Origin of the sequence: uncultured Sphingomonas sp. (genome assembly GCF_937871615.1) — a bacterium.
Taxonomy (GTDB): domain Bacteria; phylum Pseudomonadota; class Alphaproteobacteria; order Sphingomonadales; family Sphingomonadaceae; genus Sphingomonas.
In genome coordinates this window covers 1-55,103 of sequence record NZ_CALMPA010000063.1, presented here as the reverse complement: position 1 = coordinate 55,103, position 55,103 = coordinate 1, and the positions used below count along the sequence as shown (strand labels likewise).

Sequence of the window (55,103 nt, the reverse complement as noted above, 5' to 3'; positions counted from 1 at the left end):
GGTCGATCATGCCGGTGTGGCTCATCCACCAGAACAGCAGCACGCCGGGCACCGCGATGACGGTGGTGAACAGATAGAAGTTCACATAGCCCATCGCCTCGATCAGCGCGCCCGCCGTGGTGCCGGTGACGATCCGCCCGAGGATGCTCGCGGCGGCGGAGATCAGCGCATATTGCGCGGCGGTGAAGCGCAGATCACAAAGCGCGGAGAAGTAGGCGACCACCGCCACCCCGCCGAAGCCGCTGGCGAAATTCTCGAAACCGATCGCGCCCGCCATGCCGAGGTTCGAATGCCCGGCGGCGGCGAGGGCCGCGAAGCTCAGGTTCGATACCGCCATCAGGATCAGCGCGAGCAGCACCGATCGCTTCAATCCCATTCGCGCATAAAGGATGCCGCCCGCGAAGATACCGGCCATATATGCCCAGAAGCCGAGCCCTACGTCGTAGAAGGCAATTTCATCGTTGGTGAACTTGAGGTCATTGAACAGCAGGCGGAAGGTAAGATTAGCCAGCGTGTCGCCGATCTTGTGGATCAGGATGAAGGCGAGGATCACCACCGCGCCGGGCCGCGCGAAGAATTGTACGAAAGGTCGCCAGATCGCATCCAGAGCGACCGCCGCGCCGGTTCGTTCGCTTGGACTACGATGCCGCTCAGGTTCGCCGACAATCAGTCCCGCGAGCATCGCGGGAAGCGCGAGACTGGCGCACACGAGATAGGCGAGTTCCCATCCGCCACGTGCCGCGATCACCAGTGCCAGCGCGCCAGCGCCGGCCGATCCGATTCGCCAGCCATATTGGCTCATCCCCGCGCCGACGCCCAGTTGGCGCGGCTCGAGTATCTCGATGCGATAGGCGTCGATCACGATGTCGAATGTCGCCCCTGCGGCGCCGACAAAAATAGCGGCGATCACGACTGAACTAACTGACGTAACCGGGTTGGCGAACGCCAGGTTAGTTACCGCGGCTATTACTAAAGCACCGGCAAGCAGCAACCATGAGACGCGCTGTCCGAGCCTTCCGAGAACAGGCAACCGCACACCGTCTACGATCCACGCCCAAAGCGGTTTGAAGCTATAGACGAGAAGCGCGAGACTGAAGGCGGTGACCGTTTTCTTGTCGATCCCGTCCTGCGCCAGCCGGGTGGCGAGCGTCGCGCCGATCATCGCATAGGGAAAGCCCGATGAGATGCCGAGCGCCAGTGCCGCCAGCGGTGCCTTTTCGGCATAGGGCTTCAAGCCATCGACCCATGTTCGCTCAACGCCTATATTCATTGCAGCCCTTGCTCCCCGCGCGCGCTTTCGCGACACTTAGCGGGAAAAGATCGAGAGGACAGCCATGAACGCACCAGCCGGTCGCCTCCAGCCAACCGCCGGGCAACTCGCGCTCGCCGCAGCACTCGCCGATGGCGGCACTGCGCGCGCGCCGCGCATCACCTATGTCGATGCGGCGGCCTATACCGATCCCGCGCGCCACGCGGCGGAGCAGCAGCGCATCTTCTCCCGCGTGCCGCTGGTGATCGCGCCTTCGGCCCAGCTGCCGGAACCGAATATGGCGGTGGCGCATGACGGCTTCGGCAAACCGCTGCTCGTCACGCGTGACAAGGCGGGCGAGGCGCATGTTTTCCTCAACGTCTGTCGCCATCGCGGGACGCGGCTGGTGGAGGGCGAGGAGGTGGTATGCGGATCGCGGCTCGTCTGCCCGTATCACGCATGGACCTATGCGCTCGATGGGCGGCTGCTCGCGCTGCCGCGCACCGATGCCTTTCCGGGGCTGGACAAAGGCGAATATGGCCTGAAACGCCTGCCGACGCGTGAGGCGGGCGGGCTGATCTGGTTCTCGTTCGATGAGGGCGCGGATTTCGCCGAGGCCGATGCGCTGGGGCATGATTTCGACGCGTTCGGGCTGGCCGGGCTCCATCTGTTCAAACGGCGGACGCATGATGTGCGCGCGAACTGGAAGCTCATCATGGATGCGTTCCTGGAGAGCTATCATGTGTTGCGGCTCCACGCGAACACGATCGGGCCGTTCTTCAAGGATGGCGTATCCACCGCCGACACGATCGGGCCGCACCAGCGTTCCGCGGTCGGTCGTGATGTGGATGAGGCGGCGGTGCGCGCGGGCGATTGGCCGACGCTGCGCTCCGCGATCACCTATACCTATCAGATGTTTCCCGGCACGGTGCTGATCGTCAGCCCTGATTATGTGAATCTGATGGTGCTGATGCCGCAGGCGCATGATCGCGTGCTGGTGGAGGATTTCATGCTGATCCCCGAGCCGCCCGCTACCGAAAAAGCACTGAAACATTGGGAAAAAAGCTGGGCGCTGCTCGATGGCGGCGTGTTCGGCGGTGAGGATTTCCGGGCCGCTGCGCTCGGGCAGGAGGGGTTGCAATCCGGTGCGGTGGCTCGTGTAACGCTTGGCTCGCTGGAGGCGGGTATCCGCCAGTTTCATGATGCGGTGGAGGCCAGACTTTGATTCGACCAAGGCGCAGCGCGCTGTTCATGCCCGCATCGAACGCGCGGGCGATAGAGAAAGCGCGCGGGCTGGATTGCGACGTGGTGATCCTCGATCTTGAGGATGCGGTTTCGCCCGATCAGAAGGAAATCGCGCGCGAGCAGGCGGTGGAGGCGGTGCGCGATAACGGCTTTGGCCGGCGCGAACTGGTGGTGCGTGCGAACGGGCTGGATAGCGAATGGGGGGCTGGTGATCTCGCCGCGATCGCGGGCGTGCGGCCCGATGCGGTGTTGCTGCCCAAGGTCTCCTCGCCGGATACCTTGCGGGAGGCGCGCGCCGCGCTCGGCGCCGGGCCGGCCTTATGGGCGATGATCGAAACGTGCCGGGGGATCGCCGATTTGCCCGCGATCGTCGCGGCGGCGGCGGAGACCGGGCTTGCCGCGCTGGTGCTGGGGCCGAACGATCTCGCCAAGGAGATGCGCTGCCGCCCCGGTGTGGACCGCGCGCCGCTGCTCCCGGCGATGAGCCATCTGGTGTTGTGCGCGCGGATGGCGGGGATCGTGGCGCTGGATGGCGTGTGCAACGCGATCGACGATCCCGCGCGGGTGGAGGCGGAATGCCGGCAGGGGCTGGCATGGGGCTTCGACGGCAAGACGCTGATCCACCCGTCGCAGATCGCGCCCGCCAATATGGTGTTCGCGCCCGGCGCGGAAGAAGTGGCGTGGGCACGCGATGTCGTCGCGGCGTTTGACGATCCGGCCAATGCGGGGAAGGGCGCGATCCGCATCGCGGGGAAGATGGTGGAACTGCTCCACCGCGATGAGGCGTGGCGGACGCTGGCGATCGCGGCGGCGGTGGCAGGTTAGAACGGACGGGTTGCCGGCTGGAGTCAACCCATGCCGGCGTGCAAATGACGGTTTCCCGCGCGTTTCGGTGCTCACATCCTTTCGATACGTGTCGCTTCCAGATCACGGGAATCCGCCATTTTCGGCGCGACCTGGCCTGAATGGCGACCGGCCCTGGAGCGGTCGTGCCGACTGCATCGCGACGGCCAATCCATGTTATTGATTTTTCGTTTGTTTCCCAGTTGGCAGGCGATTCCACCTGCTTTGAAACCGCTTAGAGGGGCTTCCCATCCGACTGCGCCGGATCGCCGCTCAATTTTCCCCGATTTCCGAGCCAGTCGCTGATTCCGCCCGCCTTGAAATCGCCCTGGCCGGCTGACATCGCCGCCTCGATCACTATCGCGGGGCACAGGCGCGAACGCGGGCCGAGCGTCCGCCGCGGGGCATCGGCCCCGGGACGACCGGCTGCCGCCTTTCGAACCGTTCGAAGATGGCGGGGCCATGCCCGCCGCGCGCCAACAGCGGCGCGACGGGCCGGTATATCAGTTGCGAAGGCTCACTCGAAGCCGTTGGCGAGATAGCGTTCCGCCGCCGCGCAGTGCATCGCCACGCCCTTCGCCATCGTCGCTTCCTCGATCGTCATCTTCGTATTGTGGAGCGGCGGGTTGGTGCGCGGATCGCTGCCATCGGGGGCTACGCCGATGAACGCCATCGCGCCGGGCACCTCGCGCAGCACATAGGAGAAGTCCTCGCCCCCCATCATCGGCGTGGGCATTTCGGACCAGCCGCGCTCGCCGGAGATTTCGCCCGCGATGGCGCGCACCAGCCCGGTCGCGCGCGGATCGCACATCGTCACCGGATAGCCTTCGTCGATCTCCACCTCCGCGGTGCAGCCGTGCGCCGCCGCCACGTCGGTGGCGATGCGGCGGAACGCGGCGCGCATCGTTTCGCGCGTCGCTTCGGAAAGGGTGCGCAGCGTGCCCATCAGCTTCACTTCGTCGGGGATGATATTGTGCGACGAGCCGGCGTGAATCTGGGTGATCGTCAGCACCGCCGGATCGGTGACGGGCACGCGCCGCGCGATAAAGGTCTGGATCGCGCCGACGATCTCGCACGCCACGGGAATCGGATCGAGGCAATCATGCGGCATCGCGGCGTGGCCGCCCTTGCCGCGGATCGTGGCGTGAACCGTATCGGTGGAGGCGAGCAGCGGCCCCTCCCGCCCGACAAACACTCCGGCGGGGGCGTTAGGCGAGATATGCAGCGCGAATGCGGCATCGGGCCGCGCGATATCGAGCAGCCCGTCCTCGATCATGCAGCGCGCGCCGTGATGCCCTTCCTCGCCGGGCTGGAACATGAAGACGATCGTGCCGGCGAGTTCTTCCTTGCGTGTGCACAATGCCCTGGCCGCGCCCGCCAGCATCGCGCTGTGCGCGTCATGGCCGCAGGCGTGCATCGCGCCGGGGATGGTGGAGGCATAATCCAGCCCGGTCTCCTCCGACATCGGCAGCGCATCCATGTCGCCGCGCAGCAATACGGTGCGCGTGTTGCTGCCAACGCCCGCGCGCCCGCCGCGCAGGATCGCAACGAAGCCGGTGGTGGATTTGCTGTCATGGATTTCGAGCGGCAGGCCGGCGAGCGCGGCCTTCAGCTTTTCGGTGGTGCGGGGGCAGTGATTGCCGATTTCAGGCTCGGCATGGATCGCGCGGCGCAGCGCGATGACATCCGCCAGCTCTCCCGCGCCGATGGCGGTCCAGTCGGTGCGGCGGTCGATCGTGGTGGTCATGGGGATGCTCCTTCACGCGCGATCCTACGCCCGGCGCGCGCGGACGGTCCAGCCCCGCAGTGACAGTGGCGCTTCAGAACAATTCCCCCTGCGGCCCGCGGGGTGGGCGGAACAGATCGGTGCGCAGGCGCAGCTTCTCGTGATTGCGGTCGATATCGAAACGGCGGCGCGCGATCATGAAACGGGTGCGCAGCAGATCGCCCCACGGCCCTTGCCCGCGCATCCGGGTGAAGAAACCGGGATCATTGTCCCTGTTGCCGCCGCGCATCGACTGGATGATCGACATCACCTTGCCCGCGCGATCGGGGAAATGTTCGTCGAGCCATGCGCGGAACAGCGGCGCCACCTCCCATGGCAGCCGCACCGGGATGAACGAGACGCCGCGTGCGCCAGCCCCGGCGGCGCGCGCCACGATCGCCTCCACCTCATCATCGGTGATCGCCGGGATCACGGGCGCGATATTGACGTAAACCGGAACGCCCGAGTCCGCGAGTTTGCGCACCGCCGCCAATCGCCGTTCGGGATGCGGCGCGCGCGGCTCGATCGTCATCGCGATACGCGGACGAAGCGACGTGACCGAGATCGCCACCGCTACCAGTTCCTTCGCGGCCATCGGCGCGAGCAGATCGAGATCGCGCAGCACGCGATCCGATTTGGTGGTGATGATGAGCGGATGATCGCATTCCGCCAGCACCTCGATCACGCTGCGGGTGATACGCCAGTCGCGCTCGATCGGCTGATAGGGATCGGTGTTCGTCCCCATCGCGATCGGCTGGCAGGCATAGCCGCGCTTGCCCAGTTCGGCGCGCAGCAAAGCCGCCGCATCGGGCTTGGCGAACAGCTTCGTCTCGAAATCGAGGCCGGGCGAAAGATCGTGATAGGCGTGCGTCGGGCGGGCGAAGCAATAGATGCAGCCATGCTCGCAGCCGCGATAGGGGTTGATCGAGCGATCGAACGGCAGATCGGGCGAGGAATTGCGGCTGATGATCGTTTTCGGCCGCTCGACCGTGACGGTTGTACGCAAGGGCGGCGGCTCGCCGTCGATCAGCGCGCGTTCGTCGAGCCAGTCCCCATCGGCTTCGGTCTGCGGCAGGTTGAACCGCCGGCTTTCGTCGTTGCGGGTCGCGCCGCGTATCGCGCGCGATTTTGGCCGGGGCTGATCCACCACCCGGTCATATCCGAACAAACAATGAACATCAACGCCAGCGGCCAGTCTCCATCCAGCGCAGCAGCGGTTTCATCGGTGTGATCCAGACGATGCCGGTCACGATATAGAACGCCAGTTGCAGCGCCCAATGCCATTGCCCGACAATGCCGGACAGGCTGACCACCGCGATGCACCAGATCGCGATAAGCGCGAGAATGATGAGCATTCCCGCCGGTTTGCGCCAGCTTGGCGTCATGAGATGATCCATTCCTTTTCGGTCGCGATCGCGTGGAGCGGCATGTCCCACGGATCGGTCGGCAGCGACTCCACTTCCTGCGCGGAAAGCGCAACCCCGATCCGCCACGTATCGGGGAAACGGGCGAACGCGCGATCGTAATGGCCCGCACCCTGCCCCAGCCGATCGAGTGAGCGGGTGAAGGCGACGAGCGGGGTGAGGATGATGTCGGGCGCCAGTTCGGCGGCATGGTCGTGCGGCTGGCGCAGCCCGAACGGGCCGGCGGCCAGCGCCGCTTCGGTATCCCAGGCGAGGAAGCGCAGCGGAGTCGCGCGATCGACGACATGCGGCAGCGCGATCGCGCATCCGGCCTCCACCGCCGCGCGCGCGAGCAGCGCCGGATCGGCCTCCGCGCCCATCGGTACATAGCTCGCGACGGTCAGGCCGTGCGACAGCAATGCACGGAAAGGCGCGGGGCAGGGCACCCCCGCGCCATGCGCCGCGACGAAGCGGCGGCGGGCGGCGCGCGCCGCGGCGCGGATCGTTCGCTTGTCGTTGTCGTCGCTCACATCCGGTCAGTCATGAAGGGTGGCGGGACCGCCATGGCCGTTTGCCGGAATATCCTCTGACGCCCAATACGTCAGGTGGGGACCATGTACGTCAGACCAGGATCTGCGCAGGGACAGCCCCCATGGATGATGAATAGCCTCAGGGATAATGAAGGCTCGTACCGGGCAGAACCCGCCGCCAGCGAACCTAGGTGGTCGCGGTGCTTTTCTCAAGGCTTGTCGCGAGCGATTCGAGCCGTTCGGCGATCGCATCGAGCGCCGCCGTCTCGCCGGGCGCGCGTGCGGCGGCTTTCGCATCGGCGAGATCGTCCGCCAGCATCAGCGCGGCGAGCAGCAGCGCTTGCGCCGTGCCGGCGTTGCCGGAGGCGCGCTGCGCGTCGGCCCAGCGATCCGCGATCATCGCGCCCAATTGCTCGAGTCGCGCTTCCTCGCCGTCCTTGCACGCGACCGGCCAGCGATTGTCGCCGATCTCCAGCGTCACCGTGGCCATGTCACCCATCCTCCCGCGCGATGATTTCATCGAGCGTGCCGATCGCCGAGGTCATCGCATCGCGCAATCTGGCATGGCGGCGGGCGAGCGATTCGCTCTTTTTGCGCTGGGCGGCGGCGGCGGATTCGATCCGCGCGACTGCCGCCTCGATCCGTTGCAACGGCGAGGTGTCTGTCATCGCGCGAGGATAGGAAGATGGCGGTTTCGGGACAAGCCCGCAGTCGGTGGCCCGTTGCGCGGTTGACGCGCGGCGTATCCGTCGCGCAAAGGCACCGGCGACGGGGGTTTGGCCGCATTCCAGCGGATCGGGACCGCCCACCATGGGTCTCCGGAGGATAAGAGGACTTATGACCAAGGTTGCGATCAATGGTTTCGGGCGCATCGGCCGCCTGGTTGCGCGCGCGATGCTGGAGCGGGGCGGGGATCTCGAACTGGTCGCGATCAACGATCTTGCCGATGCCAAGTCGAACGCCTGGCTGTTCGCGCGCGATAGCGTCCATGGCCGCTGGCCGGGCACGGTGACCGCCGAGGGCCAGGATCTGGTGATCGACGGCAAGCGCATCCGCGTGACGGCGGAGCGCGATCCCGCGAACCTGCCGCACAAGGAACTGGGCGTCGAACTGGTGCTGGAATGCACCGGCTTCTTCACCGATCGCGAGGCCTGCCAGAAGCATATCGCGGCGGGCGCGAAGAAGGTGCTGATCTCCGCGCCGGGCAAGGGCGTCGATCTTACGGTCGTCTTCGGCGTCAATGACGACAAGCTGGAGGCGGGCCACACGATCGTGTCGAACGCATCGTGCACCACCAACTGCCTCGCGCCGGTGGCGAAGGTGCTGAACGACACGGTTGGCATCGAGCGCGGGCTGATGACCACCGTGCACGCCTATACCAACGATCAGAAGATCCTCGATCAGATTCACCCCGATCTCCGCCGCGCGCGCGCCGCGGCGATGTCGATGATCCCCACCACCACCGGCGCCGCCCGCGCGGTGGGCGAGGTGCTGCCGGAACTGAAGGGCAAGCTTGACGGTTCGGCGATCCGCGTGCCCACCCCCGATGTCAGCCTGATCGACCTGACCTTCACGCCGAAGCGCGATACGACGAAGGATGAGATCAACCAGATTCTCAAGGCCGCATCGGAAAGCGGGCGCCTGAAGGGCATCCTCGATTACAGCGACGAGCCGCTCGTCTCGATCGACTTGCAGCACACGCCTGCTTCCTCAACCATCGACAGCCTGGAGACGGCGGTGATGGACGGCAAGCTGGTGCGCGTCGTCAGCTGGTACGACAATGAATGGGGTTTCTCGAACCGCATGGTCGATACCGCCACCGCGATGGCGCGTCTCGGCTGAGGTGCGGCGGGATGCGCCGGCGATCGGTCGGCGCATCCCGTGCAACCAGCGGGCGTCACGTTCAGATCAGGATTGAAGAAACATGCAAAAGCCATTCCGCACGCTCGATGATATCGGCGATATCCATGGCAAGCGTGTTCTCGTCCGCGAGGATTTGAATGTCCCGCTCGCCGATGGCCGGGTGAGTGACGATACGCGCCTGCGCGCCACGATCGCCACGGTGGCGGAACTGGCGGACAAGGGCGCGGTGGTGCTGGTGCTGGCGCATTTCGGGCGCCCGAAAGGTCAGCCCAATCCCGATATGTCGCTCGCGATGATCGTCGAGCCTTACGCCGGGGTGCTTGGGCGGCGGGTGCATTTCATCGACTGGGATGGTGCCGAACAGGCGGTCGCGGCGCTCCAGCCGGGCGATATCGCGGTGCTGGAAAATACCCGCTTCTTCTCAGGTGAAGAGAAGAATGAACGCGAAGTGATTGATCGCATTTCCGCGCTCGGCCATCTCTACGTCAACGATGCCTTTTCCGCGGCACATCGCGCCCATGCCTCCACGGTGGGGGTCGCGCAGATTCTTCCCGCACATGCGGGCCGCGCGATGGAGGCGGAACTCGACGCGCTGGAAAAGGCGCTGGGCAACCCCGAACATCCGGTGGCGGCGGTCGTCGGCGGTGCGAAGGTTTCGACCAAGCTCGACGTGCTCAAGCATCTGGTGGCGAAGGTCGATCATCTCATCATCGGCGGCGGCATGGCCAATACCTTCCTCGCCGCGCGCGGGGTGAATGTCGGCAAAAGCCTGTGCGAGCATGATCTTACAGGCACCGCCGAAGAAATTCTCGAAGCGGCGGACCGCGCCGGCTGCACCGTTCACCTGCCCTATGACGTGGTCGTGGCGAAGGAATTCCGCCCCAATCCGCCGACGCGGACGATCAACGTCCACGAAGTCGCAGCCGACGAGATGATCCTCGATATCGGCCCGGCGGCTGTGGAGGCGCTGGGCGACGTGCTGAAAAATTGCCGGACCTTGGTGTGGAACGGGCCGCTGGGCGCGTTCGAGACCCCGCCGTTCGATGCCGCCACGGTTGCTCTTGCACGAACTGCGGCGGCGCTGACGCAGGACGGTAGCCTCGTTTCGGTGGCGGGCGGGGGCGATACCGTTGCGGCGCTCAACCATGCGGGCGTGGCCGATGCCTTCACCTTCGTCTCGACCGCGGGCGGCGCGTTCCTCGAATGGATGGAAGGCAAGGAACTGCCCGGCGTGAAGGCGCTGACGCGCTGACCTGCTCGGGATGGGCGCTCGTTCCGCGAGCGGCTTGCGATCGCGCGCGCCGTTCGCCGGTGTCTCCCTGAGGGAAGCGCGGCGACGGACGGGATAGTCAATCCCACTGGCGCGCGGGCGCCCCCACGGCTAACAGGCCACGAACTCATCTATTGCACTCAGGGGAAAGCGATGACGCCGACGGTCAAGGCCATTCTCGACAAATATGAATCCGATTCTCCCGCCACCAAGGCGAACCTCGCGCGCATCCTGATGCACGGGCGGCTGGGCGGCACGGGCAAGCTGATAATCCTGCCCGTCGATCAGGGGTTCGAGCACGGCCCGGCGCGCAGCTTCGCGGTCAATCCGCCGGCATATGATCCGCATTACCACTATCAGCTCGCGATCGACGCGGGGCTTTCGGCCTATGCGGCGCCGCTCGGTATGCTGGAAGCGGGCGCGGAGACCTTTGCCGGGCAGGTACCGACGATCCTGAAGTGCAACAGCTCGAATAGCTGGGCGACCAGCATAGATCAGGCAGTGACGGCGAGCGTGGACGACGCGCTGCGGCTCGGCTGCGCGGCGATCGGTTTCACGATCTATCCGGGTTCGGATCATGTGTTCGAGCAGATGGAGGAAATCCGCGAGCTTTCCGCGCAGGCCAAATCGGTCGGCATCGCCACGGTCATCTGGTCCTATCCGCGTGGCGGCAAGCTTTCCAAGGAAGGCGAACTGGCGCTCGATGTCGGCGCCTATGCCGCGCACATGGCCGCGCTGCTCGGCGCGCACATCATCAAGGTGAAGCTGCCGACCGACCATATCGAGCAGGCGGATGCGAAGAAGGCCTATGAAGGCGGCGATTGGTCCACCCAGGCCAAGCGCGTCGCGCATGTCGTCCAGTCCAGCTTTGCCGGTCGCCGTATCGTGGTGTTCTCGGGCGGCGCGGCCAAGGGCGTCGATGCCGTTTATCAGGACGCCCGCGATATCCGCGACGGCGGCGGGAACGGCTCGATCATCGGTCGCAACACCTTCCAGCGCGAGCGCGGCGAGGCGCTGGCGATGCTCGACCGACTGGTCCGCATCTATAAGGGCGAGGAATAAGCTGGTGACAAACGGGGCCATCGCGGCGGGATCTGTCGCGATGGCCCTGATTGCCGGCACGGCAGCTCCGCCCTGGACGCGAAGGGAGCGGTGATGGTCGAGCGACTGAACGAACCCGATCAGGGCTGGGTCGATGTCGACGCGTATATCGCCGGCAAATTGCTCGGCCCCGATGCCGCGCTCACCGCCACGCTCGCCGCCAATGCCGCGCGCGGATTGCCCGATATCGACGTTTCCCCGCCGCAGGGGAAATTGCTCCATCTGCTCGCGCTGATCCGTGGCGCGCGGCGGGTGCTGGAGGTGGGGACGCTCGGCGGCTATTCGACGATCTGGCTCGCGCGCGCGGTGGGCGAGGGCGGGCGCGTCGTCTCGCTGGAGATAGACCCGCATCATGCCGAAGTGGCGCGCGGCAATCTCGCCGCCGCCGGGGTGGGGGATCGCGTAGAGGTAGTCACCGGCCCCGCGCTCGATACGCTCGCGCGGCTGGAGGGGCCGTTCGATCTGGTTTTCATCGACGCGGACAAGGAAAATAACGTCGCTTATGTGCGCGAGGCGATCCGGCTTTCATGCCCCGGCACGGTGATCGTCGTCGATAATGTGATTCGCGAGGGCGGCGTGATCGACGCCGCGAGCGCCGATCCGCGCATCATCGGCACGCGTGCGCTGTTCGATCATGTCGCCGCCGAACCGCGCCTGAGCGCCACCGCGATCCAGACGGTCGGCGGGAAGAAATGGGATGGCTTCCTGCTGGCGGTGGTGGACGCGGAGTAAGGGACGGCGGGCCGACGTGTGAAGCGCGCCGTCATTCCCGCGAAGGCGGGAATCCATAAGCACTGACGATGCGCTTTATCGCGAATGCCAGCCTGAATGGATTCCCGCCTTCGCGGGAATGGCGGGTTCGCGCGAATGCGGGTTCGGGCCAAGGGCATGTTCAGCCCGCCACCGGCAGCCTTATCGTCCCGTCGGCATCGCGCTCCAACGGGCCATAAGCGATCACCGTTTCGAGCAGCAGCTGCTCATAAAGATGCGGGAAAAGCTGTCCGCCGCGTGACGGCTCCCATTTGAGCGTCGCGCCGAACGAGGTGAGATCGACCGCCGCGACATGCAGATCGCGCTGCCCGGCGAAATGCTTGTCCACCGTCTCCGTCAACTGCGCGGCGGTGGAAAGGTGGATATAGCCATCCGCCAGATCCACCGGCGCCCCGGCGAAGCTGCCGTCGCGCTCCAGTGCCGCCATCTGATCGGCGGTCAACACCTTGTACGCGACGGCGGGGCGATCGCTCATTCCGCGTTGCCCGGCGCCTCGGCGGCGGGGGCCTCGCCCTCGCCCTCACCCTCGACCGTTTCGCCCGCGGGCGTATCGTCCTCGTCGCTTTCCTCGATCCGCGCGGCGGAGACGACAAGCTCATCATTCGCCACGTTGAACAGCCGGACGCCCGCCGAGCCACGCCCGATCACGCGCAGATCGGCGAGCGGGATGCGGATCATCTTCGCCTGATCGGTGACGAGCATGAGTTGCTGCGCCTTGGTCGCCGGGAAGCTCGCGACGACAAGGCCGTTGCGCGCGATATTGTCGATATTGGTGATGCCCTGGCCGCCGCGGCCGGTGCGGCGATATTCATAGGCCGACGAAAGCTTGCCGTAACCATTGGCGCAGATCGTCAGGATGAATTCCTCCTGCTCCGCAAGATGCGCGAAGCGTTCGTCGTCCATCACGCGCGGGCTGCGATCGGGGTCTTCGGCCTTCCACGGCGCGTGGCGCAGATAATCGTCGCGCTCGTCCTGATCGCGCACGCCGACCTTGTGGAGGATGGAGAGCGAAATCACCTCGTCGCCCGCCGCCAGCCGCATCCCGCGCACGCCGGTGGAGTTGCGGCTCTGGAATTCGCGCACCTCGTTGCCGGAGAAGCGGATCGCCTTGCCGTGGCGGGTCGCGAGCAGCGCGTCGCTTCGCTCATCGAGCAGCGCCACGCCGATCAGGCGATCGTCCTCATCCTCGCCCTCGAACTTCATCGCGATCTTGCCGTTCGACGGCACGTTGGTGAAGGCGTCCATGCTGTTGCGCCGCACATTGCCCCTGGCGGTGGCGAACATGACGTGGAGCTTGCCCCATTCCGCCTCGTCTTCAGGGAGCGGCAGCACGGTGGAGATCGTCTCCCCCTCCGCCAGCGGCAGCAGGTTGACCATCGGCCGCCCGCGCGTGGCCGGGCCGCCCTCGGGCAGTCGCCAGACCTTCATGCGATAGACCTTGCCGAGCGTGGAGAAGAACAGCACCGGCGTGTGCGTCGAGGTGACGAACAATTCGGTGACGATATCCTCGTCCTTGGTCGCCATGCCGCTGCGGCCCTTGCCGCCGCGCGCCTGCGCGCGGAACGCTTCGAGCGGGGTGCGCTTAATATAGCCGTGCATCGTCACGGTGACGACCATGTCCTCGCGCTCGATCAGGTCTTCGTCCTCAATCCCGTCGGCGGCGGCGGCGATCTCTGTGCGGCGCGGGGTGGCGAACAGCGCGCGCACCTCGGTCAACTCGTCGCGCATCACCTGATAGAGCTTGGCGCGATTGGCGAGGATTTCGAGCAGTTCGGCGATCGAGGCGGCGAGTTGCTCCAGCTCGTTGCCGATCTCGTCGCGGCCCAATGCGGTCAGGCGATGCAGGCGCAGATCGAGGATCGCGCGGACCTGGATTTCGCTCAGGCGATAGGTGTCGCCGGTAACCTCGGCGTCGACAGCCTCGACCAGCCGGATATAGGGCGCGATTTCCGCGATCGGCCATTCGCGCGTCAGCAGCGCCGCGCGCGCCTCCGCCGGGCTGGCCGAACCACGGATGATCCGCACCATCTCGTCAAGGTTGGTTACCGCGATGACGAGGCCGAGCAAGATGTGCGCACGATCGCGCGCCTTGGCCAGTTCGAACTTCGAACGCCGCGTGATGACGATCTCGCGGAACTGGATGAACGACTGGATGATGTCCTTAAGGCCCAGCATCTCGGGCCGCCCGCCGCGGATCGCCAGCATGTTGGCGGGGAAGCTCGATTGCGCCGGCGTGTGCCGCCAGAGCTGGTTCAGCACCACCTCGGGCGTCGCATCGCGCTTCAGGTCGATGACGACGCGCACGCCCTCGCGGTTCGATTCGTCGCGAATATCGCTGACGCCCTCGATGCGCTTGTCCTTGGCGGCCTCGGCGATCTTTTCGACCAGCGCGTTCTTGCCCTGCTGGAACGGGATTTCGGTGAGCACGATCGAGCGCCGGTCCCCGCGCCCTTCCTCGATCACATGGCGCGAGCGCACGATGATCGAGCCGCGCCCGCCGGCATAAGCCGAACGCGCGCCGGCCCGGCCGAGGATGATCGCGCCGGTCGGGAAATCCGGCCCCGGCACGATCTCCATCAGTTCCTCGGTGGTGATCGCGCCATTGTCGAGATAGGCGAAACAGGCGTCGATCACTTCGCCCAGGTTATGCGGCGGAATATTGGTCGCCATGCCCACCGCGATGCCGCCCGCGCCGTTGACGAGCAGATTGGGGAAGCGCGCGGGCAGCACCTGCGGCTCGCTTTCCGATCCGTCGTAGTTTGGCTGGAAATCGACCGTGTCCTTGTCGAGATCATCGAGCAGATAATCCGCGATCTTGGCGAGGCGCGCTTCGGTGTAACGCATCGCGGCGGGGGGATCGGGGTCCATCGAGCCGAAATTGCCCTGGCCGTCGATCAGCGGCGCGCGCATCGACCAGTCCTGCGTCATGCGCGCAAGGGCGTCGTAGATCGCGCTGTCGCCGTGCGGGTGATATTTACCGATCACGTCACCGACGATGCGCGCCGATTTGCGATACGGGCGGTTCCAGACGAATCCGCTCTCGTTCGCGGAAAACAAGATGCGGCGGTGCACCGGCTTCAGGCCGTCGCGAACATCGGGCAGCGCGCGTGCCACGATCACGCTCATCGCGTAATCGAGGTAGCTCGTTTTCATCTCATCGACGATGGAGATGCGTGCAATGTCCGAAGGTTCGGCGAGGAGAGTCTCGTCGGTCAAGAATCGCTGCTTTCGGGTTGTGTCTTTTCGATGACGAACCCTAGCCCAGCCGCCGCGCGCTTTCCACCCCAGGCGCACGTGCGCGCGGCGGGCGCGGGAAAGAAGCGGCGGTTCGTCGCGCCGTGAAAAACGCCCATGCGAAAGGGTCGCATGGGCGTTTTCGAATTATCGGATCGGAAGGTTTGATCGGGCGGTTATTTGCACGCCTTCTTGTTGGCGTTGCCCGCCTTGGAGCAATTGTAGGTCACGGTCTTGCCGGTCGTCGTCTTGGTGGTGACCATGCGCCCGTTGGGGGCCGCGGCGGTCTTGTGGGTGACATGCGTTGCCTTGGTGGCCATCGCGCTGCTGCTCGCCATCGCCGGTTTGGTGACGGTGGCCGTCTTGGTGGTCGCAACCTTGGCGTGCGCGGCGGTGGTGGCCTTGGCGGCGGGGGCCTGCGCATAGGCCATGCCGCCGGTGGCGAGTGCGGCGGCGGAAATGGCGGCGAGGATCGCGGACTTCATCATTGCATCACTCCGTTTCGAACGACGTCTGACGGCGTCGGCAGGCTGTATGCATGTGAAGGGATCGCAGGGGTGTGACGTGAAGATTAAAAATCGGTCAGGGAGTTATCTCCGCGCCATCCCATGAGAACAGCCGCCCGCTATCCCTTGGGGTGAAGCCGTCGATCACATCGAGCAATTGCACCGCGGCGCGCGCCGGCGTGAACAGATCGCGGCCGGATTGCTGGAAGGGCGTCGACAATTTCGTGTCGACATTGCCCGGATCGAGCGCCACGACGATCCCGCGATCGTTGCGCCGCTTGTCTTCGATCGCGATCGTGCGGATCAACTGGTTGAGCGCCGCCTTGGATGCGCGATAGCCGTGCCAGCCGCCCACCCGGTTGTCGCCGATGCTGCCGACCCGCGCCGAGAGCACCGCGAAGATGCTGCGCCCCGATCGGGGCATGGTCGGCAGGAAATGCTTGGCGACCAGCGCCGGCCCGATCGTGTTGATCGCATATTGCCGCGCGAGCCACGCCGGATCGAGTTCGCCCAGCGCCTTTTCCGGCCCGTGCCCGCCATCGTGCAGGATGCCGGTGGCGACGATCACAAGTTCGGGCACCAGTTCGGGCGTTCTGGCGCGTCGGGAGGCGGCGGCGATGCTCGCCTCGTCGGTCAGGTCGATTTCCGGGCGGGACAGGCGCAGGACGGTTTGGCCTTCCTCTTCCAACGCCTCGGCGAGCGCGGCGCCGATCCCGCCGGACGCCCCGATGATGACCGCGCTCATTGCCGCACGAAGGTCCAGCGATCACCCTCGCTCGCTTGCGCGTCAAAGCCGTAACCGTCGCTGTCGAACCCGCGCATCGCATCCGCATCGGTGATGCGATGTTCCGCCATCCAGCGCGCCATCAGCCCGCGCGCCTTCTTGGCGTGGAAGCTGATGAAGCGCCCGTCCGCCTCCCGGAAATCGACGGAGATGACGCGGATGTCGAGCGGCAGCAGGCCGTCCACCGCCGCCCAATATTCCTGGCTGGCGAGGTTCAGCACCACGCCCGAACCTTCTGCCGCGACATCGCCCGCCAGCGCGTCGGCGATGCGCCCCCCCCACCAGTCGGTCAGTTTCTTGCGGCGCGGCGCCCAGCGTGTGCCCATTTCCAGCCGATAGGGGCGCATCCGATCGAGCGGGCGCAACAGGCCATAGAGGCCCGAGAGCATCCGCAGATGATCCTGCGCGAAATCGAGTGCCGCCTCATCCAGTGTCGCCGCGTCGAGCCCGGTATAGACATCGCCCGCGAACGCGCGGATCGCGGCGCGTTCGGGCAGGGCGTCGAAGGTGCGGAAACGCTCGGCGTTGAGCGCGGCGAGCTTGTCCGAAATGTGCATCAGTTCGCCCAACCGCTTGCGCGACATCTTCGCCGCCGCCTTCGCCAGCGCCGCCGCCTCGCCGGCGAAGCGCGGTTCGGTGGTGTCGAGCGCGGGGAGGGGGGATTGATAGTCGAGCGTCTTGGCTGGTGAAATCACGGCGATCATGGCTGTTTCGCCTATCGGTGGAACCCGAACCGTTCAATCCATGTTCAGCGCAATGCGGTCAGGGCCGTCGGGTTTCTTGAACCTGCAGGGGCAGGAAGGTACAGCGGCGCGGAGGCGCCCGCGGCGCCTTCCAGAATGGAGAGAATAACGCGATGAAGAGCATGTACCGGGCCGCGATCGCCGCCGCCCTCCTTACCGGCGTTGGCAGCATCGCGCTCGTGACGCCGGCTGCCGCCAAGGAAAAGAAGGCGGAGGAGCCCAAGGCCGCCCCGCTGAAGCTCAGCAAGGATGTCCAGCCGCTCGCCGCCAAGGCGCAGGCCGCGCTCCAGGCGAAGGATTACGCCACCGCAGAGCCGCTGATCCAGCAGGTTTCGGCTGCCGCCAAGAGTGACGACGACAAATATATCGCCTCGATCTTCCAGCTTCAGCTTGCGGTTGGCAAGGCGCCGAACGGCCAGATCGACGACAATCAGATCAAAGGCCCGATCGACGCGCTGATCGCCAATCCGCGCACGCCGCAGGCGGATCAGGCGCGCTTCAACTATCAGCGCGGCATCATCGCCGCCAACGCGAAGCAGCCGCAGGAGGCGCTCGCCTTCTTCCAGCGCGCGCAGCAGCTTGGCTACAATGATCCGAACCTTCCGTTGCAGATGGTGAAGATCAAGATGGAGGCGGGCGATATCGCTGGCGGCTCCGCCGATCTTGAAAAAAGCATGGCCGCGCAGATCGCCGCGGGTCAGAAGCCCGATGAGCAGCTCTATCGCTATGCGATGGCCAAGACGCTGCAAAAGCGGATGATCCCGGATTCGATCGGCTGGATGAAGCGTTACATCACCGCTTATCCCACCGCGAAGAACTGGCGCGACATCGTGTTCGTCTATGGCATCCAGCAGGGCAGCGCGGTCACGCTGGATAAGGCGCAGAAGGTCGATCTGTTCCGCCTGTTGCGCATGAAGAAGGCGCTGGCCGACCAGTTCGATTATGAGATTTATGCGCAATATGCGATTGATCTCGGCCTGCCCAACGAAGGCAAGGCGGTGATCGACGAGGGCCGCGCCGCGGGCAAGCTGCCGGCGGATTCGGTTACCGCGAACGATCTGTATCGCGTCGCCAAACAGTCGATCGCCAACGAAGGCTCGCTCGATCCGCTCGACGCCAAGGCGAAGGCCGCGGCCAACGGCAAGCTCGCCGCGGGCACGGCGGACGCGCATCTCGGCGCGGGCAATTATGCCAAGGCGATCGAGCTTTATAAGGTCGCGTTGCAGAAGGGCGGCGTCGATGCGGATGCGGTCAATACGCACCTCGGCATCGCGCTCGCCAATTCGGGTGACACGGCTGGCGCCAAGGCCGCGTTCGAACTGGTGAAGGGCGCGCCGCGCGCGGATATCGCGTCGTTCTGGCTCACCGCGCTCTCGACGCCGGCGGCCTGATCCTTCGCGTGATGGCTTGACGAAAAAGGGCGGTCCAGGTGGCCGCCCTTTTTTGCTTCCGGTTTCCGAACAGCGCCCTATTCGAGGATCGGCACCCCCGATGCCGCTTTCGCGCTGCGAATCGTCAGCGACGATTTGACGCTGGTTACGTTCGGCGCGGTGGTAAGATGCGTCGTCAGGAAACGCTGGAAGCTTTCCAGATCGGTCGCGACGATCTTCAGCACGAAATCTATCTCGCCGTTCAGCATATGGCATTCGCGCACCTCGGGCAGCGCCGCGACATGCGTTTCAAAGGCGGTGAGATCGGCCTCCGCCTGGCTCCTCAAGCTCACCATCGCGAAGACGGTGATGGGAAAGCCCAATTGCGCGGCATCGCATTCGGCGTGATAGCCGCGGATCACCCCGGCCTGCTCAAGCGCGCGAACGCGCCGCAGGCATGGCGGCGCGGTAAGGCCGACGCGATCGGCCAACTCAACGTTGGTCATGCGCCCATCTTCCTGAAGATATGCCAGAATCTGCCTGTCGATCCGGTCGAGCACTGCTTTCTCCGCCTGTCGCCACGCACATTCATGGCGATTTGGTTGGCATATCCATAGGAAAATTGCGCGCAAACGCAATTGTCCCACATTGCTACGTGCCAAAATCCGCAGTTCCACCGGGGGGCGATGCGGATTAATCAATTCATCTCCAGCCGCGGATAAGCTCGCGCGCCGGATAGGAAGAAATTTGTGCGATTCGACGATAGCCTGAAGACCGTTCTTGCCGCGGATGCCTCCACGCCGTTTGGCGCGCAGGCCGCGTTCCGGCAGATCGCGGACCTTCTCGCGCGCGGGCGAATCGAGGAAACGCCCGAGATTCTCGATCGGCTGCGCGAATTGCGGGAGCGTGTGCCCGTGCAGACGCGGGCCGCGACGGCGCGCGCGCTCGCGCTGGCGGCGCCATCGGCTGAGTTGATCGCGGTTTTCGTCGAGGACGAACAATCGGTTGCCGCGCCCGTGCTGCGTGTCGCGCGGCTCCAGGGCGCTGAATGGCGCGCGCTGCTGCCGACGCTTGGGCCGACCGGGCGCGCCGTGCTGCGCCATCGCAACGATCTGGAGGCGGATGTCGTCCGCGCGCTGGAAAGCTTCGGCCCGGCGGATTTCGCGCTTGGTTATGACGGGGAACAATCCGCGGCGCCGGAAGCGCGGCTGAGCCAGCCCGGCGAGGCCGCGCTTGAATTGCCGGTCGCCGCGATCGTGCCCGATTCGCCGGCGGACGTGCTTGAGTTGGAGCCGATGGCGGCGCCCGGCGGCGGTTACGAAATCGCGGCGCTGGTCGATCGGATCGCGGCATTTCGCGAGTTGCACCGCGATCAGCCGCCCGGCGCGCGGGCGGCGTCGTCTGATGAGGTGTACGAAGCGGAGGCGGATCGTTTCAGTTTCGAAAGCGATTCGGCTGGCGTGATTCGCTGGGTCGATGCGGCGCCGCGCGCGGCGGTGATCGGTATCGGCTTCCTGCTGCCCGGCGCGGACGGGCAGCCGCAGGTCGATGGCGTGGCGAGCGGCGCGTTCCGCCATCGCACGGCGTTCAACGACGCGCGGCTCACCATCGGGGGCCGCTCGGCATTGGCGGGCGAATGGCGCATCTCCGGGGTGCCGATGTTCGATGGTGCGAGCGGGCGGTTCGTCGGCTTCCGTGGCGCCGCGCGCCGCCCGCGTGTCGACGAGGGCGCGATCGGGCGCCGCGTGGCGGATTCGGGCGGTGTCGAGGGGCTGCGGCGGCTGGTGCATGAGTTGCGCTCGCCGGCCAATGCGATCGCCGGGTTCTCCGAACTGATCGAAACGGCGATGCTCGGCCCGGTGCCTGATGTCTATCGCGATCGTGCCGCGGCGATTCGCGGCCACGCCGGCGATCTGGTGGCGGCGATCGAGGATCTTGAACTTGCCGCGCGGATCGAGGGCGACGCGCTTGATCTGCGTGACGATTCGGTGGCGCTCGCGCCGCTGCTGGCGCGCACGGTGGACGATCTCGCGCCATTGGTGCGGCTGCGCGGATGCAGCGTCGATCTGGCGCCCGTTTCTCCAGCGATCGTGCTGGCGTGCGATGAGCGGATGGCGGAGCGGCTGATCGGGCGCCTGATCGCCGCGCTGGTCGCAAGCGCGGGGCTGGGGGAGAAGCTCATGATCGAGGTGCGCGCCGAGGAAGCGAATGTCGCGATTGATCTGACGCGCCCGATCGCGCTTGCCGCCGTGCCGGAACGCACATTGCTCACGCTCGATGCGGAGCGCGAGGTGGAGATGCCGGGCGCGCCGTTGCTCGGCACGGGCTTCGCGATCCGGCTGGCGCGCAATCTCGCCGGCGAACTGAACGGCGGCCTGTTCATCGAAGCCAACCACCTGACCCTCCACCTGCCGACTGGATTGAATGGGGGCATGGGGCAGGCTTCGATAAGCTGACGAAGTTGGCGGCGCCCGCGATCGTTTCGCGTCGCTGGCGCGTGCCGCGCGTGGATCGCTCCGCGATCGTTCGCTGGCCGGCGGATTTCGGCGCGCGCTATACGATCTTCGTAGATACCGAGGAGGAGTTCGACTGGTCCGCCCCTTTCTCGCGCGAGGGGCATGGCGTCACCGCGCTCAAGGCTTTGCCCGAGGCGCACCGCCGGCTTTCCGCGCTGGGCGCCGCGCTGACCTTTTTCGTCGATTATCCGGTGGCCCGCGATTCCGGTGCCCGCGACATCTTCCACGACCTCCGTGCGCGCGATGCGCGGGTGGCGATCGGCGCGCAGCTTCATCCCTGGGTCAATCCGCCGTTCGATGAGCCGCTGTCGCGCGCGGCGTCGTTCGCGGGGAATCTCCCGACCGAGCTGATCGAGGCAAAGCTGGTGCGCCTGAACGAGGCAATCGCCGCCGCGTTCGGTGTTCGCCCGATCGCTTTTCGTGCGGGGCGCTACGGCATTGCGCCGGAGATGTTCGCGCTGCTCGCCCGGCATGGTTATCGGCTCGATAGCTCGGTGCGCCCCGGTTTCGACTATCGCGCGGAAGGTGGCCCGGATTTCACCGCCGCCGCGGCGGGGGCGTGGCGCGAGGCGGGGCTGATCGAACTACCATTATCAACCGTATTCACCGGCGTGTTTCGCGGTGCCCCCGCCGGGTTGTACGCGCGGCTTGGCGCGATCCCGCGCGCGCGCGGCGTGTTCGCGCGCACGCGGCTGCTGTCGCGCGTGCCGCTGACCCCGGAAGGCGTGCCGGTGGAGGAGGCGCTGGAGGCGATCGCGATCGCGCTGGGGGAGGGGGTGAGCCTGCTCAACTTCGCCTTTCACTCGCCATCGCTGGCCCCTGGTAATACGCCTTATGTTCGCGATGTGAGCGACCTCGCGCGCTTCTGGCACTGGTGGGATGTCGTGCTCGCCGAACTGGCGCGGCGCGGGGTGCGATCGGCGTCGCTGGCGGAGATTCTCGACGCGGCCGGCTGAGATCAGCGCCGCCCGCCGGGGCGGTATTGTTGCTCGATATGCCCCTTCAACTCGTCGGGGTGGAAATAGACCGGGCGTAGCTGCCCGTCAGCGTAACGCTGAATCTGGTCCGCGAAATGCGGCGACCGCGTATTGCCGCTCTGGCCGCCGGCCATCACCGCGACAGCTTTCACGCGCGGACCGAACTCAATGATCGCGACGAAGCTGTTGCCGCTGGTGCCGTAATAACGCTTCGTTCCCGGCCATGTTTTCGCGCCAAACGAGGCGAGGCTTCCCCATTGCGCGGAGGTGAAGGGAACAGGCCGCGAGGCGGCCTTGTCATCAAAATGCGGGGCGATCGCGTCGTCGAGCCGCTGGAAACGATTGATCTCGCCCCATCTGATCCGCCAGCCGCCGAAATCCTGCGTCAGCCGCGCTACCGCTGCCGTCAGCGCGTCGAGCCGAGCGTCGGGGGAGACTTTCGCCGCGATATAATCGGGCACGTTGATCCGCTCCTCTTTCGCGAAGCCGCCAACCTCGCGCCACAGGTGATCGCCCCAGAACACCGCGAGGCTGGTCGCGGTTGAATCATAGCCCCAGCGATAATCCCAGCCGCGCAGCAGCGCGATCGGCGCGGCAAGGCTCGCGCGGCGCGGATCGGTGGCAGGAAGCGCATCCCACGCGCCGACGAGCTGAGGGACCAGCGCGGCGAAGGCGGGGAGATAACTGTCGAAGGCTGCGTCGCGCAGCTTCTGCACGCTCCAGCCGCTCTTGCCGGTCAACAGCAGATCGGCGTGAACCGTGCGCGCATTGGCGCCGGTTTGATCCATATAACGCGGATAATCGGCGGCTTTCGGGCTATCGACACCGGCGGCGCTCCACGGCCAGTCGTTGGTATTCTTCACCCAGCCGATCGCGGGGTTGAGCACGTTGGGCAGGCTCGGCAGCGCGTGCAGCCCCTTCCAATCGGTCGCCGGATCGCTGCCGTCGACCGGGCGCGTGTAATCGAAACGATTGTCGCGCAGCGGCATGAACTGCGGCATCAGGAACGCGATCTCGCCCCTGCTGTCCGCGAACAAGGTGTCGTTCGATGAATTGGCCTTGCGCTCCGCGATGCGCATGAAGGAGGCCAGATCGGTCGCCTTGGTCCGCAGATAGCTTTGTTCAAGCGCGGGCACCGGCTTCCACATCAGCGCGGTGGCGATCCACCGCCCGCCCCGCGCGGCGACGATCGGGCCGTGATGCGTGCGATAGATGGTGAAGGCGCGCTCGCCCATCGAGCCATCGGCGCGGCGGTAGCGCAGCGTAACCCGCGCGGTCGTCACCGGGCGTCGCGGGCGGCCCGCGCCATAAGCGTAGGAATATGCGCCACCGTCCTTGCGCACGCTTTCCGCGAACTCGTCGACATTATCGACGGTGGAGGAAGTGTGCATCCATCCCGCGCGCGCGTTGAACCCTTGATAGACGAAGAACTGGCCCCAGGTGCTGGCGCCATAAGCGTTGAGGCCCGCATCGCTCGATACCTGCGCTTCGGAGCGGAAATAGAAGCTGGTGTGCGGATTGATGAGCAGCAGCGCGTGGCCGCCTGTGGTGATCTTCGGCGCGATCGCGATGCCGTTCGATCCCGAAGGCTCGCGCGGCACGCTGCCGGTTTCCTCCGGCGTCGGCGGGGTGGGGTTACCGTAGAAGGTCTTGAGTTCGCTCAGCGAGATACGCTCGATATCGCCGCCGATGCTGCCCTCAGTGAAGCTCAGCGCCATCCACGGCTCGAACCGCGTCAGCACCTTTGGCTTCACCTCTGGGTGCGTCGCGAGATAGAAATTGAGGCCGTCCGCCCAGGCGTCCATCAGCGCGCGCAACCATGCCGGGCTGGCGGCATATTGGCGCTTCAGTTCCGCCGGATCGACCCACAGCCGCTGCCGCAGATCGGCCCAGAGCGCGTCCTCGCCATCGGCCTCCGCGCTGCGGCCGAGCGCGGTGAGATAATTCGCCTCGACCCGCGAGAAATCGTCCTCGGCCTGCGCATACATCATGCCGAACACCGCATCGGCATCGCTCTTGCCGTGGATATGCGGAATGCCCCAGTCGTCACGCGTGATGGTTACGCGCGCGGCCTGCGCCTGCCAGCGCGCCATCCCGGCATCGAGCGGGGCGGGGGCGCCAGTGAGGATGGCGGTGGTCAGCAGCAGCGGGGCTAGGAGCGACGGGCGAAGGCTTATATCCATGCGCGCGAACGTAACGAAATAACGGGGGCAAGACTATGCGCTGGATCGTATTGATGATGGCGGCGCTATTGGGCTCGGCAGGCGCGTCGGCAGCGGAGCCGGCGCCGGGCGGGATCATCCTGCTCAAGCCCGATGCGGTGTTCGATCCGGTCAGCGCGAAACGCCACGTCGGCTGGCAGGTGCTGGTCGAGGGCGAGAAGATCGCGGCGGTCGGGCCGGAACTCGCCGCGCCGTCGGGCGCGACGGTGATGGCCTTGCCGGGCGATACGCTGATGCCGGGGATGATCGAAGGCCACGGCCATCTGTTTCTCCACCCCTATAACCAGACGAGTTGGGACGATCAGGTGCTGCACGAGCCGCTGGCGCTGCGCACCGCGCGCGCGGTGGCGCAGGCGCGCGCGACGTTGCGGGCGGGCTTCACCAGCGAGCGCGATCTCGGCACCGAAGGCGCGGGCTATGCCGATGTGGGGCTAAAGCAAGCGATCGAGCAGGGCATCGTACCGGGGCCGCGGCTATATGTGGCGACGCGCGCGATCGTCGCGCTGGGCGCTTATGGCCCCAAGGGATTCGAGCCGGGTGTCGCCATTCCACAGGGCGCGGAGGAAGCATCGGGCGTCGATCAGGTCGTCGCTGAGGTGCGGCGGCAGATCGCGGGCGGGGCGGACTGGATCAAGCTCTATGCCGATTATCGCTGGCGCCCCGGCGAAGACAGCCGCCCGACGTTGAGCGCGGATGAGGTCAAGGCGGCGGTAGCGGCGGCGCATGACGCCGGGCGGCCCGTGGCGGTTCATGCGGCGACGGCGGAGGGGATGCGTCGCGCGATCGCGGCAGGCGTCGATACGATCGAGCATGGTTATGGCGGGACGGCGGAAATCTTCGCGGCGATGGCGGCGAAGGGCATCGCTTATTGTCCGACGCTGGCTGCCCCGGATGCGGTTGCGCGCTATCGTGGCTGGAACGGTGCCGAGCCCGCGCCAGAGAGCGTGCGGACAAGCCGCGAGGCGTTCCGGCTCGCGCTGAAGGCGGGTGTTCGCATGTGCATGGGGGGCGATGTCGGCGTTTACGCGCACGGCGAGAATGCGCGCGAGATGGAATTGATGGTCGCCAACGGCATGACGCCGGCGCAGGTTCTGACCGCCGCCACATGGGGCAACGCGCGCTGGTTCGGGCTCGATACGCGATTGGGCGCGCTCAAGCCGGGGATGCTTGCCGATCTTGTCGCGGTGCGTGGCGATCCAACCGCCGATATCGGCGCGGTGCGCCATGTGGAGATGGTGATGAAGGGCGGCGTGATAGTGCCGGCATCTTAAGGTTCGCGCGGGGCGGCATCGCCATCGGCGCGGAAGCGGACAATCCGCGCGCGATGGCGATGCCGTTTTCCCCGGCCTAATCAGGCCGCGAGCAATTCCTCGGCGGGGCCGAAAAATTCATAGTGGATGCGATTTGCCGGAACGCCCGCGAGCGACAGCGTGGACACCGCATGACGCAGAAAGAGGCGCGGTCCGCAGATATAATAGTCCGCTTCGGCGACCGGCGTGTTGGCGACGAGCCATTCGTTGGTGATGATGCCCGCCAGATCATAATCACGGCCCTGCGCTTCGTCGGGGCGTGGCGTCTGATGGAAATCGGTCACGCGCACCGCGCTGTTCCGCGCGGCCAGTGCGCGGACGTGATCGCGCATCGCATGGGTTTCGCGATCGTGGGTGCCGTGGATGTAATGAACGGGAGCCTCGGCGTTCCCCTCTACCAGCGCTTCGAGCATCGCGATCATCGGCGTCAGCCCCACCCCGCCCGAAAGCAGGATCACCGGGCGCTGGTCATGGTTGTCGAGGAAGAACTCCCCGGCTGGCGCGGCGACCTTCAGGATGGTTCCGGGCGCGGCCTCGTCGTGGAGCCACCCGGAAGCAAGACCCTGCGGCTCACGCTTGACCGAGATGCGATAGGTTTCGCCGTTGGGCGCGGCGGAGATCGAATAGTTGCGCTTGATCGGCGGATGCCCCGGTATCTCGAACCAGAAGGTAAGATACTGGCCCGGCTTGTGCTGCATCACAGGCCCGCCATCGAGCGGACGCAGGACGAACGATTTGATGACGCTGCTTTCGCGGATGACATCTTCAACCCGGAAATCGCGCCAGCCGTTCCAGCCGCCGGTCATTTCCTTCTGTTCTGTATAGATGCGTTCCTCGCGTGCGATGAGGATATTGGCGAGGAACCAATAAGCCTCACCCCAGGCAGCGATAATCTCGTCGGTCGCCGCATCGCCCAGCACCGCCTTGATCGCGCCGAGCAGCGCCTCGGCGACGTGCGGGTAATGTTCGGGCAGGATCTGCAACCCGACATGCTTTTGCGTGATGCGCTCGACCGCTGGGGCGAGTGCGGCGAGATTGTCGATGTTGCTGGCATAAGCGAGGATCGCGTCGGTCAGCGCGCGCGGCTGGGAGGAGCCGTGCGCGTGGTGTGACTGGTTGAACAGATCGCGAATGTCGGGATTCTGGAACATCCGCGAATACATTTCGTGCACGATATCCATGCCATGCGCTTCCAGCGCCGGCACTGTGGCTTTGACGAGCGCGATCGTATGCTCGCTTAGCGGCTGCGACATCGAATTCTCCTGTGATGGTGGCTTTGGGGGAAGGGCGATCAGCGCGATCGCCAGTGACCATGAAAATGGGTCTGCGCTTCGCGGCGCCATCCACGCGATGACGCTCGCGCGAATTTCCGATCGTTGGGCCTGGGATTAGCGTTCACGATTCGCGCCTAAATTGTGCATTGGCGATGCATCTATTTGGGCCGCGTATAACATGCAATAGTGGAGCATCTTATTTTTCGTGCCGACGATCGGACTTTTTGGGGGCAACCGTCATGGTCGCGCCGCCGCCTCTGCGGCGTGGCGCAAAGGTGCGCGCGGCGCGATCAGCCGCGCGCTGCACTGGGGAAAACGGCGCGGTGTGGTTACAGCTGCACCATCCGCAGATAGGGCTTCAGCGTGCGGAAACCCTGGGGGAATTTGCGCTGCGCTTCCTCATCGGACAATTTGGGCGAAATGACGACCGCATCGCCCGGTTCCCAGTTCACCGGGGTGGCAATGCTTTGCGCGTCGGTGAGTTGCAGACTGTCGATCGCGCGGAGAATTTCGGCGAAGTTCCGCCCGGTGCTTGGCGGGTAGGTGAGGATCAGCCGCACCTTCTTCGCCGGATCAATAACGAAAACCGAGCGGACGGTGACGGTGGGGTCGCTCGCCGGATGGATCATGTCGTACAAGGTGGCGACCCGCGCATCGGGATCGGCGATCATCGGGAAATCGAGGCTGACGGATTGCGTCTCCACGATATCCTGTTCCCAGCGGTGATGCGCCTCGACCGGATCGACCGACAGCCCGATCGGCTTCACGCCGCGCTTGTCCCACTCCGGGCGCAGCCGCGCGACCTCGCCCAGTTCGGTGGTGCAAACCGGCGTGAAATTCTTGGGATGGCTGAAGAACACGCCCCAGCTTGAGCCAAGCCAGTCATGGAAGTGGATCGGCCCGTGCGTGCTGTTCTGTTCGAAATCAGGGGCGATCTGCCCGAGTTGGATGGTCATCACATGTCCTTTTGTAGCGATCAGTGGCGTGTTTGCCGGTGGCGATCGAAATGGTTGTGCGCGGCCAGCCAATATGCCGCACCGCGCAGCAGTCGTTCGAGGTGGCCGAGGCGGGGGCTCGATCGGGATGACGGGTCGGCGAGGGCGCGCCGCGACGGAGGGAATTGTCCTTCGGGCAACATGGGCAGGCGATGCAGCCAGACGGCTTCCGCCGGCCAGATCGTCACGAAATCATCGCCGGACAGCGCTTCGCCGCGCCGCGCCTCGTCTCCGGGCTGGCGCTCGCCCCGCAACGCCAGCCATTCGCAGCCGATCAGCACGAACGCGGCCAGCGGGATCGCGACCGCACCGACCAACAGCAGCCATCTGTCGCCGGCATCGGCTTCGGGCAACCGGCAGAGGATGAGCCACGCGGCACCGAACAGCAGCGTCGTGAGGATGCAGAACACGAGCGAGCCGTGGCCGTGTCGTGGCGTCGATTCAGGGGGCGTTGGCCCGAGCGGTTTCATTGTCGTCCGCCTCGTGTCGAGCGATCGGTTGCCGTTCGCGGATGATGCTGCGCAAACATGGCGGCCTCCTTGCGCACATATCATCCGCCCGTTAGTATCCAGCAAGCAAATGAATGTTATTGTGCCTTAAGCAGAAAGTATTTGCTTGATGGATATCGGCATCGCGCGCACCTTTCTTGAGGTGGTGAAAACCGGCAGCTTCGTCGGTGCGGCCACCAACCTGAACCTGACGCAGACGGCGGTTAGCGCGCGTATCCGCGTGCTGGAGGATCAGCTCGATCGCCCGGTATTCATCCGCAACAAGGCCGGCGCGCGGCTCACCCCGGCGGGCGAGCAGTTTCTGCGCTTCGCGACGAGCCTGGTGCAGGTGTGGGAGGGCGCGCGCCGCGCCGTTGCCTTGCCGCCGGGGCGCGATGCGGTGGTGACGATCGGGGCCGAACTCAGCCTGTGGAGCCCGTTGTTGCGGCACTGGCTGTTGTGGATGCGGCGCGAATGCCCCGAGATCGCGGTGAGCACGCAGATCGACACGTCCGAACGGTTGCTGGAGCGGGTGCAGAATGGTTCGCTGGATATCGCGGTGATCTATGCCGCGCCGCGCCGACCGGGGGTGATCGCGGAGCTGCTGTTCGAGGAAAAGCTGGTGCTGGTGCGTTCAACCCCTGTATCCCAGCCGCTGGCCGAGGCGGATCATATCCATGTCGATTGGGGCGAAGATTTCGCCGCGAGCCATCATGCGGCTTTTCCCGATCTGCCCAAGGCGGTCGTCTCGATCAGCTATGGGCCGCTTGCGCTGGATTATCTGCTGGCGACGGGCGCGAGCGGCTATTTCCGCAAGGGCGTCGTCCAGTCCTATCTTGATGAGGGGCGGCTGGCGCTGGTGCCCGACAGCCCGGAATTTTCCTATTCCGCTTATGCCGTCCACTCGTCGAAGGCCGATCCGGGGGCGATGAATCGGGTGCGTGCCGGTTTGCGCGCCGCCGCGGCGATGGTGGCATGAACGCGCACGACGAACCCTTCATGGCGCGAACCAGGGTTGAAGCTGGTGTGAGGTGTGAGAGATGGGCAACGGTATCGCAGCGGACAATATCAGGCTGAAACGCGCCTATGATCCCTCGCTCGCGGCGGACGGGCGGCGCATTCTGGTCGATCGCCTGTGGCCGCGCGGGCTGAGCAAGGAGAAAGCCGCGCTCGACGACTGGATCAAGGATATCGCGCCCAGCACCGCGTTGCGCCAGTGGTTCAACCATGATCCGGCGCGGTGGCGCGAGTTTCAGGATCGTTATCGACAGGAACTGGCAGGCCACGCCGAACTGGTGGCCGCGTTGCGCGATCTGGCGGCCAAGGGGCCGATCACATTGGTCTATTCCGCGCGCGATGAAATCCACAACGATGCCATTGTGTTGCGGGAGGTGCTGCTCGGGCGATCGACATGAGGGAAGCGGAAAAGGATCGCTTGCCGGCGGCGTTCGAGGAACTGGTGGAGGAGGTGCGGCATTGCCGCCGCTGTGCCGATGTTCTGCCGCTCGGTCCGCGCCCGATCTTCCAGATGTCGCCGACAGCGCGTATCCTGATCGCGAGCCAGGCACCGGGAACCAAGGCCCATGTCTCGGGAATTCCCTTTTCCGACCCGTCCGGCGATCGTCTGCGCGAGTGGATGGGGATTTCGAGCGATGATTTCTACGACGCTGGCCGGATCGCGATTCTGCCGATCGGCCTGTGTTATCCCGGTCGCGCCGGAAGCGGCGGGGACGCGCCACCGCGCCCAGAATGCGCGCCGCTCTGGCGAGATCGGCTGCTTCGGCAATTGTCCGCGGTGGAACTGACGTTGCTGGTGGGAACCTACGCCCAGAATTATGTGCTTGGCCGCGGCGCGATGACCGATCGGGTGCGGGGTTTCAGCGCCTTTCTGCCGCAATATTTCCCGCTGCCGCATCCTTCATGGCGGTCGCGCGGCTGGTCGGCCAGGAACCCGTGGTTCGAACAAGAGGTGCTGCCGGCCTTGCGCGTGGCGGTTCGCGGGATTTTGACACGCGCCGCCTGAGGAGGGGCGCGTCCGGCGCGATTGTCGAGCGTGGGAATGCCGCCCCCAAGACCCGAAGGCCGCTGTCAAAGCACGAAAAATTGAGGATTCAGCCGTTTCTCAGCCGAAATAATGGTCGGGGAGAGAGGATTCGAACCTCCGGCCCCTGCCTCCCGAAGGCAGTGCTCTACCAGGCTGAGCTACTCCCCGACGGAGTAACCGATCTTTAGCCAATTCGGGGGCCGATCGGTCGCTGGAGGCGCGCCTATAGCCAGCAGTTTCGTGGCGCGCAAGCGGTGTAATCACATCGGCGCGCGCGCCGCTAGCATCGCATCGAGCGACGTGAACTTTTCGCGCGGGGCGCCGTCGCGCGCGTTGGCGATCTCGGCGCGTTCGATCCCCTGCCAGTCACGGAAGGTGACGATATCGACGCCGCGCGCGGCGAGCAGCGCATCCAGCCCCGGACGCCCCGCCTTGGCGCTGTCGGCACTGGTATCGGCGGCGATATGATCCGCGATCATGAAGCCGTCGGGCCGGTTGGTGCCGATCGTTCCCGTCGGCCCGCGCCTTGCCCAGCCGACGGCGTAGAGGCCGGGGGCGATTCGCCCTTCCTCATTGGCGAATCGCCCGAGCTTCGCATCATAGGGAACCCCCTCGATCGGTGGCGTGCGATAGCCGATGCAGCTTATGATCAACCCGGCGGGCACGGCATAGGTTTCGCCCGTGCCGATCGCGCGACCGCCTTCATCGAGCTTCGTGCGTTCGACGATTACGCGTTCGGCCTTTTCATCGCCTTCGATCGCGATCGGCATCGCGAAGAAATCAAAGTTGATCGAGACCGGGGCGGTGGAGACGTTGCCGGCGAAGCCGCGCAGGTGGGTGACCGATTTGCGCAGCCCCGGCTCCAGCGCCGCATCCGCTTCCACCGGCGGCAAATCGGCTGGATCAACCAGCGGCGTCGCGCGGATGAGGTGGCCCAACTCGCCCAGTTCCTTCGGGGTCATCGCGATTTCGTGCGGCCCGCGCCGGGCGAGGATCGTCACATCGCGGATGCCGTGCTGCGCGAGCGCGGCAAGCGCATGGGCGGCGATGTCCGAGCCGGTGAACTCCTCCCCGGTCTTCGCCAGAATGCGGGCCACGTCGAGCGCGACATTGCCCGCGCCGACGATCACCGCGCCCGGCGTGTCGAGCGGCGGCGCGAGATCGGCGAAATCGGGATGGCCGTTATACCAGCCGACGAACGCCGCCGATCCGATCACCCCCGGAAGATCATCGCCGGGGATGCCGAGCGGGCGATCGTGTGGTGCGCCCGTCGCCAGCACCACGGCATCGTAGAGCCCGCTCAGTTCCGGAATGGAGATGTCGCGACCGATCATGACATTGCCGACGAAGCGGACGTTGTCGCTGAGCGCGGTGGCCTCGTACCGCTTCGACACCGCCTTGATCGACTGATGATCGGGCGCGACGCCGCTACGGATCAGGCCATAGGGCACCGGCATCCGATCAATGATATCGACCCGCACTTCATCGCCGAAAACCTTCTGGCAGGCTTCCGCGGTGTAATAACCGGCGGGGCCTGAACCGATCACGGCGATATGGCGCATAGGCGTCTCTCCTTGTCGCGATGATGCTAACCGCTTGGCGGGGGAGGGCAAGCTGCTTATCGACACGGCGATGTCGATGCTCGAATCGGTCGCGACGGTGCTGGGGGTGGCGTGTGTCGCATTGGCGGCGCGGCGCAGCATGTGGACGTTTCCCACCGCGATCGGATCGGTGGTGCTGATCGGCTTCGTCGTGTTCGAGGCGCGGCTCTACAGCGATGCGTTGCTTCAGGGGTTTTTCGTCGCGGCCAATTGTTATGGCTGGCTCAACTGGCTTCGCTCGAAGGAAAAATCCGGGGAGGTGCTGGTCGAGCGGATGAGCGCGGCGTCTCGCCTGCGCTGGGCGATCGGCTGGATGATCGCGACGATCGCATGGGGCGCGGCGATGCATCTTTTCACCAACGCCGCCTATCCGTGGTGGGATGCGGCGATCGCCATCGCCAGCGTCGCCGCGCAGTTGCTGATGGCACGGCGGCTGATCGAGAACTGGCTGATCTGGATCGCCGTGGACGTTGCATCCGTGCCATTGTATCTCGCCAAGGGTTTGTATCTGTTTGCGGGGCTTTACGTGATCTATCTGGCGCTGGCCTGCTGGGGCCTGTTCGACTGGCACCGCGCCTGTGGCCGCGATCCGGCGGAGCCGCTCACCGCATGACGCTGCGCACGATCTGTCTGCATGGCCCGGAGAGCACGGGAAAATCGACCACGACCGTGCGGCTCGCGCGGCATTTCGGCACGCCCGTGGTCGCGGAATTCGGGCGGACCTATTGCGAGCGCTATGGCGTGGATCTCACCATGTCCGATCTGGTGATGATCGCGCATACGCAGGATTTGCAGGTGCGCGCGGCGTGCGATGCCGGGCGTTTCCCGGTGATCGTCGATACCGATGCGCTGATGAGCGCGGTGTGGGCGGACATGATGTTCAGCCGCCGCGATCCGTGGTTCGCGCGGTGGGACAATGTGGCCGATCTCTATCTGCTGTTCGATATCGATCTGCCGTGGGTCGAGGATGGCACGCGCATGTTCGGCACCGCGGCGGAGCGGCAGCGCTTCTTCGATCTGTCGAAGGCCGAACTCGATCGTCGCGGGGTGCGCTGGGAAATGGTGAGCGGATCGGGCGAGGAGCGTTACGAAAACGTGCTTGCCGCGATCGCGCGCGCGGGGCTGGAATTGAGCCCGGCGCGCGCCTGACGCGCCGGGCCTGATCGCTCGGGGTTATCTGGACGGCGCGAGCTTGGTGTTGAGCACCCAGCCGACATTGTCATTCTCGTCCGCGACTTCCCACCACAGGCCGTTCTGCTTGCCGGTGGGATAGACGATCGCGCCGGGCGGCAGCGTGCGGATCGCCTTGGCGGTGGCGAGCGCGCTGACGCGCATCGCGACCGGGCCTTCGGTGGTATAGGTCTTTTTCGGCGCGGCCTCCGCGGTGCCCTGCTGGCCCGGCTGGACCAGCCCGAGTTCGGTCACCAGCTTCGAATAGGCCTGGATGAACGACAGCGTGACCATGCGGCCGATATCGGTATTGTCGTAACCGCCGCCGACCGCGGCGATCCCGCCGCCGAAAAAGCCGGTGCCGCCGCCGCCGCCGAACGACATGTCGTTCTTCGCCGCATAGCCTTCGGCGGTGGCGATCGTTTCGGTGGTGCGGACGTTGGTGATCGAAAGCACGGTATTCGCTTCGGATTTCTTGCTGCGCAGCCCGCCGGCCAGCGCGCCGAAGCGCCCACCGATCAGGCCGCCGATGCCGGCTGCCGCGCCACCGCCCGAAACATTCGAGTTGGCGCCCTGAATTTCCGCGACCAGCACGTAATCGGCGGCCTTGATCTGGCCCTGGCCGACGTTCGAGCGGCGCTGGAGGCCAAGATCGTTGCCGATATCGCGCTCGCGCTGCGCCGCCTGAAGCCCGCTGCCGCGATCGACGAGGTTGAAGCAGCCAGAGCGCTGCACCAGCACCTTCAGCAGCTTGGAGGGCGGCGCGAGGCTATATTGCGTCCAGGGCCGGGGATCGTCGCCATCGACGATCGACAGCGTGCCGAGCTTGCGCGCGCAATGCGGCACGTCGTTGGCGGTCTGCTCCTGCAAACGCTGACCGGATGACGGCTTGGCGAGTTTCTGGGCGCTGGCCGATGACGCAACCAATGCGATCGCCGAACCAGCGGCGACCAACGCGAATTTCCTCAACATCTCACACTCCCCAGATAATGCCACCAATTGCGGTGCAAGCCAGAACGATGCGGCCCTTGCTGTTCACATCTTTGTTCCCCGTGGCTTAACACCAGGCGAAAGGAGTCGCCAGCGCGGCCTTTGACGCATCTCGCGCCGCCGCCTAGAGGCGCTTTCATCATGACCACGCCGCTTGACCGCATCCGCAATTTTTCGATCATCGCCCATATCGACCATGGCAAGTCGACGCTCGCCGATCGCCTGATCCAGCGCACCGGCGGGCTGACCGAGCGCGAAATGTCCGCGCAGGTGCTCGATAACATGGATATCGAGAAGGAACGCGGCATCACCATCAAGGCGCAGACCGTGCGGCTTGAATGGAAAGGCCATGTTCTCAACCTGATGGATACGCCGGGCCACGTCGATTTCGCCTATGAGGTGTCGCGCAGCCTGGCGGCGTGCGAGGGCGCGCTGCTGGTGGTGGACGCGGCGCAGGGCGTGGAGGCGCAGACGCTCGCCAACGTCTATCAGTCGATCGAGCACGATCATGAGATCGTGCCGGTCATCAACAAGATCGACCTGCCCGCCGCCGAGCCGGAGAAGGTGCGGGCCGAGATCGAGGATGTGATCGGGCTTGATGCGTCGAACGCGATCCTGGCATCCGCCAAATCCGGCATCGGCATCGACGAGATTCTCGACGCGGTGGTCGATCGCATCCCGGCGCCGAAGGGCGATCCGGCGGCGCCGCTGAAGGCGATGCTGGTCGATAGCTGGTATGATCCGTATCTCGGCGTCGTCATCCTCGTCCGCATGATCGACGGCGTGCTGCGCAAGGGCCAGCAGGTGACGTTCATGCAGGCCGGAACGCAGCATCTGGTCGATCGCGTCGGCTGTTTTCGCCCGAAGATCGAGCAGCTTACCGATCTCGGGCCGGGCGAAATCGGCTTCATCACCGCGCAGATCAAGGATGTGGCGCAGGCCCGTGTCGGCGATACGCTGACCGATGCGAAGCGCCCGGCGGCACAGGCGCTGCCCGGCTTCAAGGAAGTGCAGCCGGTGGTGTTCTGCGGGTTGTTCCCGGTCGACGCCAACGATTTCGAGAAGCTGCGCGAATCGATCAGCAAGCTCAGGCTCAACGACGCCTCGTTCAGCTTCGAGATGGAAACCTCCGCCGCGCTCGGCTTCGGCTTCCGCTGCGGGTTCCTCGGCCTGCTGCATCTGGAGATCATCCAGGAGCGGCTGACCCGCGAATATGACCTTGATCTCATTACGACCGCGCCATCGGTGGTCTATCAAATCGAACTGACCCATGGCGGCGGGCATATCGAGCTGCACAATCCCGCCGACATGCCCGATCCGAACAAGATCGAGAGCATCGCCGAGCCGTGGATCGAGGCGACGATCTATTGCCCCGACGAATATCTCGGCTCGATCCTGAAGCTGTGCCAGGATCGGCGCGGCATCCAGAAGAACCTCACCTATGTCGGCGGGCGCGCGCAGGTGACTTATGAACTGCCGCTCAACGAAGTGGTGTTCGATTTCTATGATCGCCTGAAATCAATCAGCCGCGGCTATGCCAGTTTCGATTATCACCAGATCGGCTATCGCGAGGGTGATCTCGTGAAGATGAGCATCCTCGTCAACAGCGAGCCGGTCGACGCGCTGAGCATGATCGTCCATCGCGGCTCGGCGGAAACGCGCGGGCGCGGCATGTGCGAGCGGCTGAAGGATCTCATCCCCCGACATCTGTTCAAAATCCCGATTCAGGCGGCGATCGGCGGCAAGGTGGTCGCGCGCGAGACGATCGCGGCGATGCGCAAGGACGTTACCGCGAAATGCTATGGCGGCGATATCAGCCGCAAGCGCAAGCTGCTGGACAAGCAGAAGGAAGGCAAGAAACGGATGCGCGAATATGGCTCCGTGCAGATTCCGCAGGAAGCCTTTATCGCGGCGCTGCGGATGGGCGACGACGGTTAAGACTGGCCGTGCCGGGCTTGTTCCGGAAACGGGCGTGCCGCACAAGCGATCGGAAACGGGGCGCTTCCGGCCCCGGCATCAATCCGGGGAGCGGATGGGACTGACGCGCCGCAGCCTGTTGTTCGCGATCGCCGCGCTGGCGACACCGGCGCTGGCGCAGCCGCGCGCGCCGCTCGTCCTCGCCGCCGCCTCGCTTCAGGAATCGATGAACGCCGCCGCCGCGCAATGGGCGCGAGCGGGGCACGCGCCGCCGGTGATTTCCTTCGCTGCATCCTCGGCGCTCGCGCGGCAGGTGATCGCGGGCGCGCCGGCGGACCTGTTCGTTTCCGCCGACGAGGAATGGATGGACGCGCTCGCCGCCAAGGGGCTGCTGGCGCGCGGCACCCGCGCCGATCTGGTCGGTAACCGGCTGGTGGTGGTCGAGCCGGCGGGCGGGCACACGTGGCTGAGCGAACGGACGCTCAGCGCGACGCTTGCGCACGGGCCGGTCGTGATGGCGGACCCTGCCGCCGTGCCCGCGGGGAGATATGGGCGGGCGGCGCTGGAACAGCTCAGGGCATGGGGAGCTGTGGCGCCGCATGTCGTGCGCGCCGAGAACGTCCGCGCGGCGCTGGCGCTGGTCGAGCGCGGCGCGGCGCCGTTCGGTATCGTCTATGCGACCGACGCGCGTGCTTCCGCGAAAGTTCGCGTCGCGGGCGTCTTTCCCGCGTCGAGCCATCCGCCGATCCGCTACCCGATCGCGCGGCTCGCTGCTTCCCGAAATCCCGACGCGGAAGGTTTCCGCCGCTTCTTGCTGAGCGCGCAGGGGCGGGCGATCTTCGCGCGTTTCGGTTTCACGCGGCCCTGATGGCGGAGGGCGTCTGGTCGATCGTCAGGCTCTCGCTGCTGGTCGGCGGGGTGGGGACGCTCGCGACGCTGCCGATCGCCTTTGTGCTTGCCTATGCGCTTGCCCGCGGGCGCTTTCCGGGGCGGACCTTGCTCGACGCGCTGATTCATTTGCCGCTGGTGGTGCCCCCGGTTGTGACCGGCTGGCTGTTGCTGCTTGCCTTCGCGCCTGACGGGCCGGTCGGCGCGCCGCTCCAGCACTGGTTCGGCGTGACGGTGCTGTTCCGCTGGACCGGGGCGGCGATCGCGGCGGCGGTGATGGCGCTGCCGCTTGCGGTGCGGGCGATCCGGTTGTCGCTGGAGGCGGTCGATCGGCGGCTGGAGGATGCGGCGCGAACGCTCGGCGCGGGGCGCTGGCGCACCTTTCGCACGATCACCTTGCCGCTGTGCTCGCCCGGCGTGCTGGCCGGCGCGACGCTTGCCTTCGCCCGTGCGCTGGGCGAGTTCGGCGCGACGATCACCTTTGTTTCCAATGTGCCGGGCGAGACGGAGACGCTGCCGCTCGCCATCTATGCCGCGCTCCAGCGACCGGGCGGGGAAGCGGCGGTGTGGCAACTCGCGGCGATATCGGTGGCGATCAGCCTGATCGCGCTGCTTGCCTCCGAATGGCTGGCGCGTCGCGCGGGGCGGGGCGTGCATGTCCTTTGAGATCGACGTTACGCTGCGTCGCGGGGATGCGGTGGTCGGTGTGGCCTTTGCGGCGCAGGAACGCGCGGTGGCGCTGGTCGGGCCGTCGGGCGTCGGCAAGACCAGCGTGCTCGACATGATCGCCGGGCTGTTGCGCCCCGATCGCGGGCATGTGCGGGTCAACGGCCGCACGCTGGTCGATCGCGAGGCAGGGGCGAATATCCCGCCGCATCGCCGCCGTGCGGGCTATGTCTTTCAGGACGCGCGGCTGTTTGCGCATCTCAGTGTGCGGCGCAATCTGCTCTATGGCGCGGTGAGCGCGGCAAAGCTCCAGCCGATCGCGGAATCGCTCGATATCGCGCATCTCCTCGATCGCTGGCCGCGCGCGCTGTCCGGCGGCGAAGTGCGGCGCGTGGCGATCGGGCGCGCATTGCTGTCCGATCCCGATTTTCTACTGCTGGACGAGCCATTGTCCTCGCTTGACGCGACGCGGCGGGCGGAGGCGATGCGGCTGATCGAGCGGGTGCGTGACGAAACCGCGCTGCCGCTGCTGCTCGTCACGCATGATATGGCGGAGGCGGAGCGGCTGTGCGAGCGCGTCGTCAGGATGTAGCGCGCGCGCCCTGCGGGTGATGCGGCACGAGGATCAGCGTGTTGCCCTCCACCCGCCACGATTGCAGGCGTGACAGGAAATTCATCCCGAGCACGTCCACATCGCCGAACGCCGGAGAGACGACCACCGGGAGATCGCGCGCGACGACATTGCCGAGGCGCAGTTCGTCCACCGTGGCGGTCTGCGCGTGGATCGTCCCATTGGCGGTGCGCAGCAGGATCGGCGATGCCGGCTGCTGAACGTCTAGCCCGGCGTCGGTCGCGCTGTCGGCGGAAAGCGCGGTTACGGTCGCGCCGCTATCCACCAGCATCCGCCGCGTCGTGCCGCCGAATTGCGCGTTGATCCAGAAATGCCCGTCGCGCGCCATGCGGACGCGGGTTTCGGTGCCCGTCACCTTCTCCGCCGATGGCGAGAGATTGAGCGCGCGCATGATGCTGGCGACATAGGGGGACGTCCGCCCGTCCTGATCGACGAGCGTGGCCAGGACGAATGCCAGCCCGAGCAGCAGTGACACGTCCACCACCCGGCCAAGGATCGGAATCCGGCGCAACACCACGATCACGACGATCGCGCCGAGCAACAGCCCCAGGGGTGGCAGATATGGCGCGAGATCGACGAGGTTCGGCATGGTTGTGTGGGAACGCCTGTGTTCGCTCTCTTTCGCCGCTCGTTCTGAACCCGATGATGCGCCCGCCCTCTCGCGGGGGAGCGGGCGGGGCGTCGGCAGGTTCGGGCCGGATGGCGCGGGTTATGCGCGCCTTACTGCGCGGCGGAGGCTGTACGCAGGATGACCAGCCACGAAAAAAGGCGGCCCGTTGCCGGACCGCCCCTTTCGCGTGTTGTGCAAGCGCCCGAAGGACGCTCGCCCGAACCTTAGCGCTTCGAGAACTGGAAACTGCGGCGTGCCTTGGCGCGACCGTATTTCTTACGCTCCACGGTGCGGCTGTCGCGGGTCAGGAAGCCCGCGGCCTTCACCGGCGAGCGCAGCACCGGCTCGAACTTGGTGAGCGCCTGGCTGATGCCATGCTTCACCGCGCCGGCCTGGCCGGAAAGCCCGCCGCCCTTGACGGTGCAGATCACGTCATACTGACCTTCGCGCTCGGTGATGCCGAACACCTGGTTGATGACGAGACGCAGCGTCGGACGCGCGAAATAGATTTCCTGATCGCGACCGTTGATCGTGATCTTGCCCGAGCCCGGCTTCAGCCAGACGCGCGCGACCGCATCCTTGCGGCGGCCGGTGGCATAGGCGCGACCGTATTTGTCGAGTTCCTGCGCACGCAGCGGGGCGCGCTGCACCGGCTCGTCGATCTGGCCGGCGAGATACGCTTCGGCCTTGTCTTCCGATGCGGCGACGGCTTCCTCGCGCTGCTGGTTGAGCGCGGCGCCGAGGTCGGCGAGGGACTGGCGATTGTCAGACATTATGCGCCCACCTTGTTCTTGCGGTTCATGCCGGCGATGTCGAGCGGCTCAGGGTTCTGCGCTTCATGCGGATGCTCGCTGCCGGCGAAGATGCGCAGGTTGCGCATCTGCTGGCGACCGAGCGGGCCGCGCGGGATCATGCGCTCAACGGCCTTTTCCAGAACGCGCTCCGGGAAGCGGCCTTCCAGCACCTTTCCGGCGGTGATGCCCTTGATGCCGCCGGCATAGCCGGTGTGCTTGTAATAAACCTTGTCCGCCAGCTTGTTGCCGGTGAAACGAATCTTGTCCGCGTTGATGACGATGACATTGTCACCGCAATCGACGTGCGGGGTGAAGCTCGTCTTGTGCTTGCCGCGCAGGACATTGGCGATCACCACCGCCGCGCGACCGACCACCAGGCCGTCGGCATCGATGATATGCCACTTCTTTTCCACCTCATGCGGCTTGGCCGACTTGGTGGTCTTCATCAGCGCCTTCATGGCTGTTCGACCTCATCAAAACGAAAGGACGCCGTACCCAAAAGGCACAGCGCCGACGCGCGGCCAATGCTTCAGCGGGCGCGCGAAGTCAAGATTTCCGGGCGATTCGTGACGGGTAATATAATACCGACGCCACGCGAATGGCTAAGATGGGGACGGCCTATGCCTCGATCCCGTCGGCGATCCATGCCGCGAGCTGCTCTGTAACGGTCGCCTGCCAATGCTCGATCGCGGGGAGGTCATAGGGATGAAGGGTGGCGATGCGCGCGCGGATCGCGGGGATGGCGATGGGCGCGGTCTTGAGCTGCATCACCACCTCGTCGCCCTGCATGATCGCGCCCTCCCAGCGATAGAGCGAAAGCGCCTTGTCGAAGATGTTGGCGCAGGTAATCAGCCGTTCGTAAAGCAGGGTTCGCGCGATCGTCTCGGCTGTCGCCGCATCGGGGCAGGTGACCTGAACGATCGCGATATTGTTCATCGGCGGCGTGCGCCGATCGCATGGGCCGCCCCGACAGTGGCGATCAGCAGCAAGGCGGCATTCGCCTGATGCGCCACCGCCACGCCGATCTGCACACCGCTCAGCAGCGTCGCGATGCCCAGCGAAACCTGCAGCACGACGAGCAGCACGATGGCCACGCCCGTCGGGCGCCCGGCGCGGATCGCAAGCCAGAACAATGCTGCCGCCGCGACGAAGGCGAGCCAGCGGTGGATGAACTGCACGACGATCGGATTGTCGACGATGTTGGCGAGCGGCGGGGCCATCATCGGCACGTCGGCGGGGAACAATGCGTCGCCCATCAGCGGCCAGCTTGCGAAGGCATAGCCCGCGTCCAGCCCGGCGGTGAACGCGCCATACATGATCTGCGCCCCGAGCAGCAGCAGCGCGAGCAGCGCAAGCGGGCGCAGCCGCGCCGGGCGGGCAAGCGGATCGCGGACGAGCGCGCCGAGATCGAGCGCCGTCCAGACGATGCCGGCGAGAATGAAAAGCGCGGTCAGCAGGTGAACCGCGAGCCGGATGTGGCTGACATCGGTGCGAACCGACAGGCCCGAACTGACCATCCACCAGCCGATCGCGCCCTGCAGCCCGCCAAGCGCCAGGATCGCGCTCAGCCGCCAGCCATAGCCGCGCGGTATCCGCCGCTTCACCGCGAACCAGATCAGCGGCAGCGCGAACGCCAGCCCGATGACGCGGCCGAGCACGCGGTGGATATATTCCCAGAAGAAGATCGCCTTGAATCCGGCGAGCGTCATGTGGCTGTTGAGTTGCTGATATTCCGGTATCTTCTGGTAATTCGCGAATTCGGCCTGCCACTGGGCGTGGTTCAGCGGCGGGATGATGCCGCTGATCGGCTTCCACTGGGTGATAGACAGGCCGGATTCGGTGAGGCGGGTGATCCCGCCGACCACCACCATGGCGACGATCAGCGCGGCGACGCACCATAGCCAGCGGGCGAGCGCGGCTGGGCGGGCGGTGGAGACATATCCCGGAGTGGCCTGCAACATGCACTGGCACTAGCCCAGCCTGACGAGGCTGCCAAGCTGAGTGGCGACCGCGACGGCACGCACGGCTTTTTGAGCGATGTGATATTGTAACGTCACGCCGGCCACGCTACATGCGGCGCCGGATGAATTCCGCGACTCGCCTTGGTTATCTGGGAACGCTCGATCGGCTGGCGATCGCGCTGTCGGGGCTGTGCGTTGTGCATTGTCTGGCAAGCGCGGTGCTGGTGGCGATGCTTTCCACCGTCGGCGGTATGCTCGGCAATCCGATCTTCCACGAAGTGGGGCTTGCGATCGCGATCGGGCTGGGCGCGTTCGCGCTTGGGCGCGGGGTGCTGCACCATGGCTATCTTATGCCGCTGGCGATGGGGTCGCTGGGGCTCGGCATCATGGCCGGCGCGATGACGCTGCCGCATGACGGCGGCCATGCCGAGGCTTTGTGGACGGTGATCGGCGTCGGCATTCTCGCATTCGGCCATGATCTGAATCGCCGCGCGGAAAACTGACGCGACGGGCGGCTTGTCCCGCGCGGCGGGTGAGCCTATTTTTGCATCATGCCCGGCCATGTCCACCACCATCACGAGCCACAGGGCGACGACCTGGCGCTCGCAGCGCAGCACACGCTGGAGCGTTCCGGCGAACAATGGACCGCGATGCGCGCCAGCGTGTTCGGCGCGCTTGCCGGATTCGACAAGCCCGCGTCCGCCTATGACATCGCCGATGCGGTGTCGAAGCGCGAAGGCCGCCGGATCGCAGCCAACAGCATCTATCGCATCCTCGATCTGTTCGTCGGCGCGAATCTCGCGCGGCGCGTGGAAAGCGCGAACGCTTATGTCGCGAACGCGCATCCGGATTGTCAGCACGATTGCATATTCCTGGTGTGCGATTCGTGCGGGCAGACCACCCATCTCGATGACGACCAGCTCACCCGCGCGGTGCGCCGGGCGGCGGAAGGCGCGGGTTTCTCGCCGGTGCGCCCGGTGATCGAGGTGCGCGGGGTGTGCGCGGAATGCGCGCGGGCGGCGGATTGATCCGCCAACTGTCGCAATCGACACCGGTTTTCGCGTGGAGTAGGAGCGCCGGATGACCGATCTTCCCGAAACGCCGTTGCTCGATACGATCGCGACGCCGGGCGACCTGCGCCGGCTGCCGCCCGAACGATTGCGGCAACTGGCCGACGAATTGCGCGCGGAAACCATCTCCGCGGTTGGTGAAACCGGCGGGCACCTTGGTTCGGGCCTTGGCGTGGTCGAGCTGACCACCGCGATCCACTATGTCTTCGATACGCCGCGCGACCGGCTGATCTGGGATGTCGGGCATCAATGCTATCCGCACAAGATCCTGACCGGGCGGCGCGATCGCATCCGCACGCTTCGGCAGGGCGGCGGGCTTTCCGGCTTCACCAAGCGCAGCGAGAGCGAATATGACCCGTTCGGCGCGGCACACTCCTCCACGTCGATCTCGGCGGCGCTGGGCTTCGCGATCGCCAACAAGCTCGCTGGCACGCCGGGCAAGGGGATCGCCGTGATCGGCGATGGCGCGATGTCCGCCGGCATGGCCTATGAGGCGATGAACAACGCCGAGGCCGCCGGCAACCGGCTGATCGTGATCCTCAACGATAATGACATGTCGATCGCGCCGCCGGTCGGCGGGCTTTCGGCCTATCTGTCGCGCATCGCTTCCAGCCGCGAGTTCCTGTCGTTGCGCGAGGTGATGAAGCGCATCGCGCGCAAGCTGCCGCGCCCGTTCCACAATGCCGCGCGCAAGACCGATGAATTCGCCCGCGGCATGACGATGGGCGGCACCTTGTTCGAGGAACTCGGCTTTTACTATGTCGGCCCGATCGACGGGCACAACCTCGATCACCTGATCCCGGTGCTGGAGAATGTGCGCGACGCGAAGGAAGGGCCGATCCTCGTCCATGTCGTGACCAAGAAGGGCAAGGGCTATGCTCCGGCGGAAGCGGCGGCGGACAAATATCATGGCGTGCAGCGGTTCGATGTAATCACCGGCGCGCAGGCCAAGGCACCGCCGGGGCCGCCATCTTACCAGAATGTGTTCGGCGATGCGCTGGCCGATGAGGCCGATCGCGATCCGCGCATCTGCGCGATCACCGCCGCCATGCCGTCCGGCACGGGCGTTGACCGATTCGCCAGGCGGCATCCCGATCGCGCGTTCGACGTGGGCATCGCCGAGCAGCACGCGGTCACCTTCGCCGCCGGCCTTGCCGCGCAGGGGATGCGCCCGTTCTGCGCGATCTATTCCACCTTCCTCCAGCGCGCTTACGATCAGGTCGTGCACGATGTGGCGATCCAGAATCTTCCGGTGCGATTCGCGATTGATCGCGCCGGGCTGGTCGGCGCGGATGGCGCGACCCATGCCGGCAGCTTCGACATCACCTATCTGGCGTCACTGCCCAATTTCGTGGTGATGGCCGCCGCCGACGAGGCGGAACTGGTCCATATGGTCCACACCTGCGTCGAGCATGACAGCGGGCCGATCGCGGTGCGCTATCCGCGCGGCAATGGCACCGGCGTGGCTCTGCCCGAAACGCCGGAATTGCTGACGATCGGCAAGGGCCGCGTGGTGCGCGAGGGCAAGACGGTGGCGATCCTGTCGCTCGGCACGCGGCTGGCCGAGGCGCTGAAGGCGGCGGACGTGCTGGAGGCGAAGGGCCTTTCGACCACGGTGACCGATCTGCGCTTCGCCAAGCCGCTCGACGAGGAACTGATCCGTCGCCTCCTCACCACGCATGAGGTCGCGGTGACGATCGAGGAAGGCGCGGTCGGCGGGCTGGGCGCACACGTGCTGACGCTGGCGTCCGACGCCGGGCTGATCGACGGCGGGCTGAAGCTGCGCACGATGCGGCTGCCCGATGCGTTTCAGGATCAGGACAAGCCGGAGGCGCAATATGCCGAGGCTGGGCTCGATGCCGATCATATCGTCGATACGGTGCTGAAGGCGCTGCGGTGGAACGAGGCCGGGGCGCTGGGCGCGCTGGCGTGAGCGGCTGGACCAAGGTGATCCTCGCGACGGTGCTGATGGCCGTCGCGCTCGGATGCTTCAATCTGTCGCTGTGGCGGCGGATGCGGGCGGCGCGGGAGCGTGCGGCGGCGCAAAGCGAATCGGACGAATCATAATCCTTCGCGGTGTGGGCGAGGCCGCGGGCGGCCATTCTAGGGCACAGCCAGCCCGCGACCTCTGATCTCAATATATTCCTACTAAATCCATGGGCAATAACGTGCGCGATCGCGCGCGCCCGGTGGAAGGCGGGTTGCGACGAACCGATCGAGCGGCGATAGCGGGGCATGGCAAAGGTGCGTGCGGATCAATTGCTCGTCGATCGCGGGCTCGCCGAATCGCGCACGCGTGCGCAGGCGCTCATCATGGCGGGGTTGGTGTTCACCGCCGATCGCAAGGTGGACAAGCCGGGGCAGCAACTGGCCGCCGATGCGGCGCTGGACGTGCGCGGGCGGGATCACCCCTGGGTGTCGCGCGGGGGGATCAAGCTCGCCCACGGGCTCGATCACTTCGGCTGGGACGTGGCCGGCGCGGTGGCGATCGACGTCGGCTCCTCCACTGGCGGCTTCACCGATGTGCTGCTGACGCGGGGCGCCGCGCGGGTCTATGCCGTGGATAGCGGCACCAACCAACTCGCGTGGAAGCTGCGGCAGGACGATCGCGTCATCGTCCATGAGCAAACCAGCGCGCGCATCCTGACCGCGGCGCATATCCCCGAGCCGATCGACCTGATCGTATGCGATGCGAGCTTCATCTCGCTGGCGAAGGTGCTTGACGTGCCGCTCGGCTTCGCAGCACCCGATGCGCGCGCGCTGGCGCTCATCAAGCCGCAGTTCGAGGCGGGGCGCGAGGAAGTGGGGAAGGGCGGCGTGGTGCGCGATCCCGCGATCCATGCGCGGGTCTGCGATGAGGTCGCGGCGTGGTTCGCCGGGCGCGGCTGGCGCGTGCTGGGGATCGAGCGCAGCCCGATCACCGGCCCCGAGGGCAATGTCGAATTCCTGATCGCCGCTGTCCGGGATTGACGCATTCCGGCGATCGCCCGCGTCGATAAATGGTTTACGCGCTTCATGCCGCGCGGCAGGTACGCCGGGCCATATAGAAACAGGGAGGCACCGTGGGAGGGTTGGCGTCTAGGGCGCAGTTGCGCATGTCATTTCTGCGTTGGGCGGTGATTACCGTTCCCATGATATTGTTGCTGGGGTTCCTTTCCGGGCGCAGCGTGCCGGCAGGCTCCGACAGTTCATGGTATCAGGCGCTTGCGAAGCCCGGACTGACCCCGCCAGACTGGATGTTCCCGCTTGCCTGGGCCGCGCTCTATGTGCTGATCGGGCTGGCACTGGCGATGATCCTCCATGCGCGCGGCGCGCGGGCGCGCTGGCTGGCGATCGGGTTGTTCATGGCGCAATTCGCGCTCAATCTGATCTGGACGCCGCTGTTTTTCGGCAAGCACGATATCTCGCTCGCGCTGCTCGATCTGATCGCGCTGCTGTTGCTGGCGATCACCGCGACCGTCCTGTTCGCGCGGATTCGCTCGCTCGCGGCGTGGCTGATGCTGCCTTATCTGATATGGGTAAGCTTCGCGGGGGTGCTCACCTGGCGCATCGGGCAGCTCAATCCCGGTGCGGAAACACTTGTGCCGGGCGCGCATACCTCCCAGGTATTTGGCTGAGTTTCAGCCGGAAGGTGATTTTGATGCAGTCCGAAAATCGGATATTCGATGATTTCGTAAAGCTGGTGAACGGTGCCGCGGGCACGGTCGCCGGGATGGGGCGCGAGGCGCAGGCCGGCGCGCGCGATCGTGCGCGCGAATGGATCGGCGGGCTGGATTTCGTGAGCCGCGACGAATTCGAGGCGGTGAAGGCGATGGCCGTCGCCGCGCGCGACGAGGCGGATGCGCTGAAGGCGCGGCTCGACAAGCTCGAAGCGGCGCAAGGCAAGAACAAGGGCTGAGGCCTTTTCCGGGCTCCCTCGCCCGCCAGCCGATTACAGTTTTCGCGCGATTGGCCGTCGCGGGCTTTGCGTCCGCGGCGGCCTTCGTGCGATAGGGACGTGATGATGCTTGACGAAGCCGAAGACGATCATGAGGCGGCGGCCCCGCTGGACATGCTGGAGCGCTATTTCACCGCGCACGGCTGGCCCTGTGAGAGGCATGACGACGAAATCAGCGCGACCGTCAAGGGAAGCTGGACCGAATATGAGGTGCGCGCGCTGTGGCGCGAGGAGGATAGCGTCCTCCAGTTCCTGTGCTTCCCGGATGTGAAGATCGCGGAGGAGCGCCGCACGCCGATCCACGAGGCGCTGGCGCTGGTCAACGAGCAGATGTGGGTCGGCCATTTCGAACTATGGTCGTCCAGCGGCATCCTGCTTTATCGCCACGCGATGGTGGTGGATGGCGATGAGGATGGCGAACAGATCATGTCGCTGGGCGCGACCGAGCTGCTGGTCGAAACCGCGATCGACGAATGCGAACGTTTCTATCCCGTGTTCCAGTTCGTGCTGTGGGGCGGAAAAACCCCGCGCGAGGCGATCGCGGCCGCATTGATCGAGACGCAGGGCGAAGCGTGATGCGGATGTGGCTGATCGGCTGCGGCAATATGGCCGGGGCGATGCTTGCGCGCTGGATCGACAGCGGCATCGTGCGGGCGGAGGCGGTGGATGTCGTCAACCGCGGCGATCGCGCGCTTCCCGGCGGGGTGCGCCAGTGGCGTGATCTGCCGGCTGGCGATCTTCCGGATATCGTCGTGCTGGGGGTGAAGCCGCAGCAGCTTGCGGAAGTCTCGGCGCGATATGCCGATGGGCTTCGCGACGTGCCGATGCTGTTGTCGATTCTCGCCGGCGTGGATGAAGTGGTGCTGGCGCGCGCCTTTCCCGGCCCCGTGCCCGTGCCGGTGATGCCCAATCTGCCGGTCTCGCTTGGGCAGGGTGTGTGCGTGGTGAACGCGCCGTCCGCCGATGCATCTGCACGGGCCAGGGTCGACAGGTTGCTCGCGCCGCTGGGCGCGGTGATCTGGGCCGAGGGCGCGGTATATTCCGCGGCGGCCACGCTTTCGGGGTGCGGGCCGGCCTATCTGTTCCGCTTCATCGACGCGATGGCGCGCGCAGGGATGGCGATGGGCCTGCCCGAGGCGGACGCCACGCGGCTTGCGCTGGCGACGGTGCGTGGGGCGGCGGCGCTTGCCGAGGCGGAGGATCGCTCACCCGCTGCGCTCGCCGATGCGGTGGCCAGCCCCGGCGGGATGACGCGCGCCGGGCTAAACGTGCTTGATGATGGCGATGCGCTCAACCGCCTGCTGCGCGAAACGCTTGCCGCCGCCGCCGCGCGCGGGGAGGAAATGGCAGCCGCCGTGCGCGGCTGACAGCGGAGGTTCAGCGCCGCAACGCTTCGATGCGCGGGCGTTCCTCATCCGGGATCAGCCCTTCCAGCACGGCCCAGAATCCGGTCACCGCTTCCTGTCCCGCCTTGGAATAGGCGCTCGACAGCTTTTCGCGCAGCGCCTCGTAAAGATTGTTCTCCAGCGCGACCCCCGCGTCGGTGAGGCGCAGGAGCCGCTGGCGCCGATCGCGTTCTCCGGGGCGGCTTTCAACCAGCCCGCGCTCCATAAGCTCGTTGAGCACGCGGCCCAGCGATTGCTTGGTGATCGCCAGCAGCGCCAGCAGATCGCTCACCGGCATGTTCGGTCGCCGCGCGATGAAATAGAGCGCGCGGTGATGCGCGCGGCCCAGCCCCTGTTGCGCAAGCCCCTGGTCGATCGACCGTGTGACATGGCTGTTGCCGAAATAAAGCAGTTCCAGCCCGCGCCGGATTTCCGGTTCGCGCAGGAAAAGTGGGGATGCGATTTGGGTCGAGGCCGCCATGTTGACCGGCATTGCCATCGGCTTTACCCGATCGCAACCGCCAACCGCGCCGTTCTTCGCGCGGGATCGACAGGAGGCTGTTTTTGAACTTCGCGTTTGAGCCGAACCCCAATCTTGTGCCGGCAGCCGAGCGTATCGCACGGATCGCCGATCCGGTATTCGGCCGTGTCCATACCGATCACATGGCGATCGTGCACTGGTCGCAGGAAAAGGGCTGGCACGATGCCAAGGTCACGGCGCGCGCGCCACTGTCGATCGACCCGGCCACCGCGGTGCTGCATTATGCGCAGGAGATATTCGAGGGGCTGAAGGCTTATCGCATGGAGGATGGCGCGTCGGCACTGTTCCGCCCCGAAGCCAATGCGCAGCGTTTTCGCGATTCCGCGCGCCGGCTGGCGATGCCGGAGCTTCCCGACGAGATTTTCCTCGGTTCGATCGAGGCGCTGGTCCGCGCCGATCGCGAATGGATTCCGACGGTGGAGGGCGGCTCGCTCTATCTGCGCCCGTTCATGATCGCGAGCGAGGCGTTTCTCGGCGTGAAGCCGTCGGCTCAGTATCTCTACATGGTGCTCGCCTCGTCGGTCGGCTCCTATTGGAAGGGCGGGGTGAAGCCGATCTCGCTGTGGGTCAGCCATGATTATACGCGTGCCGCGCCCGGCGGCACGGGCGCGGCCAAATGTGGCGGCAATTACGCCACCAGCCTCGTCGCGCAGGCGGAGGCGATCCGCCGCGGCTGCGATCAGGTGGTGTTCCTCGACGCGGCGGAGCGCCGCTGGATCGAGGAACTGGGCGGCATGAACATCTTCTTCGTGTTCGATGACGGCTCGGTCGGCACTCCGCCGCTGACCGGGACGATCCTGCCCGGCATCACCCGCGATTCGATCATCAGAATCGCGCGCGATCAGGGACTGACGGTCCGCGAGGAGCTTTACGGCATCGAGCAGTGGCGCGCGGATGCGCAAAGCGGCCGGATCGTGGAGGCCTTCGCCTGCGGCACCGCGGCGGTGGTCACGCCGATCGGGCAGGTTTCCGGCCCCGATTATTCGTTTCAGATCGGCTCTGGCGGCATGGGGCAGACGACCCGGCGCTTCCTTGAGCAACTCACCGCGATCCAGCGCGGTCGGGCGCCCGATCCCTATAACTGGCTGCGCAGGCTCGGCTGATATGAGGTGCGCGCGGCGTGGAGCGGAACTCCACGCCGCGCGTCCCCCGCGTCAGAAGCGGGCGCGGACGCCGGCGTAAGCCGCGCGCCCCGGCGTGCGGAAGCCGATCGTCTCGCGATAATCGGTATCGAACAGATTTTCGATCCGGCCATAGAGCGACAAGCCGCGGGTAAGCGCCACATCGGCGTTCAGGTTCACCAGCGTATAGGCGTTGAGCGTCTCGACCGCGTAGGTTGCGAAATTGGTGTCGCGCGCCTTGCCGTTATAGCGCATCGTCACCGCCGCGCCGAAGCGATCATCCGGCGCGCGCCACGCCAGATTGGCGCTGCCGATATGCTTCGGTCGCCGCTGAAGCTCGGCCCCGAGATCATCCTTCGCATCGAGATAGGTATAGGATCCGTCGAAGCGGAAACCGGCGGGCAGCACGAAATTCGCCGACACCTCGACGCCCTGATGCGGGGTGGTGCCCGGCGCGTTCTTCACGCTGTACGGGCCGTAGACGGTGACGATCATGTCACGCAGTTTGGCGTTGAAATAGGTCACGTCGATCCGCGCATGGCCGTCGAGGAACGATTGCTCGACGCCCGCTTCCCAGCCGGTCGAACGCTCAGGCCTCACCTTCGGGTTGCCGACGAACCCGCTGGAGGGGGAATAGCCATATAGCTCGAAGAAGGTCGGCGCCTTCACGCCCGATCCCCCCGCGGCATGGAGCCGCGTGCCGCTATCGAAGCGATAGCTGGCCTGCGCGTGCCAGGTGGTGGAATCCTGAAAGCGATTGTTGAAATCGTGGCGCACCGCGCCGCCCAGCCCGAGCCGGTCGTTGATTGTGAGTTGGTACTGGCCGACGATGCCCCAATTGTCGGTGTGCTGGTACGGGTTCGGGCCGGTGATGTAGGTGGCCGTGCCGCGATATTCCTCGCGCTCGTAATCGGCGGCGGCGGTGAGGGCGTGGACGATATTGCCGTCGCCCAGCTTCAGCGTGGAGACGAGTGACGCCTTGTGGCGGCGGCCATTGTCGCCACTGGTTTCGTTGTGACTGTCATCGAAATAGCGGCGCTGCGCGTCGGTGAGTTGCCCGCTGAGGTCGGTCACCCAGCGTCCGTCTGCGGCGGTGAGGCGCGCACCGACCAGCGCATAGAGCGTGTCGTTCACATAGCTGCCGCCCGAATCGATCGCGTTGCCGGTGAGGAGATAATCCTGATTGTTCAGATCGGCGTCGGTGTGATTGTATCGCACCACGGCGCGCAGCGCGATCGCGCCCGCCTCATAACCGAACTTGCCGTTGAGCGTGCCGATCTTCGATCCGATGCGGCGCGATCCGCCCGGCGCGACGACATAGCCGCCGATCCCCGAATAGGAGCCGCCCAGCGCGTAATCGAGATCGCCCACCACGCCGGCGCCGCGCACCGCGCCATCGACGGTGTTGAACGAGCCGCCTTCGATCCGCGCCGCGAAGCCCGGCATCTCACGCCCGCTGGCGGTGATGTAGTTGATTACCCCGCCGATCGCGTCGGAGCCGTAAAGCGCGCTCTGCTCACCGCGCAGCACCTCGATCCGCGCACCGGGATCGGCGGTGAGCGTGGCGAAATCATATTGTCCGAAATAGGGATCGGCCGCCTCGATTCCGTCGATCAGCACAAGCGTGTGATTGGCCTCCGCGCCGCGAATGCGCACGTCGGTCATCCCGCCGACCGCGCCGGTGCGGTTGACCGAGACGCCGGGAACATCGCGCAGCACATCGGATATGATGACGGTCTGCCGATCCTGAAGATCGAGCGCGGTTATCACCGTGGCCGACGAACCGAGCGTCGCGGTGGAAATCCCGTCGTCGCCACGCGATGCGGTGACAATCACGGTGTTGGTGACCTTTTCGCCGTCGGGCGCGGCAGGCTGATCGGGCTGCGCGAGCGCGATGCCCGGCAATGCGATGGTGCTGGCCAGCAGCGCGGCCCTGGTAACGATATTCATGCTTCAAATCCCTGCGTCCGTCCAAGAGACGCGGCGGGGCCGTCCGATCGGAACGAACGGACGCCGGCGCATGGGGCAGGGGCGAACGCATTGCCCGAGCCACATGCGCCGTTTGCGGCCCCTGGCCGCGCGGCTTCATGTCGCTCGAACGGATCAATCTCCGTGCCCACGTCACCCCCTGGACGCGAGACATGAGCGACGGCGCTGGCAGGTCTCCTGGCTCGCGGGTCGTCACGGCGATGCACGCCTTCCCAGGTTTCCCCAGTGGCCGCGCGGGGCATCTCGCCCCTGCGCATGTGCATCGCGCTCACCGCTTACAGTTGCAGGGGCAGCTACGGATTGGGGAAGGTTGACCTTCCCGCACCGCATTCCCTTTCAAGCCCCTCTCAGGGCACCGGCGCGATCGTTGAACGGGCAGCAGCCCGCTCGCCGCAGCGCATATCCGAAAGCGGATGGGGGGACAAACCGCTATTGTGCCACGGTCGGAACGATCCGCCGAAGGTGTGGCGGGAAATCCTCAGCGCACGCGATCGAGCGGAACCAGCATGGGATTGGCCGCATCGCCGAAAAAGGCGGAAATGCCATAGACCTCGGCGAGCAACTCAGCCGTCAGCACCGCGCGCGGCGCGCCATCGGCTACGAGCGTGCCCTCGTTCATCACCAGCACGCGATCGCAAAAGCGCGTGGCGAGCGTGAGATCGTGGAGCACCGCCACCACCAGCGCGCCGCCCTCCGCCTCGGCGCGCAGCAATTCCATCCCCTCGATCTGATGCGCGGGATCGAGGCTGGCGAGCGGCTCGTCGACGATCAGCGCGGGTGCCTCGACGGCGAGCGCGCGGGCAAGCAGCGCGCGGGCGCGTTCCCCGCCGGAAAGCTCGGTCGCGACACGGGTGGCGAGGCCCGACACCTCGGCGCGCTGCATCGCGCGGTTGATCGCGGCGCGATCCGCCTCGGTCAGGCGGGAGAAGGGGGCGAGGTGCGGCAGCCGACCGAGCGCAACCAGCCGTTCCACCGTCAGCGGCCAATGCAGCGTCTGCCCCTGCGGCAGATAGGCGATGCGGCGCGCGATCGCCGCGCGCGCCATCGTGTCGCGCGGTTCGCCGTCGATCATCACCGTGCCATCATGCGGCAACAGGCCGAGCAAGGCGCGGATCAGCGTCGATTTGCCCGCGCCATTGGGGCCGAGGATGCCGATGAGCCGCCCGCCTTCGAGTTGCGCCGAAAGATCGCGCACCGCCGCTCTGCCGCCGAGCGTAACGGAGAGGTTTGTCGCGACGATGCTCACCACAGCCGGCGCTCCCGCATCAGATGGGCGAGGAACACCGGCACGCCGAGAAAGGCGGTGACGACGCCGAGCTTCAATTCGTTGGTGCTGGGGATCACCCGCACCGCAACGTCCGCCAGCGTCAGCAGCGCGGCGCCGGCCAGCGCGCTCGGCCATAAAACGGCGGACGGGCTGCGATCGGTGAACGGGCGGATCAGATGCGGCACGATCAGGCCGACAAAGCCGATCGCGCCGGAGACGGCAACCGCGCCGCCGACGCCGATCGCCACGCCGAGCAGCAGGCGCGCGCGGGTGCGGCGCAGATCCATGCCCAGCGCCATCGCGCCGTCTTCGCCCAGTGTCAGCGCGTCGAGCGCGCGTCCCTGCCCGGCGAGGAGCATCGCGCCGATCGCGATGCACGGCAGCGCGAGCAGGACGTGTTCAAACGAACGATCCTCAAGGCTGCCGAGCAGCCAGGTCATGATCTCGATCGCGGCGAATGGATTGGGGGCCAGGTTGAGCGCGAGGCTGATCCCCGCGCCCGCCAGGGTCGCCACCGCGATCCCGGCGAGGATCAGCGTGAGCGGGCTTTCGGATCGACCGGCCAGCGCGAACAGCAAGGCGAGCGCGGTCAGCGCGCCGAGGATCGCCATCACCGGCAGCGCGGCGGAATGCCATTGCATCAGCCCGAAATAGAGCGCGATCACCGCGCCCAGCGCCGCGCCATTGGATGCGCCGAGCACCGATGGTTCGGCGAGCGGGTTGCGCAGAAATCCCTGCAACGCCGCGCCGCTGAGGCCAAGCATCGCGCCCACCGCCAGCCCGAGGATGGCGCGCGGCAGGCGCAGCTCGATCAGGATGGCGCGCTCGATCGGATCGCCGTGCCCCGCCAGCGCGGCGAACGCGCGCGCGGGCGGGATGGAGGTGCTGCCGATGCCAACGCCCAGCGCGGCGGCGGCGATCGTGAGCAGGATCAGTGCGGGCCATAGCCAGCGGCGGGTCACGTTCGGGCAGCCTCGCGTCGATGAGCGATGAAATCCGGCGGCGAGATGCGCGCCGGGGCGCGAACCGCCTAGCGCGAAACCCGCGCGAAAGGCAAAGGGGCAGGGTGATGCGCCGCCTGCTCGCCTTGCCGTTGCTGTTCACCCTTATCGGGGCGTCGCTGCCGCCCGCGCGTCCGCCACAGCGCATCGTTTCGCTCAATCTGTGCGCCGACCAATATCTGCTCGCGCTCGCCGACCGGAGCCAGATCGCCGCGCTGACGCAGTTCGCGCGCGATCCCGAGATGTCGGCAGCGGCGGTGGCCGCGCGCGGCGTTCCGTTCACCCGTGGCTCGGCTGAGGACGTGCTGGCGCTGCGTCCTGATCTTGTCATCGCCGCCCCGTTCCGCCGTCGCACGACGATGGCGCAGTTGCGCGGTCGCGATATCGCGACACTCGATCTCGAACCGGCGGCGAATTACGCGGAGATCGTCGAACAGGTGCGCGCGGTGGCGAAGGCGGTCGGCCATCCGGCGCGTGGCGAGGCGTTGATCGCGCGGATGAACGCCGCGTTGCGGCGGGTGTCGCGCGATGCGGGGAAGGGCGCTATCGCCGCTTATTATCAGCGGCGCGGTTTCCTCACCGGCACGGGTACGCTGATCGACGATCTGATGCGGCGCGTGGGGTTGCGCAATCTCGCCGCGCGTCTTCACAAGCCGCCGCTCGCGCGGGTCGGGCTGGAGGAAATGGCGCGCGCGCGGCCCGATTATCTTATCGTCGAAACCGGCAGCGAGCAGGTCAGCGATCTCGGGACCGAGTTGTTGCAGCACCCGTTGCTGCGGTCGATCCATCGCCTGCGTCTCCCGCAATCATGGACGGTGTGCGGCGGCCCCGCGTACGTAAAAGCGGCGCAAGCGCTGGCGGCGCAACTCCATCCATGATGCCGGTGCGTGAGCGAGATGGCAGCATTGGTCTCATCAAGCAGGTTCCGTCGGGTCCGTTCGGGCGATTCGCGAGCGACGGACCGCTTTTCTCCGTGTAACAATCAGATTTATAAACATTTTCCCGTTTTAGGAAATAAAATTGCAAAAAGTGTTTGACGGTTTGGTGGGGTGGGCATAGAA

58 protein-coding genes, 1 tRNA gene and 1 riboswitch (1 of these 60 running past the window's edge) are annotated in these 55,103 nt (G+C 66.1%); of the genes, 30 read left to right on the top strand and 29 right to left on the bottom strand.

The window, feature by feature from the left end:
* On the bottom strand, positions 1–1,270 hold the 5' portion of the coding sequence (locus Q0316_RS17360; protein ID WP_298674582.1) for an MFS transporter. The gene continues 62 nt to the left of window position 1, outside the view; 1,270 of the gene's 1,332 nt are visible here — the first part of the coding sequence; the start codon lies at positions 1,268–1,270; its stop codon lies beyond the left edge, outside the window.
* Between the two features lie 64 nt (positions 1,271–1,334).
* Between Q0316_RS17360 and Q0316_RS17355 the strand changes: the two genes are divergently transcribed.
* Both Q0316_RS17355 and Q0316_RS17350 read left to right on the top strand, forming a co-directional pair.
* Positions 1,335–2,474 carry an aromatic ring-hydroxylating dioxygenase subunit alpha gene (locus tag Q0316_RS17355; protein ID WP_298674580.1) on the top strand — a complete coding sequence of 380 codons (1,140 nt, stop codon included), beginning with the start codon at positions 1,335–1,337 and terminating at the stop codon, positions 2,472–2,474.
* On the top strand, positions 2,474–3,319 hold the full coding sequence (locus Q0316_RS17350) for a CoA ester lyase (protein WP_298674602.1): 846 nt from the start codon (positions 2,474–2,476) through the stop codon (positions 3,317–3,319). The genes Q0316_RS17355 and Q0316_RS17350 overlap by 1 nt, the downstream gene beginning before the upstream one ends.
* 535 nt (positions 3,320–3,854) lie before the next feature.
* Here the strand turns inward: Q0316_RS17350 and Q0316_RS17345 are convergent.
* The 6 genes from Q0316_RS17345 to Q0316_RS17320 all read right to left on the bottom strand — a co-directional run bounded on the left by Q0316_RS17345 (position 3,855) and on the right by Q0316_RS17320 (position 7,703).
* Complete coding sequence (locus Q0316_RS17345) at positions 3,855–5,084, bottom strand: M20 family metallopeptidase (protein ID WP_298674578.1); 1,230 nt, start codon at positions 5,082–5,084, stop codon at positions 3,855–3,857.
* Between the two features lie 73 nt (positions 5,085–5,157).
* Complete coding sequence (locus Q0316_RS17340; RefSeq protein WP_298674577.1) at positions 5,158–6,249, bottom strand: PA0069 family radical SAM protein; 1,092 nt, start codon at positions 6,247–6,249, stop codon at positions 5,158–5,160.
* 31 nt (positions 6,250–6,280) lie between these two features.
* Positions 6,281–6,487 carry a DUF2842 domain-containing protein gene (locus tag Q0316_RS17335; RefSeq protein ID WP_298674601.1) on the bottom strand — a complete coding sequence of 69 codons (207 nt, stop codon included), beginning with the start codon at positions 6,485–6,487 and terminating at the stop codon, positions 6,281–6,283.
* Positions 6,484–7,035: a 5-formyltetrahydrofolate cyclo-ligase gene (locus Q0316_RS17330; RefSeq protein ID WP_298674575.1), complete on the bottom strand. Its 552-nt coding sequence runs from the start codon at positions 7,033–7,035 to the stop codon at positions 6,484–6,486. The genes Q0316_RS17335 and Q0316_RS17330 overlap by 4 nt, the downstream gene beginning before the upstream one ends.
* 187 nt (positions 7,036–7,222) lie before the next feature.
* Entirely contained in the window at positions 7,223–7,525 is a 303-nt protein-coding gene (zapA, locus tag Q0316_RS17325; RefSeq protein WP_298674573.1) for a cell division protein ZapA, read from the bottom strand.
* Between the two features lies 1 nt (position 7,526).
* Complete coding sequence (locus tag Q0316_RS17320) at positions 7,527–7,703, bottom strand: hypothetical protein (RefSeq protein ID WP_298674571.1); 177 nt, start codon at positions 7,701–7,703, stop codon at positions 7,527–7,529.
* Between the two features lie 169 nt (positions 7,704–7,872).
* Here Q0316_RS17320 and gap point away from each other — a divergent pair, with 169 nt between their 5' ends.
* From gap to Q0316_RS17300, 4 genes are all read left to right on the top strand, one after another.
* Positions 7,873–8,877: a type I glyceraldehyde-3-phosphate dehydrogenase gene (gene gap / locus Q0316_RS17315; protein WP_298674569.1), complete on the top strand. Its 1,005-nt coding sequence runs from the start codon at positions 7,873–7,875 to the stop codon at positions 8,875–8,877.
* 82 nt (positions 8,878–8,959) lie between these two features.
* Complete coding sequence (gene pgk / locus Q0316_RS17310) at positions 8,960–10,150, top strand: phosphoglycerate kinase (protein ID WP_298674567.1); 1,191 nt, start codon at positions 8,960–8,962, stop codon at positions 10,148–10,150.
* 171 nt (positions 10,151–10,321) lie between these two features.
* Entirely contained in the window at positions 10,322–11,230 is a 909-nt protein-coding gene (locus tag Q0316_RS17305) for a class I fructose-bisphosphate aldolase (RefSeq protein ID WP_298674565.1), read from the top strand.
* Positions 11,231–11,323: 93 nt separating this feature from the next.
* The gene (locus Q0316_RS17300) at positions 11,324–12,001 is read left to right on the top strand and encodes an O-methyltransferase (protein ID WP_298674563.1); all 678 of its coding nucleotides are present in this window, start codon (positions 11,324–11,326) and stop codon (positions 11,999–12,001) included.
* 160 nt (positions 12,002–12,161) lie between these two features.
* Here the strand turns inward: Q0316_RS17300 and Q0316_RS17295 are convergent, their stop codons facing one another.
* From Q0316_RS17295 to yaaA, 5 genes are all read right to left on the bottom strand, one after another.
* Complete coding sequence (locus Q0316_RS17295; protein ID WP_298674561.1) at positions 12,162–12,515, bottom strand: DUF952 domain-containing protein; 354 nt, start codon at positions 12,513–12,515, stop codon at positions 12,162–12,164.
* Positions 12,512–15,256 carry a DNA gyrase subunit A gene (gene gyrA / locus Q0316_RS17290; RefSeq protein WP_298674559.1) on the bottom strand — a complete coding sequence of 915 codons (2,745 nt, stop codon included), beginning with the start codon at positions 15,254–15,256 and terminating at the stop codon, positions 12,512–12,514. Before gyrA ends, Q0316_RS17295 begins: the two co-directional genes overlap by 4 nt.
* A 194-nt stretch (positions 15,257–15,450) precedes the next feature.
* Positions 15,451–15,759 carry a hypothetical protein gene (locus Q0316_RS17285; RefSeq protein WP_298674557.1) on the bottom strand — a complete coding sequence of 103 codons (309 nt, stop codon included), beginning with the start codon at positions 15,757–15,759 and terminating at the stop codon, positions 15,451–15,453.
* A 97-nt stretch (positions 15,760–15,856) separates the two neighbouring features.
* On the bottom strand, positions 15,857–16,525 hold the full coding sequence (locus tag Q0316_RS17280) for an SDR family NAD(P)-dependent oxidoreductase (protein WP_298674555.1): 669 nt from the start codon (positions 16,523–16,525) through the stop codon (positions 15,857–15,859).
* Complete coding sequence (gene yaaA, locus Q0316_RS17275; RefSeq protein WP_298674553.1) at positions 16,522–17,268, bottom strand: peroxide stress protein YaaA; 747 nt, start codon at positions 17,266–17,268, stop codon at positions 16,522–16,524. The genes Q0316_RS17280 and yaaA overlap by 4 nt, the downstream gene beginning before the upstream one ends.
* A 152-nt stretch (positions 17,269–17,420) precedes the next feature.
* Between yaaA and Q0316_RS17270 the strand changes: the two genes are divergently transcribed.
* Entirely contained in the window at positions 17,421–18,698 is a 1,278-nt protein-coding gene (locus tag Q0316_RS17270) for a tetratricopeptide repeat protein (protein ID WP_298674552.1), read from the top strand.
* Positions 18,699–18,775: 77 nt separating this feature from the next.
* On the opposite strand, the gene Q0316_RS17265 is transcribed toward Q0316_RS17270, so the two are convergent.
* The gene (locus Q0316_RS17265; protein WP_298674550.1) at positions 18,776–19,237 is read right to left on the bottom strand and encodes an Lrp/AsnC family transcriptional regulator; all 462 of its coding nucleotides are present in this window, start codon (positions 19,235–19,237) and stop codon (positions 18,776–18,778) included.
* Between the two features lie 189 nt (positions 19,238–19,426).
* Here Q0316_RS17265 and Q0316_RS17260 point away from each other — a divergent pair, with 189 nt between their 5' ends.
* Together Q0316_RS17260 and Q0316_RS17255 are read left to right on the top strand one after the other, a co-directional pair.
* Positions 19,427–21,133 (top strand): sensor histidine kinase, encoded by a 1,707-nt coding sequence (locus tag Q0316_RS17260; RefSeq protein ID WP_298674548.1) that lies wholly within the window; start codon positions 19,427–19,429, stop codon positions 21,131–21,133.
* Between the two features lie 50 nt (positions 21,134–21,183).
* Positions 21,184–22,149, top strand: a complete 966-nt coding sequence (locus Q0316_RS17255; protein WP_298674546.1) for a WalW protein — start codon at positions 21,184–21,186, stop codon at positions 22,147–22,149.
* Positions 22,150–22,151: 2 nt separating this feature from the next.
* On the opposite strand, the gene Q0316_RS17250 is transcribed toward Q0316_RS17255, so the two are convergent.
* A complete protein-coding gene (locus tag Q0316_RS17250) occupies positions 22,152–24,353 on the bottom strand; it encodes a penicillin acylase family protein (RefSeq protein WP_298674544.1) in 2,202 nt (733 codons plus the stop codon).
* A gap of 35 nt (positions 24,354–24,388) precedes the next feature.
* Here Q0316_RS17250 and Q0316_RS17245 point away from each other — a divergent pair, with 35 nt between their 5' ends.
* On the top strand, positions 24,389–25,663 hold the full coding sequence (locus Q0316_RS17245; protein ID WP_298674542.1) for an amidohydrolase family protein: 1,275 nt from the start codon (positions 24,389–24,391) through the stop codon (positions 25,661–25,663).
* 80 nt (positions 25,664–25,743) lie between these two features.
* Here the strand turns inward: Q0316_RS17245 and hmpA are convergent, their stop codons facing one another.
* The 3 genes from hmpA to Q0316_RS17230 form a co-directional block, all read right to left on the bottom strand.
* Positions 25,744–26,955, bottom strand: coding sequence for an NO-inducible flavohemoprotein (hmpA, locus tag Q0316_RS17240; RefSeq protein ID WP_298674541.1), 1,212 nt, complete (start codon positions 26,953–26,955; stop codon positions 25,744–25,746).
* A gap of 350 nt (positions 26,956–27,305) precedes the next feature.
* Positions 27,306–27,932 carry a peroxiredoxin gene (locus Q0316_RS17235; protein WP_298674539.1) on the bottom strand — a complete coding sequence of 209 codons (627 nt, stop codon included), beginning with the start codon at positions 27,930–27,932 and terminating at the stop codon, positions 27,306–27,308.
* Between the two features lie 20 nt (positions 27,933–27,952).
* A complete protein-coding gene (locus Q0316_RS17230; protein ID WP_298674537.1) occupies positions 27,953–28,441 on the bottom strand; it encodes a hypothetical protein in 489 nt (162 codons plus the stop codon).
* Between the two features lie 148 nt (positions 28,442–28,589).
* On the opposite strand from Q0316_RS17230, the gene Q0316_RS17225 reads away from it, so the two are divergent.
* The 3 genes from Q0316_RS17225 to Q0316_RS17215 all read left to right on the top strand — a co-directional run bounded on the left by Q0316_RS17225 (position 28,590) and on the right by Q0316_RS17215 (position 30,482).
* A complete protein-coding gene (locus Q0316_RS17225; protein WP_298674535.1) occupies positions 28,590–29,438 on the top strand; it encodes a LysR family transcriptional regulator in 849 nt (282 codons plus the stop codon).
* 61 nt (positions 29,439–29,499) lie between these two features.
* Positions 29,500–29,874 (top strand): DUF488 domain-containing protein, encoded by a 375-nt coding sequence (locus Q0316_RS17220; RefSeq protein ID WP_298674533.1) that lies wholly within the window; start codon positions 29,500–29,502, stop codon positions 29,872–29,874.
* Entirely contained in the window at positions 29,871–30,482 is a 612-nt protein-coding gene (locus tag Q0316_RS17215) for a uracil-DNA glycosylase family protein (RefSeq protein WP_298674532.1), read from the top strand. Before Q0316_RS17220 ends, Q0316_RS17215 begins: the two co-directional genes overlap by 4 nt.
* A gap of 112 nt (positions 30,483–30,594) precedes the next feature.
* On the opposite strand, the gene Q0316_RS17210 is transcribed toward Q0316_RS17215, so the two are convergent.
* Both Q0316_RS17210 and Q0316_RS17205 read right to left on the bottom strand, forming a co-directional pair.
* Positions 30,595–30,671, bottom strand: a tRNA-Pro gene (locus Q0316_RS17210).
* 92 nt (positions 30,672–30,763) lie between these two features.
* Entirely contained in the window at positions 30,764–32,065 is a 1,302-nt protein-coding gene (locus tag Q0316_RS17205; protein ID WP_298674530.1) for an FAD-dependent oxidoreductase, read from the bottom strand.
* Positions 32,066–32,135: 70 nt separating this feature from the next.
* Here Q0316_RS17205 and pnuC point away from each other — a divergent pair, with 70 nt between their 5' ends.
* A complete protein-coding gene (gene pnuC / locus Q0316_RS17200; RefSeq protein ID WP_298674529.1) occupies positions 32,136–32,717 on the top strand; it encodes a nicotinamide riboside transporter PnuC in 582 nt (193 codons plus the stop codon).
* The gene (locus tag Q0316_RS17195; protein WP_298674528.1) at positions 32,714–33,253 is read left to right on the top strand and encodes an ATP-binding protein; all 540 of its coding nucleotides are present in this window, start codon (positions 32,714–32,716) and stop codon (positions 33,251–33,253) included. The genes pnuC and Q0316_RS17195 overlap by 4 nt, the downstream gene beginning before the upstream one ends.
* Positions 33,254–33,277: 24 nt before the next feature.
* On the opposite strand, the gene Q0316_RS17190 is transcribed toward Q0316_RS17195, so the two are convergent.
* Entirely contained in the window at positions 33,278–34,246 is a 969-nt protein-coding gene (locus tag Q0316_RS17190; protein WP_298674527.1) for a CsgG/HfaB family protein, read from the bottom strand.
* A 159-nt stretch (positions 34,247–34,405) separates the two neighbouring features.
* Between Q0316_RS17190 and lepA the strand changes: the two genes are divergently transcribed.
* From lepA to Q0316_RS17170, 4 genes are all read left to right on the top strand, one after another.
* Entirely contained in the window at positions 34,406–36,202 is a 1,797-nt protein-coding gene (lepA, locus tag Q0316_RS17185) for a translation elongation factor 4 (RefSeq protein WP_298674526.1), read from the top strand.
* Positions 36,203–36,296: 94 nt separating this feature from the next.
* Complete coding sequence (modA, locus tag Q0316_RS17180) at positions 36,297–37,049, top strand: molybdate ABC transporter substrate-binding protein (protein WP_298674525.1); 753 nt, start codon at positions 36,297–36,299, stop codon at positions 37,047–37,049.
* Positions 37,049–37,735: a molybdate ABC transporter permease subunit gene (modB, locus tag Q0316_RS17175; protein WP_298674524.1), complete on the top strand. Its 687-nt coding sequence runs from the start codon at positions 37,049–37,051 to the stop codon at positions 37,733–37,735. The genes modA and modB overlap by 1 nt, the downstream gene beginning before the upstream one ends.
* Positions 37,725–38,327, top strand: a complete 603-nt coding sequence (locus Q0316_RS17170) for an ATP-binding cassette domain-containing protein (RefSeq protein WP_298674523.1) — start codon at positions 37,725–37,727, stop codon at positions 38,325–38,327. The genes modB and Q0316_RS17170 overlap by 11 nt, the downstream gene beginning before the upstream one ends.
* Here the strand turns inward: Q0316_RS17170 and Q0316_RS17165 are convergent.
* The 5 genes from Q0316_RS17165 to Q0316_RS17145 all read right to left on the bottom strand — a co-directional run bounded on the left by Q0316_RS17165 (position 38,317) and on the right by Q0316_RS17145 (position 41,731).
* The gene (locus Q0316_RS17165; protein ID WP_298674522.1) at positions 38,317–38,955 is read right to left on the bottom strand and encodes a TIGR02281 family clan AA aspartic protease; all 639 of its coding nucleotides are present in this window, start codon (positions 38,953–38,955) and stop codon (positions 38,317–38,319) included. The genes Q0316_RS17170 and Q0316_RS17165 overlap by 11 nt on opposite strands.
* A gap of 245 nt (positions 38,956–39,200) precedes the next feature.
* The gene (gene rpsI, locus Q0316_RS17160; RefSeq protein ID WP_298674521.1) at positions 39,201–39,749 is read right to left on the bottom strand and encodes a 30S ribosomal protein S9; all 549 of its coding nucleotides are present in this window, start codon (positions 39,747–39,749) and stop codon (positions 39,201–39,203) included.
* Positions 39,749–40,228, bottom strand: a complete 480-nt coding sequence (rplM, locus tag Q0316_RS17155) for a 50S ribosomal protein L13 (protein WP_298674520.1) — start codon at positions 40,226–40,228, stop codon at positions 39,749–39,751. The genes rpsI and rplM overlap by 1 nt, the downstream gene beginning before the upstream one ends.
* 160 nt (positions 40,229–40,388) lie before the next feature.
* Positions 40,389–40,706 (bottom strand): divalent-cation tolerance protein CutA, encoded by a 318-nt coding sequence (gene cutA / locus Q0316_RS17150; RefSeq protein WP_298674519.1) that lies wholly within the window; start codon positions 40,704–40,706, stop codon positions 40,389–40,391.
* Positions 40,703–41,731, bottom strand: a complete 1,029-nt coding sequence (locus tag Q0316_RS17145; protein WP_298674518.1) for a COX15/CtaA family protein — start codon at positions 41,729–41,731, stop codon at positions 40,703–40,705. Before Q0316_RS17145 ends, cutA begins: the two co-directional genes overlap by 4 nt.
* A gap of 122 nt (positions 41,732–41,853) precedes the next feature.
* Between Q0316_RS17145 and Q0316_RS17140 the strand changes: the two genes are divergently transcribed.
* The 9 genes from Q0316_RS17140 to Q0316_RS17100 all read left to right on the top strand — a co-directional run bounded on the left by Q0316_RS17140 (position 41,854) and on the right by Q0316_RS17100 (position 48,105).
* Positions 41,854–42,234: a MerC domain-containing protein gene (locus Q0316_RS17140; RefSeq protein ID WP_298674517.1), complete on the top strand. Its 381-nt coding sequence runs from the start codon at positions 41,854–41,856 to the stop codon at positions 42,232–42,234.
* 48 nt (positions 42,235–42,282) lie between these two features.
* The gene (locus tag Q0316_RS17135; protein WP_298674516.1) at positions 42,283–42,759 is read left to right on the top strand and encodes a Fur family transcriptional regulator; all 477 of its coding nucleotides are present in this window, start codon (positions 42,283–42,285) and stop codon (positions 42,757–42,759) included.
* Positions 42,760–42,811: 52 nt separating this feature from the next.
* Complete coding sequence (dxs, locus tag Q0316_RS17130) at positions 42,812–44,734, top strand: 1-deoxy-D-xylulose-5-phosphate synthase (protein ID WP_298674515.1); 1,923 nt, start codon at positions 42,812–42,814, stop codon at positions 44,732–44,734.
* Positions 44,731–44,868 carry a hypothetical protein gene (locus Q0316_RS17125; protein ID WP_298674514.1) on the top strand — a complete coding sequence of 46 codons (138 nt, stop codon included), beginning with the start codon at positions 44,731–44,733 and terminating at the stop codon, positions 44,866–44,868. Before dxs ends, Q0316_RS17125 begins: the two co-directional genes overlap by 4 nt.
* 168 nt (positions 44,869–45,036) lie before the next feature.
* Complete coding sequence (locus tag Q0316_RS17120) at positions 45,037–45,771, top strand: TlyA family RNA methyltransferase (RefSeq protein ID WP_298674513.1); 735 nt, start codon at positions 45,037–45,039, stop codon at positions 45,769–45,771.
* 125 nt (positions 45,772–45,896) lie between these two features.
* Positions 45,897–46,418 (top strand): TspO/MBR family protein, encoded by a 522-nt coding sequence (locus Q0316_RS17115; protein ID WP_298674512.1) that lies wholly within the window; start codon positions 45,897–45,899, stop codon positions 46,416–46,418.
* Between the two features lie 23 nt (positions 46,419–46,441).
* On the top strand, positions 46,442–46,699 hold the full coding sequence (locus Q0316_RS17110; RefSeq protein ID WP_298674511.1) for an accessory factor UbiK family protein: 258 nt from the start codon (positions 46,442–46,444) through the stop codon (positions 46,697–46,699).
* A 102-nt stretch (positions 46,700–46,801) separates the two neighbouring features.
* Positions 46,802–47,314 carry a YbjN domain-containing protein gene (locus Q0316_RS17105; RefSeq protein WP_298674510.1) on the top strand — a complete coding sequence of 171 codons (513 nt, stop codon included), beginning with the start codon at positions 46,802–46,804 and terminating at the stop codon, positions 47,312–47,314.
* Positions 47,314–48,105, top strand: coding sequence for a pyrroline-5-carboxylate reductase dimerization domain-containing protein (locus tag Q0316_RS17100; RefSeq protein ID WP_298674599.1), 792 nt, complete (start codon positions 47,314–47,316; stop codon positions 48,103–48,105). Before Q0316_RS17105 ends, Q0316_RS17100 begins: the two co-directional genes overlap by 1 nt.
* Before the next feature lie 10 nt (positions 48,106–48,115).
* Here Q0316_RS17100 and Q0316_RS17095 read toward each other — a convergent pair whose 3' ends face one another.
* Positions 48,116–48,622, bottom strand: coding sequence for a helix-turn-helix domain-containing protein (locus tag Q0316_RS17095; RefSeq protein WP_298674509.1), 507 nt, complete (start codon positions 48,620–48,622; stop codon positions 48,116–48,118).
* Positions 48,623–48,687: 65 nt separating this feature from the next.
* On the opposite strand from Q0316_RS17095, the gene Q0316_RS17090 reads away from it, so the two are divergent.
* The gene (locus Q0316_RS17090; RefSeq protein ID WP_298674508.1) at positions 48,688–49,767 is read left to right on the top strand and encodes a branched-chain amino acid aminotransferase; all 1,080 of its coding nucleotides are present in this window, start codon (positions 48,688–48,690) and stop codon (positions 49,765–49,767) included.
* Between the two features lie 51 nt (positions 49,768–49,818).
* Here the strand turns inward: Q0316_RS17090 and Q0316_RS17085 are convergent, their stop codons facing one another.
* From Q0316_RS17085 to Q0316_RS17075, 3 genes are all read right to left on the bottom strand, one after another.
* Positions 49,819–51,735, bottom strand: a complete 1,917-nt coding sequence (locus Q0316_RS17085) for a TonB-dependent siderophore receptor (protein ID WP_298674507.1) — start codon at positions 51,733–51,735, stop codon at positions 49,819–49,821.
* A gap of 188 nt (positions 51,736–51,923) precedes the next feature.
* Positions 51,924–52,149, bottom strand: a riboswitch (cobalamin riboswitch).
* A 103-nt stretch (positions 52,150–52,252) separates the two neighbouring features.
* The gene (locus tag Q0316_RS17080; protein WP_298674506.1) at positions 52,253–53,023 is read right to left on the bottom strand and encodes an ABC transporter ATP-binding protein; all 771 of its coding nucleotides are present in this window, start codon (positions 53,021–53,023) and stop codon (positions 52,253–52,255) included.
* On the bottom strand, positions 53,017–54,003 hold the full coding sequence (locus Q0316_RS17075; protein WP_298674505.1) for an iron ABC transporter permease: 987 nt from the start codon (positions 54,001–54,003) through the stop codon (positions 53,017–53,019). Before Q0316_RS17075 ends, Q0316_RS17080 begins: the two co-directional genes overlap by 7 nt.
* 107 nt (positions 54,004–54,110) lie before the next feature.
* Here Q0316_RS17075 and Q0316_RS17070 point away from each other — a divergent pair, with 107 nt between their 5' ends.
* The gene (locus tag Q0316_RS17070; protein WP_298674504.1) at positions 54,111–54,920 is read left to right on the top strand and encodes an ABC transporter substrate-binding protein; all 810 of its coding nucleotides are present in this window, start codon (positions 54,111–54,113) and stop codon (positions 54,918–54,920) included.
* The last annotated feature ends 183 nt before the right edge of the window (positions 54,921–55,103 follow it).

Bases quoted from the DNA above. Each gene is read 5' to 3' on its own strand.
- Q0316_RS17225 (WP_298674535.1), top strand. From the start codon at position 28,590: ATGGATATCGGCATCGCGCGCACCTTTCTTGAGGTGGTGAAAACCGGC.
- hmpA (WP_298674541.1), bottom strand. From the start codon at position 26,955: ATGTCGCAGCCGCTAAGCGAGCATACGATCGCGCTCGTCAAAGCCACA.
- Q0316_RS17085 (WP_298674507.1), bottom strand. From the start codon at position 51,735: ATGAATATCGTTACCAGGGCCGCGCTGCTGGCCAGCACCATCGCATTG.
- Q0316_RS17195 (WP_298674528.1), top strand. From the start codon at position 32,714: ATGACGCTGCGCACGATCTGTCTGCATGGCCCGGAGAGCACGGGAAAA.
- Q0316_RS17245 (WP_298674542.1), top strand. From the start codon at position 24,389: ATGCGCTGGATCGTATTGATGATGGCGGCGCTATTGGGCTCGGCAGGC.
- Q0316_RS17220 (WP_298674533.1), top strand. From the start codon at position 29,500: ATGGGCAACGGTATCGCAGCGGACAATATCAGGCTGAAACGCGCCTAT.
- dxs (WP_298674515.1), top strand. From the start codon at position 42,812: ATGACCGATCTTCCCGAAACGCCGTTGCTCGATACGATCGCGACGCCG.
- Q0316_RS17250 (WP_298674544.1), bottom strand. From the start codon at position 24,353: ATGGATATAAGCCTTCGCCCGTCGCTCCTAGCCCCGCTGCTGCTGACC.
- yaaA (WP_298674553.1), bottom strand. From the start codon at position 17,268: ATGATCGCCGTGATTTCACCAGCCAAGACGCTCGACTATCAATCCCCC.
- Q0316_RS17140 (WP_298674517.1), top strand. From the start codon at position 41,854: ATGAATTCCGCGACTCGCCTTGGTTATCTGGGAACGCTCGATCGGCTG.
- Q0316_RS17235 (WP_298674539.1), bottom strand. From the start codon at position 27,932: ATGACCATCCAACTCGGGCAGATCGCCCCTGATTTCGAACAGAACAGC.
- Q0316_RS17105 (WP_298674510.1), top strand. From the start codon at position 46,802: ATGATGCTTGACGAAGCCGAAGACGATCATGAGGCGGCGGCCCCGCTG.
- Q0316_RS17165 (WP_298674522.1), bottom strand. From the start codon at position 38,955: ATGCCGAACCTCGTCGATCTCGCGCCATATCTGCCACCCCTGGGGCTG.
- cutA (WP_298674519.1), bottom strand. From the start codon at position 40,706: ATGAACAATATCGCGATCGTTCAGGTCACCTGCCCCGATGCGGCGACA.
- Q0316_RS17190 (WP_298674527.1), bottom strand. From the start codon at position 34,246: ATGTTGAGGAAATTCGCGTTGGTCGCCGCTGGTTCGGCGATCGCATTG.
- Q0316_RS17070 (WP_298674504.1), top strand. From the start codon at position 54,111: ATGCGCCGCCTGCTCGCCTTGCCGTTGCTGTTCACCCTTATCGGGGCG.
- Q0316_RS17135 (WP_298674516.1), top strand. From the start codon at position 42,283: ATGCCCGGCCATGTCCACCACCATCACGAGCCACAGGGCGACGACCTG.
- Q0316_RS17100 (WP_298674599.1), top strand. From the start codon at position 47,314: ATGCGGATGTGGCTGATCGGCTGCGGCAATATGGCCGGGGCGATGCTT.
- Q0316_RS17095 (WP_298674509.1), bottom strand. From the start codon at position 48,622: ATGGCAATGCCGGTCAACATGGCGGCCTCGACCCAAATCGCATCCCCA.
- rpsI (WP_298674521.1), bottom strand. From the start codon at position 39,749: ATGTCTGACAATCGCCAGTCCCTCGCCGACCTCGGCGCCGCGCTCAAC.
- modB (WP_298674524.1), top strand. From the start codon at position 37,049: ATGGCGGAGGGCGTCTGGTCGATCGTCAGGCTCTCGCTGCTGGTCGGC.
- Q0316_RS17305 (WP_298674565.1), top strand. From the start codon at position 10,322: ATGACGCCGACGGTCAAGGCCATTCTCGACAAATATGAATCCGATTCT.
- Q0316_RS17110 (WP_298674511.1), top strand. From the start codon at position 46,442: ATGCAGTCCGAAAATCGGATATTCGATGATTTCGTAAAGCTGGTGAAC.
- pgk (WP_298674567.1), top strand. From the start codon at position 8,960: ATGCAAAAGCCATTCCGCACGCTCGATGATATCGGCGATATCCATGGC.
- Q0316_RS17320 (WP_298674571.1), bottom strand. From the start codon at position 7,703: ATGACAGACACCTCGCCGTTGCAACGGATCGAGGCGGCAGTCGCGCGG.
- Q0316_RS17115 (WP_298674512.1), top strand. From the start codon at position 45,897: ATGTCATTTCTGCGTTGGGCGGTGATTACCGTTCCCATGATATTGTTG.
- Q0316_RS17270 (WP_298674552.1), top strand. From the start codon at position 17,421: ATGAAGAGCATGTACCGGGCCGCGATCGCCGCCGCCCTCCTTACCGGC.
- zapA (WP_298674573.1), bottom strand. From the start codon at position 7,525: ATGGCCACGGTGACGCTGGAGATCGGCGACAATCGCTGGCCGGTCGCG.
- Q0316_RS17205 (WP_298674530.1), bottom strand. From the start codon at position 32,065: ATGCGCCATATCGCCGTGATCGGTTCAGGCCCCGCCGGTTATTACACC.
- Q0316_RS17215 (WP_298674532.1), top strand. From the start codon at position 29,871: ATGAGGGAAGCGGAAAAGGATCGCTTGCCGGCGGCGTTCGAGGAACTG.
- Q0316_RS17345 (WP_298674578.1), bottom strand. From the start codon at position 5,084: ATGACCACCACGATCGACCGCCGCACCGACTGGACCGCCATCGGCGCG.
- gap (WP_298674569.1), top strand. From the start codon at position 7,873: ATGACCAAGGTTGCGATCAATGGTTTCGGGCGCATCGGCCGCCTGGTT.
- Q0316_RS17120 (WP_298674513.1), top strand. From the start codon at position 45,037: ATGGCAAAGGTGCGTGCGGATCAATTGCTCGTCGATCGCGGGCTCGCC.
- Q0316_RS17295 (WP_298674561.1), bottom strand. From the start codon at position 12,515: ATGAGCGATCGCCCCGCCGTCGCGTACAAGGTGTTGACCGCCGATCAG.
- Q0316_RS17355 (WP_298674580.1), top strand. From the start codon at position 1,335: ATGAACGCACCAGCCGGTCGCCTCCAGCCAACCGCCGGGCAACTCGCG.
- modA (WP_298674525.1), top strand. From the start codon at position 36,297: ATGGGACTGACGCGCCGCAGCCTGTTGTTCGCGATCGCCGCGCTGGCG.
- pnuC (WP_298674529.1), top strand. From the start codon at position 32,136: ATGTCGATGCTCGAATCGGTCGCGACGGTGCTGGGGGTGGCGTGTGTC.
- Q0316_RS17230 (WP_298674537.1), bottom strand. From the start codon at position 28,441: ATGAAACCGCTCGGGCCAACGCCCCCTGAATCGACGCCACGACACGGC.
- Q0316_RS17280 (WP_298674555.1), bottom strand. From the start codon at position 16,525: ATGAGCGCGGTCATCATCGGGGCGTCCGGCGGGATCGGCGCCGCGCTC.
- Q0316_RS17300 (WP_298674563.1), top strand. From the start codon at position 11,324: ATGGTCGAGCGACTGAACGAACCCGATCAGGGCTGGGTCGATGTCGAC.
- lepA (WP_298674526.1), top strand. From the start codon at position 34,406: ATGACCACGCCGCTTGACCGCATCCGCAATTTTTCGATCATCGCCCAT.
- Q0316_RS17285 (WP_298674557.1), bottom strand. From the start codon at position 15,759: ATGAAGTCCGCGATCCTCGCCGCCATTTCCGCCGCCGCACTCGCCACC.
- Q0316_RS17170 (WP_298674523.1), top strand. From the start codon at position 37,725: ATGTCCTTTGAGATCGACGTTACGCTGCGTCGCGGGGATGCGGTGGTC.
- Q0316_RS17145 (WP_298674518.1), bottom strand. From the start codon at position 41,731: ATGTTGCAGGCCACTCCGGGATATGTCTCCACCGCCCGCCCAGCCGCG.
- Q0316_RS17335 (WP_298674601.1), bottom strand. From the start codon at position 6,487: ATGACGCCAAGCTGGCGCAAACCGGCGGGAATGCTCATCATTCTCGCG.
- rplM (WP_298674520.1), bottom strand. From the start codon at position 40,228: ATGAAGGCGCTGATGAAGACCACCAAGTCGGCCAAGCCGCATGAGGTG.